At 40.6% G+C, this 57,671-nt stretch carries 56 protein-coding genes (2 of these 56 only partly in view); 45 read left to right on the top strand and 11 right to left on the bottom strand.

The annotated features are described in order from the left end of the window. The 3 genes in view from HB912_RS08410 to HB912_RS08400 are tightly spaced (at most 25 nt apart) and all read left to right on the top strand, a layout consistent with a single transcriptional unit that may run on beyond the window. Positions 1–288: the end of a DUF916 domain-containing protein gene (locus HB912_RS08410; protein WP_185373716.1), read on the top strand. The gene continues 738 nt to the left of window position 1, outside the view; 288 of the gene's 1,026 nt are visible here — the last part of the coding sequence; the start codon falls outside the window, past its left edge; it ends in the stop codon at positions 286–288. Then, positions 272–2,596, top strand: coding sequence for an L-type lectin-domain containing protein (locus HB912_RS08405; RefSeq protein ID WP_185373714.1), 2,325 nt, complete (start codon positions 272–274; stop codon positions 2,594–2,596). Before HB912_RS08410 ends, HB912_RS08405 begins: the two co-directional genes overlap by 17 nt. A 25-nt stretch (positions 2,597–2,621) precedes the next feature. Next, on the top strand, positions 2,622–3,293 hold the full coding sequence (locus HB912_RS08400) for a WxL domain-containing protein (protein WP_185373713.1): 672 nt from the start codon (positions 2,622–2,624) through the stop codon (positions 3,291–3,293). Between the two features lie 38 nt (positions 3,294–3,331). Here HB912_RS08400 and HB912_RS08395 read toward each other — a convergent pair whose 3' ends face one another. Next, positions 3,332–4,840 carry an IMP dehydrogenase gene (locus HB912_RS08395; RefSeq protein ID WP_036073804.1) on the bottom strand — a complete coding sequence of 503 codons (1,509 nt, stop codon included), beginning with the start codon at positions 4,838–4,840 and terminating at the stop codon, positions 3,332–3,334. Between the two features lie 164 nt (positions 4,841–5,004). Between HB912_RS08395 and HB912_RS13295 the strand changes: the two genes are divergently transcribed. After that, complete coding sequence (locus HB912_RS13295) at positions 5,005–5,136, top strand: hypothetical protein (RefSeq protein WP_280529517.1); 132 nt, start codon at positions 5,005–5,007, stop codon at positions 5,134–5,136. Between the two features lie 46 nt (positions 5,137–5,182). Here HB912_RS13295 and HB912_RS08390 read toward each other — a convergent pair whose 3' ends face one another. Then, positions 5,183–5,692, bottom strand: a complete 510-nt coding sequence (locus HB912_RS08390; protein WP_036073803.1) for a DUF2165 family protein — start codon at positions 5,690–5,692, stop codon at positions 5,183–5,185. A 172-nt stretch (positions 5,693–5,864) separates the two neighbouring features. Between HB912_RS08390 and HB912_RS08385 the strand changes: the two genes are divergently transcribed. The 4 genes from HB912_RS08385 to HB912_RS08370 all read left to right on the top strand — a co-directional run bounded on the left by HB912_RS08385 (position 5,865) and on the right by HB912_RS08370 (position 10,320). Further along, complete coding sequence (locus tag HB912_RS08385; protein WP_185373711.1) at positions 5,865–6,512, top strand: uracil-DNA glycosylase; 648 nt, start codon at positions 5,865–5,867, stop codon at positions 6,510–6,512. Positions 6,513–6,630: 118 nt separating this feature from the next. Continuing rightward, positions 6,631–9,009: a helicase C-terminal domain-containing protein gene (locus HB912_RS08380; RefSeq protein WP_185373709.1), complete on the top strand. Its 2,379-nt coding sequence runs from the start codon at positions 6,631–6,633 to the stop codon at positions 9,007–9,009. Further along, a complete protein-coding gene (locus HB912_RS08375) occupies positions 9,002–9,808 on the top strand; it encodes a Cof-type HAD-IIB family hydrolase (RefSeq protein ID WP_185373707.1) in 807 nt (268 codons plus the stop codon). Before HB912_RS08380 ends, HB912_RS08375 begins: the two co-directional genes overlap by 8 nt. Positions 9,809–9,975: 167 nt before the next feature. Further along, positions 9,976–10,320 carry a hypothetical protein gene (locus HB912_RS08370; protein ID WP_185373706.1) on the top strand — a complete coding sequence of 115 codons (345 nt, stop codon included), beginning with the start codon at positions 9,976–9,978 and terminating at the stop codon, positions 10,318–10,320. A 391-nt stretch (positions 10,321–10,711) separates the two neighbouring features. Here the strand turns inward: HB912_RS08370 and HB912_RS08365 are convergent, their stop codons facing one another. Next, a complete protein-coding gene (locus HB912_RS08365; RefSeq protein WP_185373704.1) occupies positions 10,712–11,149 on the bottom strand; it encodes a MarR family winged helix-turn-helix transcriptional regulator in 438 nt (145 codons plus the stop codon). A gap of 130 nt (positions 11,150–11,279) precedes the next feature. Here HB912_RS08365 and HB912_RS08360 point away from each other — a divergent pair, with 130 nt between their 5' ends. Both HB912_RS08360 and HB912_RS08355 read left to right on the top strand, forming a co-directional pair. Beyond that, complete coding sequence (locus HB912_RS08360) at positions 11,280–12,233, top strand: alpha/beta hydrolase (protein ID WP_185373702.1); 954 nt, start codon at positions 11,280–11,282, stop codon at positions 12,231–12,233. Between the two features lie 208 nt (positions 12,234–12,441). Beyond that, on the top strand, positions 12,442–12,951 hold the full coding sequence (locus HB912_RS08355; protein ID WP_185373700.1) for a DinB family protein: 510 nt from the start codon (positions 12,442–12,444) through the stop codon (positions 12,949–12,951). A 43-nt stretch (positions 12,952–12,994) separates the two neighbouring features. On the opposite strand, the gene HB912_RS08350 is transcribed toward HB912_RS08355, so the two are convergent. Then, positions 12,995–13,825: an STAS domain-containing protein gene (locus HB912_RS08350; protein WP_185373697.1), complete on the bottom strand. Its 831-nt coding sequence runs from the start codon at positions 13,823–13,825 to the stop codon at positions 12,995–12,997. 199 nt (positions 13,826–14,024) lie between these two features. On the opposite strand from HB912_RS08350, the gene holB reads away from it, so the two are divergent. The 23 genes from holB to HB912_RS08235 all read left to right on the top strand — a co-directional run bounded on the left by holB (position 14,025) and on the right by HB912_RS08235 (position 36,912). Then, on the top strand, positions 14,025–15,029 hold the full coding sequence (gene holB, locus HB912_RS08345) for a DNA polymerase III subunit delta' (RefSeq protein ID WP_185373695.1): 1,005 nt from the start codon (positions 14,025–14,027) through the stop codon (positions 15,027–15,029). Further along, positions 15,022–15,855, top strand: coding sequence for a PSP1 domain-containing protein (locus tag HB912_RS08340; RefSeq protein WP_185373693.1), 834 nt, complete (start codon positions 15,022–15,024; stop codon positions 15,853–15,855). Before holB ends, HB912_RS08340 begins: the two co-directional genes overlap by 8 nt. Positions 15,856–15,865: 10 nt before the next feature. Continuing rightward, entirely contained in the window at positions 15,866–16,240 is a 375-nt protein-coding gene (gene yabA, locus HB912_RS08335; RefSeq protein WP_185373691.1) for a DNA replication initiation control protein YabA, read from the top strand. 62 nt (positions 16,241–16,302) lie between these two features. Further along, complete coding sequence (locus HB912_RS08330) at positions 16,303–17,043, top strand: tRNA1(Val) (adenine(37)-N6)-methyltransferase (RefSeq protein ID WP_185373689.1); 741 nt, start codon at positions 16,303–16,305, stop codon at positions 17,041–17,043. After that, positions 17,027–17,290, top strand: a complete 264-nt coding sequence (locus tag HB912_RS08325) for a GIY-YIG nuclease family protein (RefSeq protein ID WP_036073776.1) — start codon at positions 17,027–17,029, stop codon at positions 17,288–17,290. Before HB912_RS08330 ends, HB912_RS08325 begins: the two co-directional genes overlap by 17 nt. A 2-nt stretch (positions 17,291–17,292) precedes the next feature. Beyond that, positions 17,293–18,171 carry a 16S rRNA (cytidine(1402)-2'-O)-methyltransferase gene (gene rsmI, locus HB912_RS08320; RefSeq protein ID WP_185373687.1) on the top strand — a complete coding sequence of 293 codons (879 nt, stop codon included), beginning with the start codon at positions 17,293–17,295 and terminating at the stop codon, positions 18,169–18,171. A gap of 105 nt (positions 18,172–18,276) precedes the next feature. Beyond that, entirely contained in the window at positions 18,277–18,798 is a 522-nt protein-coding gene (locus HB912_RS08315) for an SMI1/KNR4 family protein (RefSeq protein ID WP_185373685.1), read from the top strand. 120 nt (positions 18,799–18,918) lie between these two features. Next, positions 18,919–20,910, top strand: coding sequence for a methionine--tRNA ligase (metG, locus tag HB912_RS08310; protein WP_185373683.1), 1,992 nt, complete (start codon positions 18,919–18,921; stop codon positions 20,908–20,910). A gap of 119 nt (positions 20,911–21,029) precedes the next feature. Beyond that, entirely contained in the window at positions 21,030–21,794 is a 765-nt protein-coding gene (locus HB912_RS08305; RefSeq protein ID WP_185373681.1) for a TatD family hydrolase, read from the top strand. Positions 21,795–22,091: 297 nt separating this feature from the next. Next, positions 22,092–23,336 carry a G5 and 3D domain-containing protein gene (locus HB912_RS08300; RefSeq protein ID WP_185373679.1) on the top strand — a complete coding sequence of 415 codons (1,245 nt, stop codon included), beginning with the start codon at positions 22,092–22,094 and terminating at the stop codon, positions 23,334–23,336. Between the two features lie 102 nt (positions 23,337–23,438). Further along, a complete protein-coding gene (gene rnmV, locus HB912_RS08295) occupies positions 23,439–24,014 on the top strand; it encodes a ribonuclease M5 (protein ID WP_185373677.1) in 576 nt (191 codons plus the stop codon). Then, entirely contained in the window at positions 24,007–24,891 is an 885-nt protein-coding gene (gene rsmA / locus HB912_RS08290; protein WP_185373675.1) for a 16S rRNA (adenine(1518)-N(6)/adenine(1519)-N(6))-dimethyltransferase RsmA, read from the top strand. The genes rnmV and rsmA overlap by 8 nt, the downstream gene beginning before the upstream one ends. 109 nt (positions 24,892–25,000) lie before the next feature. Next, entirely contained in the window at positions 25,001–25,258 is a 258-nt protein-coding gene (veg, locus tag HB912_RS08285) for a biofilm formation stimulator Veg (RefSeq protein ID WP_115753383.1), read from the top strand. 143 nt (positions 25,259–25,401) lie between these two features. Next, positions 25,402–26,268 carry a 4-(cytidine 5'-diphospho)-2-C-methyl-D-erythritol kinase gene (gene ispE / locus HB912_RS08280; RefSeq protein WP_185373673.1) on the top strand — a complete coding sequence of 289 codons (867 nt, stop codon included), beginning with the start codon at positions 25,402–25,404 and terminating at the stop codon, positions 26,266–26,268. 175 nt (positions 26,269–26,443) lie between these two features. Next, positions 26,444–27,265, top strand: a complete 822-nt coding sequence (gene purR / locus HB912_RS08275) for a pur operon repressor (RefSeq protein WP_036074413.1) — start codon at positions 26,444–26,446, stop codon at positions 27,263–27,265. Between the two features lie 121 nt (positions 27,266–27,386). Beyond that, positions 27,387–28,073 carry an efflux RND transporter periplasmic adaptor subunit gene (locus HB912_RS08270; protein ID WP_185373671.1) on the top strand — a complete coding sequence of 229 codons (687 nt, stop codon included), beginning with the start codon at positions 27,387–27,389 and terminating at the stop codon, positions 28,071–28,073. 29 nt (positions 28,074–28,102) lie between these two features. Continuing rightward, positions 28,103–28,789 (top strand): ABC transporter ATP-binding protein, encoded by a 687-nt coding sequence (locus tag HB912_RS08265; RefSeq protein ID WP_036074414.1) that lies wholly within the window; start codon positions 28,103–28,105, stop codon positions 28,787–28,789. Continuing rightward, entirely contained in the window at positions 28,786–29,997 is a 1,212-nt protein-coding gene (locus HB912_RS08260) for an ABC transporter permease (protein ID WP_185373669.1), read from the top strand. The genes HB912_RS08265 and HB912_RS08260 overlap by 4 nt, the downstream gene beginning before the upstream one ends. Before the next feature lie 713 nt (positions 29,998–30,710). Next, the gene (gene spoVG, locus HB912_RS08255) at positions 30,711–31,019 is read left to right on the top strand and encodes a septation regulator SpoVG (protein ID WP_036074416.1); all 309 of its coding nucleotides are present in this window, start codon (positions 30,711–30,713) and stop codon (positions 31,017–31,019) included. A 127-nt stretch (positions 31,020–31,146) separates the two neighbouring features. Further along, entirely contained in the window at positions 31,147–31,452 is a 306-nt protein-coding gene (gene spoVG, locus HB912_RS08250; protein WP_036074419.1) for a septation regulator SpoVG, read from the top strand. Positions 31,453–31,809: 357 nt separating this feature from the next. Further along, positions 31,810–33,189, top strand: coding sequence for a bifunctional UDP-N-acetylglucosamine diphosphorylase/glucosamine-1-phosphate N-acetyltransferase GlmU (gene glmU, locus HB912_RS08245; protein WP_185373667.1), 1,380 nt, complete (start codon positions 31,810–31,812; stop codon positions 33,187–33,189). A gap of 73 nt (positions 33,190–33,262) precedes the next feature. Further along, entirely contained in the window at positions 33,263–34,222 is a 960-nt protein-coding gene (locus HB912_RS08240; protein WP_036074422.1) for a ribose-phosphate diphosphokinase, read from the top strand. Positions 34,223–34,584: 362 nt separating this feature from the next. Next, positions 34,585–36,912: a hypothetical protein gene (locus HB912_RS08235; RefSeq protein ID WP_185373665.1), complete on the top strand. Its 2,328-nt coding sequence runs from the start codon at positions 34,585–34,587 to the stop codon at positions 36,910–36,912. A gap of 135 nt (positions 36,913–37,047) precedes the next feature. Here the strand turns inward: HB912_RS08235 and HB912_RS08230 are convergent, their stop codons facing one another. The 6 genes from HB912_RS08230 to ptcA form a co-directional block, all read right to left on the bottom strand. After that, positions 37,048–37,368 carry a putative heavy metal-binding protein gene (locus HB912_RS08230; RefSeq protein ID WP_185373663.1) on the bottom strand — a complete coding sequence of 107 codons (321 nt, stop codon included), beginning with the start codon at positions 37,366–37,368 and terminating at the stop codon, positions 37,048–37,050. A gap of 46 nt (positions 37,369–37,414) precedes the next feature. Continuing rightward, complete coding sequence (locus HB912_RS08225; protein WP_185373661.1) at positions 37,415–38,227, bottom strand: MurR/RpiR family transcriptional regulator; 813 nt, start codon at positions 38,225–38,227, stop codon at positions 37,415–37,417. A 140-nt stretch (positions 38,228–38,367) separates the two neighbouring features. After that, entirely contained in the window at positions 38,368–39,312 is a 945-nt protein-coding gene (gene arcC, locus HB912_RS08220) for a carbamate kinase (protein ID WP_185373659.1), read from the bottom strand. Positions 39,313–39,328: 16 nt separating this feature from the next. Beyond that, positions 39,329–40,423: an agmatine deiminase gene (gene aguA, locus HB912_RS08215; protein WP_036074426.1), complete on the bottom strand. Its 1,095-nt coding sequence runs from the start codon at positions 40,421–40,423 to the stop codon at positions 39,329–39,331. Then, entirely contained in the window at positions 40,420–41,796 is a 1,377-nt protein-coding gene (locus HB912_RS08210) for an APC family permease (RefSeq protein WP_185373657.1), read from the bottom strand. The genes aguA and HB912_RS08210 overlap by 4 nt, the downstream gene beginning before the upstream one ends. Positions 41,797–41,866: 70 nt before the next feature. Beyond that, a complete protein-coding gene (ptcA, locus tag HB912_RS08205) occupies positions 41,867–42,889 on the bottom strand; it encodes a putrescine carbamoyltransferase (protein WP_185373655.1) in 1,023 nt (340 codons plus the stop codon). Between the two features lie 563 nt (positions 42,890–43,452). Between ptcA and HB912_RS08200 the strand changes: the two genes are divergently transcribed. The 4 genes from HB912_RS08200 to HB912_RS08185 all read left to right on the top strand — a co-directional run bounded on the left by HB912_RS08200 (position 43,453) and on the right by HB912_RS08185 (position 46,755). Beyond that, complete coding sequence (locus HB912_RS08200; protein ID WP_185373654.1) at positions 43,453–44,445, top strand: mannose/fructose/sorbose PTS transporter subunit IIA; 993 nt, start codon at positions 43,453–43,455, stop codon at positions 44,443–44,445. Positions 44,446–44,478: 33 nt separating this feature from the next. After that, positions 44,479–45,288, top strand: coding sequence for a PTS mannose/fructose/sorbose transporter subunit IIC (locus HB912_RS08195; RefSeq protein ID WP_036074431.1), 810 nt, complete (start codon positions 44,479–44,481; stop codon positions 45,286–45,288). Positions 45,289–45,312: 24 nt separating this feature from the next. Further along, a complete protein-coding gene (locus HB912_RS08190; RefSeq protein WP_185373652.1) occupies positions 45,313–46,227 on the top strand; it encodes a PTS system mannose/fructose/sorbose family transporter subunit IID in 915 nt (304 codons plus the stop codon). A 150-nt stretch (positions 46,228–46,377) separates the two neighbouring features. After that, complete coding sequence (locus HB912_RS08185) at positions 46,378–46,755, top strand: DUF956 family protein (RefSeq protein ID WP_036074433.1); 378 nt, start codon at positions 46,378–46,380, stop codon at positions 46,753–46,755. A 77-nt stretch (positions 46,756–46,832) separates the two neighbouring features. On the opposite strand, the gene HB912_RS08180 is transcribed toward HB912_RS08185, so the two are convergent. Continuing rightward, positions 46,833–47,771, bottom strand: a complete 939-nt coding sequence (locus HB912_RS08180; protein ID WP_185373810.1) for an L-lactate dehydrogenase — start codon at positions 47,769–47,771, stop codon at positions 46,833–46,835. Positions 47,772–48,106: 335 nt separating this feature from the next. Here HB912_RS08180 and HB912_RS08175 point away from each other — a divergent pair, with 335 nt between their 5' ends. The 8 genes from HB912_RS08175 to hpt form a co-directional block, all read left to right on the top strand. Then, entirely contained in the window at positions 48,107–48,733 is a 627-nt protein-coding gene (locus HB912_RS08175; RefSeq protein WP_185373650.1) for a 50S ribosomal protein L25/general stress protein Ctc, read from the top strand. Positions 48,734–48,907: 174 nt separating this feature from the next. Beyond that, positions 48,908–49,462 (top strand): aminoacyl-tRNA hydrolase, encoded by a 555-nt coding sequence (gene pth / locus HB912_RS08170; protein WP_185373648.1) that lies wholly within the window; start codon positions 48,908–48,910, stop codon positions 49,460–49,462. Between the two features lie 114 nt (positions 49,463–49,576). Continuing rightward, positions 49,577–53,119 (top strand): transcription-repair coupling factor, encoded by a 3,543-nt coding sequence (mfd, locus tag HB912_RS08165; RefSeq protein WP_185373646.1) that lies wholly within the window; start codon positions 49,577–49,579, stop codon positions 53,117–53,119. 35 nt (positions 53,120–53,154) lie between these two features. Then, positions 53,155–54,744, top strand: a complete 1,590-nt coding sequence (locus tag HB912_RS08160) for a putative polysaccharide biosynthesis protein (RefSeq protein WP_185373645.1) — start codon at positions 53,155–53,157, stop codon at positions 54,742–54,744. 28 nt (positions 54,745–54,772) lie between these two features. Next, a complete protein-coding gene (locus HB912_RS08155) occupies positions 54,773–55,054 on the top strand; it encodes an RNA-binding S4 domain-containing protein (RefSeq protein WP_280529544.1) in 282 nt (93 codons plus the stop codon). A gap of 151 nt (positions 55,055–55,205) precedes the next feature. Continuing rightward, positions 55,206–55,592 carry an FtsB family cell division protein gene (locus HB912_RS08150; RefSeq protein WP_185373641.1) on the top strand — a complete coding sequence of 129 codons (387 nt, stop codon included), beginning with the start codon at positions 55,206–55,208 and terminating at the stop codon, positions 55,590–55,592. 96 nt (positions 55,593–55,688) lie between these two features. Continuing rightward, positions 55,689–56,111: a S1 domain-containing RNA-binding protein gene (locus HB912_RS08145; protein ID WP_185373639.1), complete on the top strand. Its 423-nt coding sequence runs from the start codon at positions 55,689–55,691 to the stop codon at positions 56,109–56,111. 72 nt (positions 56,112–56,183) lie between these two features. Further along, a protein-coding gene (hpt, locus tag HB912_RS08140; RefSeq protein ID WP_185373637.1) for a hypoxanthine phosphoribosyltransferase crosses the window boundary here: on the top strand, positions 56,184–57,671 show its 5' portion. 453 nt of this gene lie beyond the right edge of the window; only the first 1,488 of its 1,941 coding nucleotides appear in the window; the start codon lies at positions 56,184–56,186; its stop codon lies off the right edge, out of view.

Here is a 57,671-nt window from a genome sequence, read left to right as displayed (position 1 = left end):
ATGGCGCCAGATTCCGTTTATCAATTAATTGAAAAGGTTAGTCTAGATGACTTTCCAAGCGGAAAATACAGCTATGCTTTGACCGTCAAAGGCGAAAATGAAGTCTGGCATTTGAAGAAGAATTTCACGATCTCAGGCGATCAAATTAAGCAGGTGCAAACAGATGAAGAAAAGCACGAGAGTAATTTTCTGAATGTCTTGATTATTGGTATTGCGGTTCTCTTGCTTCTTGCCATTGTTATCTTTGTCTTGCTGAAAAGGAGAAGGAAAAATGAAGAGGGCAGTTAAATGGTTGGCTTGTTTAGGCTTTGTTTTAGGAAGTGTGACTGCATCTGGAATTAAAGTGCAAGCAGCGGCTGAACCACCTGCGCACATTAAGAAAATGGATGGAATCTTTGAAATAAAAGAAGGTTCGACTTCTTCTGTTGATGAAAACGGAATTGTAACTATCACGCCGAATACTAGTAATTCCATCGGTTCTATTTGGAGCACGAATAACAATTTGTTAGATTTTACCAAAAGTTTTCATTTATCCACCTATCTATATTTTGGCAAGAATGTCGCGAATGTTGGAGATGGGATGGCACTCGTTTTTCAAGCTGTAACAGATTCGCCGACCTGGTTTACATCAAATGCTTCATCTATTGGCTATTTAGGAGAGCAACGCAATGAGAATTCTGCTGGGATTTTAAATAGTTTGGCGATTGAATTTGATTTATTTAGTAATATAACTGATAACGATGGCTGGTTTGATCAAAATTTGCCAACCACAAATAAGGGACAACATGTTGCTTATATTTGGCCAGGTGATTTAACAGAATATACAAGCTGGTGGGCTTGGTTTAACACTCAGCGCGCAGTTGCTCATCATGATCCGCTTAGTTATCTTTTAACGGACGATAAATGGATTCGGTTAGATGTAGATTGGGATGCAGAGAGCAAGCAATTTCAATATGTTATCGATAACTCAACTGTTGTCAACGTACCTTATGAAGAGTTGTATAATCGTGTGTTAGCAACAAATACGCAAGTATACTGGGGATTTACAGGTTCAACGGGGACCTATGCGGCACCACAGAAGGTTGTTTTTCAAGAGGTCCCCAATTTAGTTGAAGTAGATCCGAAGATTGAAGTTTATAACGAGACACGTGATCAAGCAGTTTTGGATGGGGGTGAGGTTCATATAAATGAAACTTTACGTTTCGACTATTCGGTGGAATATCTCGGGGGAAAGCAAAACTGGGAAAAAGTAAAGGCAATTTTGACAGGGGATCCTAATTTTGTACTAGAACCGGGTAGTATTACTGCCACAGCATTTATAGGCGGGCAAGCTCAAAGTTATCCGCTTGATGATTCAATGCTTGTAGATGGTATTTTAAACTTTCCGGTAGAGGGGACAACTGGTCCGACTTTAGGACTTGAAGGCAATTTACCTTCCAAGATAGTGATTTCTTATAAGGGACATTTCACGTCTGACATCTCAAGTGATCTGGTTACGTTAACTTCACAATATAATGGTGAAAACGCACTTGTTTCTGCCCCAGAATTTACAATGATTCCAGTAACAAATGTCGCGCCAAAACTTGCTTTTTCTGAGGATCAAGACTGGCAAGTGCTAGATACGGACAAAGTAAAAGCTATTTCGGGAAGCTTTGAGGATCTTAACAAGGGAAGCTTAAACTTGGAATACTACTTGGACGAGGAACAAATTCATCAAGAAAAAGTAGACAGCTCGACAGGGAGCGGGGCATGGAGCCTAGAGCTTTCAGCTGAGCAAATTGCGGCGCTAGCAAGTGGCGAGCATGAATTTAAAGTAACAGCGACCAATCTCGTCAGCCAAAGTGCAACCATTCAGTCTGTCCTCACCAAAAAAAATGTTCCCGTTATCGAAAATTTTTCGCTTGTCAATGAAGCAGAAACGATTTTTAAAGGAGGTGATGCAAACTTCCAAGTGACTTGGCGGGATGAAGATAGCAATCATGTACAGTTTTTCTATCAGTTAGATGGTGGCGAGCCTGTTGAGCTTGGTACTAAAGAAAATTTAGCACCGGGTTCATCGCAAAATTTCGAATGGAGCTTAAGTACAAATGAACTCGCGATTGGTGAACACGACGTTATACTTTATGCGATAGATAGCGAGGGTATTACGTCTCAAAAAGCTCATCTTACTTTTTTAGTGGATGGTAAAGTTTCGTTTAGTGCGGCTCCACAAGATTTTACGTTAGAAACTGCTCTTCCTGAGAAAAAAATGAAAGTAAAGACAACACTTAGTCCGATTCAAATTGAAGATAAGCGAATTCAAAAATCTAATATTGCGCTTCGTGCCCGGTTGATTGATTCGGCGGATGGAACAAAGGCTGGATTTAATAGCACCGCAGGACACAAGCTTCCTAGTGATGCTTTTATATATCAGAATAGGGCTCATGAACAAAGTGTGATTGATGAAGTGGGGATAGAGTTGTTGCAGACTGATTCGCAGGAAATAACACAGGTAGATCAAGCAGGAGAGGCAGGATTTTATTTAGAACTTGCTCCTTGGCTACATGCTGAAACATATCAAGCAACAATTGAGTGGCAGCTAATTGAAGCGCCTTAAAACGAGTAAAAAGGAGAGAAAGAATTTGAAAAAAGAATTATTAATAGCTAGTTTAGTAGGATGTGTGGTACTAACAAGCGGAGGCGTCCAGGTCTTTGCGGAAGATGTAGAGGGAGCAACAACCTCTGGAACAGTAAAACTTATTAGCCCAACAGGGGGAGTAACTCCGTTAGATCCGGAAGAAACAGTAAAGCCGGAAGACGGGACAGAAACAGGTAATGCGGGGCCGTTAAGTATCGACTATGTACCTAATTTTCTGTTTGGAGAAGTTGAAATTTCTGGGTCAACTCTCACTTTACCAGATTTAAATTCTAATCCACTTGTTCAAGTGACAGACAATCGAGGAAGTGGTGCAGGTTGGACGCTTAAACTTAGCGCGACACCTTTTAAAAATAATGAAGATGAAACGAAACAACTATCGGGCACTGTTTTAAGTATCGGGCAAATTACCCCAGAAGCAGTAGATGCAACAAATACGTCAGCTGCGCCAACCCCTTCTGCTCAAACTTACGGTGTGAGTGATACATCAGCTAAGACCTTATTACGGTCGGGCGTAGATGAAGGAATGGGGACATGGAAAGGTAAATTTAAAACGAGTGAAGGAGCTAACTCAGTTTCCTTAACGATTCCTGCAGGAAATAAAGTAGGTTCTTATACAAGTACACTCACTTGGTCGCTTGCTAACGCACCAGAATAAAAAAGAAGGCGAATCAGTTGATTCGCCTTCTTTTTTATTTAATTCATAGTTTGGTTTGAAGCATCTTTTACAACAACATCGTGAGCGCCACCTTCAACGATTGAAGTCGCTGAAACGAGTGTGATTTTCGCTTTTTGTTGTAATTCAGGAATCGTGAGCGCACCGCAGTTACACATCGTGGAACGAACTTTATTTAAACTGATGGCCACATTGTCTTTTAGCGAACCGGCATAAGGAACGTAAGAATCCACGCCTTCTTCAAATGAAAGCTTCTTATCGCCGCCCATGTCATAACGTTGCCAGTTGCGTGCGCGATTAGCGCCTTCACCCCAATATTCTTTCATGTACGTACCGTTTAAGTTGACTTTGTTTGTTGGGCTTTCATCAAATCTTGAGAAGTAACGTCCTAGCATGATGAAATCTGCACCCATTGCAAGTGCGAGTGTCATGTGGTAATCATAAACAATCCCGCCATCGGAACAAATCGGAATGTAGATACCGGTTTCTTCAAAGTACTCATCGCGCGCTTTAGCAACATCAATGACAGCAGTTGCTTGTCCACGTCCAATTCCTTTTTGTTCACGCGTGATACAGATTGAACCGCCGCCAACACCAACTTTTACGAAATCGGCACCTGCTTCAGCGAGGAAGCGGAAACCATCACGATCTACAACATTTCCTGCACCAACTTTTACTGTATCGCCGTATTTGCCGCGAATCCAGTCTAGCGTGCGCTTTTGCCACTCAGTGAATCCTTCTGACGAGTCGATGCAAAGAATATCAGCACCTGCTTCAACGAGTGCGGGCACACGTTCCTCATAGTCACGTGTGTTGATTCCTGCACCAACAACGTAACTTTTGTTTTTATCGAGCAATTCAAGCTGGTTTTCTTTATTGGAATCGTAGTCTTTGCGGAAAACGAAATAAGCTAAATGATCATTTTCATCTACTAGTGGGAGTGCGTTCAGTTTGTTGTCCCAGATGATATTGTTGGCTTCTTTTAGCGTTGTTGTTGCTTGTGCGGTGATTAGTTTTTCAAACGGTGTCATGAAGTCACGAACTAATTCGTCTGGACTCATGCGCGTTACGCGGTAATCACGGCTTGTGACAACGCCGAGCAATTTTCCGTTGGGGCTGCCGTCTTCTGTTACAGCCATTGTGGAGTGTCCTGTCTTTTCTTTCAAGTCAAGAACATCTTGCAGTGTTTGATCAGGACGGATATTGGAGTCGCTCGCAACAAAACCAGCTTTATGATTTTTAACACGTGCAACCATTTTTGCTTCGCTTTCAATGGATTGCGAGCCATAAATGAACGAAACGCCGCCTTCTTTAGCAAGTGCAATTCCCATCTCATCGCCCGAAACAGCTTGCATGATTGCAGAGACTAACGGGATATTCATCGTAAGCTCAGGTTCTTCACCTCTTTTAAATTTTACAATCGGTGTCTTAAGATCCACCTTTGTTGGAATACATTCGGAAGAGGAATACCCAGGAACGAGTAAAAATTCACTAAACGTACGAGACGGTTCACTAAAATAAAATGCCAAAGCAAAACACTCCTTTTTAAGTTTTAAATACTTTCATTATTCCAGTAACCGGGTATAATGTCAATGCCTTCGCTTGATTTTCAGAGAAGAAAGCAAAAAAGCATTTAAATTCGTAAAATCGTTATGTTACTGGGAAAACACCAACCAAAAAAGTGGGGGTGCAAATGATCAATTATTATGGTTTTTTACTTTTAGTTATCATGCTCATTTTGGTTCCCGGAAAAGACTATATCATTATTACAAAAAACACGATTGCATCAGGTGGGAGAAAGCCTAAAAAGCAAAAACCTCAATGATTTGCCTTTTATTTAGGCGAGTCATTGCGGTTTCTATTTTTGATTTTTATTCAGCGGAATCCTTTTCTGGAAACATAAACACGATCAGCATTCCGAGTGCGACTTGTGTGATACCCATTGCAGTTTCTTTACCATTCCACGACTCGGATTGCCACATGGCGAACCATTCGGAGCCGATTACGACAAAACCAACATACCAGATTAGGAAAATGAGGATGAACATCAAGTAGCCGGACCATTTTCGGGATTTGAATACAGCTGCTGGTTTTTTGTAAGCCCGCAAGAGATTGATGGCTGTGAACCAACCAAGGAAAGCGACAACGCCTTCTGCGATGATAATCCCCCAGTAAGCGATGAGCCAGATTGTGTGATTATTGATTGAGCGCCACATTAAATCGTTCCCCTTGAACGTTGTATCCATTGAAAGAACGTGGCGGACAAATTCATAATTGGAATTGAAGTCCATCAGATTCCCCAAAAAGACAAATGTCGCAAAAAAACCAAATAGAAAGACAACGATGATTTGCATAATTCTTTGCCAGTTTAATGATTGCATGATATTTCCTCCTTTATTGACTACCTAATTGAGATTAGAACAAATTCACCTGACTAAGGCGGAACTAAGTAACGATTATCAAAGAAAACAATGTCCAATGTGTGAATATCTGTTTTTATTTGGCGTAAGCTTTTTGATTCGCTATACTAGAAAAGACGAGGAGGCAAGAGTGATGAACTGGCAAGAACTGATAAATACAGAAAAACAAAAACCTTATTTTCAAGAATTGACAGCATTTGTAGAGCAAGCTTATCAAACAGAAACGGTTTATCCTGCGAAAGAGGATATTTACAGGGCTCTTGAGCTAACGCCTTATGACGACGTAAAGGTAGTTTTGCTCGGGCAAGACCCATACCACGGCGAATCCCAGGCACACGGTTTGAGCTTTTCGGTAGCCTCAGACGAAGCCAAATTTCCGCCATCTCTTCGAAATATGTTCAAAGAACTTGAAAGTGACCTCGGCATTAAGCGCACGAAACGCGATTTAACGGACTGGGCAGAGCAAGGCGTTTTGTTACTTAATACCGTTTTGACCGTTGATGGCATAAAAAAAGCAGGATCACATCGCAAGAAAGGCTGGGAAACCTTCACCGATCAAATCATTAGCAGTTTAAACGACCGAGCGCAACCTGTCATTTTTGTGTTTTGGGGAAATGACGCGAAAAAAAAGGCTGCGCTTGTAACGAACTCGCAGCACAAAATTTTGATGGGCGTTCATCCAAGCCCACTTTCGGCGAATCGCGGCTTTTTTGGCAGCAAGCCATTTAGCCAGATGAATGCCATGCTTGAGGAGTTAGGAGAAGAGAAAATAAATTGGTAAGGCAAGAAACGGGGAGTTCGGTTAAGCCGCTTAAGGTGGGCTAGCCAAACTCCCTGTTTCTAGTTTACGAACGAATGTTCTTGTGATAAACTTGTAGAAAACGGAACGAGTGGTTAATATGGCAGAGGTGCGAATTTCGGTGCGGCATTTAGTGGAGTTTGTGAAAAAATCTGGCAGCATCGATAGCCGGATGGGTGAGCCAGACCGGGCGGTTTTAGGAACGAAAATCCACAAAAAACTTCAAAAAGAAGCGGGTGAGGGCTATGAAAGTGAAGTTCCACTTGCCTTTGAATGTGAAGAAAAAGGCATCCAGTTTTGCATCCATGGTCGTGCTGACGGGATTGTGGACGGCGAGCTGATTGATGAAATCAAAACAACCCATGTGGCGACGATAGATTTTGAAGGTGAAGGAGCCGAGGTTCACTGGGCGCAAGTGATTTTATATGGCTATTTTTATGCAGTCCAGGAAAAAAAAGAAAGTATTCGCTTGCGGCTGACTTATTTTCATCTTGAAGAAGAGGCCATTTCACGATTTGAACGTACGATGACACTTGCTGAAATGGAGCAATTTTTCAAGGAGCTAATTGAGGAATTTGCTGAGTTTGCCAAATTGATGCATGATTTTCGGGAAGAGCGCAGGGAAACAATCAAGCACATTGATTTTCCCTATCCAGATTATCGCAAAGGGCAACGTGAACTTTCGATTGCAGTTTACAGAACGATTGCTGCAAAAGAAAAACTTTTTTGTGAAGCGCCAACAGGTATTGGAAAGACTATCTCGACACTTTTTCCAGCCATTAAAGCGATTGGGGAAGAGAAGACCGAGAAAATCTTCTATTTGACTGCCAAAACGGCAACCCGTCAAGTGGCAGAAGATGCCGTGCAGGAATTGAAACGACAAAAAATGCGTCTTAAAAGCACGACAATTACGGCGAAAGATAAAATTTGCTTTTTAACAGAACGCCGCTGTAACCCTGAGGATTGCGAATTTGCGCGCGGCTATTTTGACCGCATCAATTTAGCTTTATTTGACTTGTTAAAACATGAAGATACGCTTTCAAGAGAAGTTATTGAAGTGTATGCGCGGAAGCACACAGTTTGTCCGTTTGAATTATCGCTTGATGCTGCGCTTTTTTCAGATTTAATTATTTGTGATTATAACTATGTTTTCGATCCAACCGTTTATTTGCGACGCTTTTTTGCAGATACGAATGGTCGTTATACGTTTTTGATCGATGAAGCGCATAATCTCGTTGACCGAGCAAAAGAAATGTACTCGGCGGCGCTTTCTAAACGGCAAGTTTTGGATGTGTTGCGGAAAGTCCCTAAACAGGATAAAAAACTTCACCGGGCGCTTGATCAGCTGAATAAAAAAATGCTAGAAATCAGTAAAGAAGTAACATCAGAGACAGGTGAATGGGTGCAAAAAGAGGCGCTCAAATCGTTTAATGAAAAAGTTTATGCATTTCAGGAAGTCGCGCAAGAATGGCTTGGGAAAGAAATCTCAACTGATACGCATCAAGCAGTGTTGGAATTGTTTTTTGAAGCACGGTCTTACGGCAAGATTGCTGAATTTTACGATGAACACTATCAAACGCTCGTGGAAGCAAAAAAAGATACCCAAATCAAACAGCTTTGCTTGGATCCATCGAAGTTGCTTGCGGAACGAATGGAACTTGGAACGGGAAGCATCCTATTTTCGGCTACTTTTTCCCCGCTCGACTACTATACAAAATTACTTGGCGGGGAAACGGATACGAGTCGATTGAGCTTCCCTTCGCCATTTCGGATGGAACACTTACAAGTTTTAACGCTATCCTATATCGATACCCGCTTTAAAGGACGGGCATCAAGCTACGCTTCGATTGCTGAAACGCTTTTTAAGATGGTTGAAGCTAAGCGTGGCAACTATTTATTTTTCTTCCCGTCGTATGCCTACATGGATGAGGTTTACAGACGTTTTTCGGATGCCCATCCAGATGTGGAAACACGTATCCAGGAGCCTAACATGCCAGAAGAAGCGCGAACAGAATTTGTGGAGGCATTTCAAGAAGGGCACGCTGTAGCGGGATTTGCCATTTTAGGCGGTGCTTTTTCGGAAGGTGTAGATTTAAAGGGCACAAGGCTGATCGGGGCGGCCATTGTGAGTGTCGGTTTGGCGCAGCCAAACCGAGCGCTTGACCTTGTGAAGGCTCATTTTGATGAACGCGAGGCGGCATCTGGGTATCGTTATGCTTATCAAATTCCTGGGATGAACAAGGTGCTTCAAGCGGCGGGGCGAGTGATTCGAGGCGAACAAGATCGCGGCATCGTGCTTTTAATTGATCAGCGGTTTAATGAGCCGCGCTACGTAAGCGAATTTCCGAGGCACTGGCAAAACTGGAAGTCCGTTTCTAGCCCAAAGGTTTTAGACCGGGAACTTGCGCGCTTTTGGAACTTCGCGTACACTTTAGGGGACGGTTTTTCTGGAGAGGAGCAGGCGGAGAAGAATGATTAAACTAGTGGCAATCGATATTGACGGAACGCTTTTGAACGACCGGTATGAGATCACGGAGGAAGTAAGGCGGACGATTGGAGAAGCAAAAAAACGAGATATCAAGATAGTGCTTTGCACGGGGCGACCGCTTGACGGGATTCACCAAAGTCTTGCGGAACTTGATTTGCTTCGTGAAGGGAATGTAGCAATCACGATGAATGGCGCGATGACGCTTGAAACGAAAACGAAGCGAGTTGTGGCAGATCAAGCACTTAACAAAACAGAGTTAGAAGAAATTTTTGAGTTTTGCGATGCGCATTCGGCTCATGTGACGTATTTTGATGCGGAAAAAATGTATGTACCACACCGCGAAATTTCAATATTGACGGCGCGTGACTCTTTACTTTTGAATATGCCGCTTTATTCGCAACTCGTAAGCGAAGCGAGTGAGGCGATTCGAATTCCAAAAGTGATGCTACTTGATGAGCCGGAAAAAATTGAAGAAGTGATGGCGGCGCTTACGGATGAGCTCAAGGAGCGTTATTATATTGTCCGCAGTGTGCCCTATAATTTGGAATTTCTGCATAAAAATGTAAGTAAAGGAGCGGCGTTACAAGCTCTTAGTGAAAAATGGGGGATTTTGCCAAGCGATGTGATGTGTCTTGGCGATGCCGAAAACGATGTGTCAATGTTCGAATTTGCAGGAGTGCCAGTTGCGATGGGAAATGCGACAGAGAAAATAAAAAGCTTGGCACGTTACATTACGAAAACCAATAATGAAGATGGCGTAGCACATGCACTTCGAACTTGGGGCTTTTAAGGGCAGAGTTAACAAATTATAAAGTTTTTGGTCTGGAATTTAGAGTTCTGGACTTTTTTGCATTAATTTTCTCTTTTCTGCAAATTATGACCTATATATGTAATAAATTGTATTTTTTTATAAAAAGCGTATAATTTTTTGTGAAAAAATACACAGGAGATGGAAAGGTGAAAAGATTACAGGAAATAGATTATCAGACATTGATTTATCTTTATGAAAGTCACGTAGAAAAAGATCGAGGCTATCTAAAAGCGCATTACCATAACTTGAAACGCTTGAATCGACACGGATTTTTAACGGTTGTTTACAATGGAGCAGGAGTGCCTTATTCTGTTATTTTAACAAGGAGAGCCTTAGAACTTTTTCGGAATCGCAAGCATTCGTATCATCGTTATGAGCGAATAGAGCATCAAGAAATACACCGAAAAAAAGTCTGTAGAAATTCAGTTCGCGATTTATCAAGTAAAAATCCCAAATGTAACACTCGCTATCTTACGCCACACTCTTCGTAAGCACACTGCTTGTAAAAACAAAAAATAGGATTTTTACTTCTTGTCTCTTTTAGGAAGCTAGTACATAAAGAGAGGTCTTATAGTCTGGAATACAGATGAGCGAAAAATGGCGTTACAAGCACTTAGTGAGAAACTGGAGGTTTTGATTGAACTTTTATAGCTAAAAGAATGTTTTGCTTTCTATGCATATGGGAAAAGTTGGAATAAGAATAATTGATCAAATTAAAAGAACAGAAACCGCTTAATGAATCCACATATAAAATGGAATCTATAGCAATTCTGTTCTTTTTTGAGTTCTCTCCAAGATTCATATTTGTTGGTATAGTTTGTAACTTGTTTCTTCACGGTTAAATATGACATGAATACAAGGATATATGAGTCTACAGATAAATCATTTTCGAGTATCTTCATATAAAAGGCCAATCAGTCGAATGAGTTCATTCATTTCCTCAGGAGTTAAACTAGAGCGATTCAAAAGAATATCAGGGAGATTATAAGATTCTTCCCGCTTGGATTTACCTAGGTCTGTAATAGTAATCCTAACAACACGCTCGTCTTCCTTGCTCCGCAATCGTTCGACCAAGCCATGTTGTTCCATTCTTTTTAAAAGAGGAGTTAAAGTATTGCTGGATAAATCCAATTTTTCTCCTAATTCTTTCAGTGAGACAGTTTCCAAATCATACAGTGTTACAAGGATTAAATATTGAGGATAAGTTAGGCCGTTTTTTTCTAAAGTAGGATGATAAAGACGCTGAATAGCACGTGATGTAGCGTAAAGTGAGAAACAAAGATGGTCGCTTAAAGGCGGTAATTTTTTTTTAGAATTCATAAAACATGACTCCATTTCTAGCATTTTTCTATAGTGTAGAACAAAAAAAACAATCACACAAGTTTAAATCCTTGACGATTTAATCGCGTGCGATTAAAATAAGTTTATAAATTTAAAGGAGTGGTTAATTATGACAAAGAGAATTTCATTAGAAAAAGAGGCAATTGAATTTAGTGAGGCAAATGCACCTCATCCGCGTATTTATGAATTAGATCCAAAAGATGGAAGAGCATTGCTTGAACAAGTACAAGAATCGCCGGTAAATAAGTACAATGTAGATATTGAAGATCAGTTAATGGATACTGGGGAATATGGTTCGATTAATGTTCGATTCATTCGTCCTGCTGGAAATTATGCGGTACTACCAGTTATATTTTACATACACGGTGCTGGCTGGGTATTTGGTAGTGCAAAAACACATGATAAGCTAGTTCGAGAACTTGCCGTGAGAACAAATTCCGTTGTTGTTTTTCCAGAATATACTTTGTCTCCAGAAGCAAAATATCCAACAGCGATTGAACAGAATTATGCGATTTTACAACAACTATCTGCCATTGCGGAATCTAAGAAAATGGATGTTAGTCGTCTAACAGTTGCTGGAGATTCTGTTGGAGGAAATATGGCTACTGTAATGACTATTATGACAAAACAACGTGCGGGATTGCCTATTAAACAACAACTACTTTACTACCCAGTGACGGATGCTAACTTTGATACGGAATCGTATAATGAATTTGCGGAAAATTATTTCCTTACTAAAGAAGGAATGCAATGGTTTTGGAATCAATATACAACGAATGAGGAGGAACGCGCGCAAATTACAGCTTCTCCACTAAGAGCTACTATTGATGAATTGAAAGATTTACCAGCTGCAATGGTTTTAAATGGAGAAGCCGATGTTTTACGTGATGAAGGGGAAGCATATGCTCGGAAATTGCGAGATGCGGGTGTAGAAGTGACTCAAACAAGATTCCAAGGAATGATTCACGATTTTGTGATGGTTAATTCGTTAGATCAAACAAAAGCTGCACGCGCGGCAATGACTTTATCGACTGAGTGGATTAATCGAAAAAATAATTTGTAACCATTTAGCTGTAACTTAGAACACAAAAAGCGCTTATCTCTAAATAAAGATATAGAGATAAGCGCTTTTTTGATGGGAAAAGAGAGACGGAATACAGTGTGAAAAAACGGATTAGGGTTTAGAAAATCATGATTCATTCTTAGAATAGAGGGAAGAATAAAGAGTGATAAAAGATTGTAAAAGAAAACAAACTAGGAGGAGAACAATTATGAAAATCACTCAACTATCTATTGAAACTTTAGACCGGGCGAAAGAACGTTTTTTGGATACTTTAGAACAAATGAACATAGATGAAGCAAACACGATGCCAAAGCCACTTATTAAGTCGGTCACCTGGTTGATTTGGCATACAGCACGTGAGCTCGATTATCAAGTTTCTGCTCTTGCAAACCAAGAACCCTTATGGCTGAGCGCGGGGTGGACGGATAAATTTTCTTTAGATTTACCAGATGATACGCAAGACTGGCAACATACGCCGGAGGAAGCGGCTAAAGTAGTCGTTTCGGATAAAAATTTGTTGATTGATTATCTAGAAGCAAGCGTGCAATTTGTGAAAGGATATTTGGAAAATGTAGAAGAATCTTCACTTGAAGAAATTATTGATAGAAGTTGGACACCTGCTGTGACACGTCAAGCTCGTCTAGTATCGGCGATTGATGATGCAGTAATGCACTCTGGACAAGCGGTTTATACAAGAAGATTAGTGATCGGGAAATAATGGATATTAGTAAAAAGCTCAACCCTATGTGGTTGAGCTTTTTTTACAATTGTTTTTTTAAAAATTCTTTTAAGGAGTGATAGGCAGGAATATCGACATCCATATTGACGCGAATCATTTCTTGCGCCATCTTCGGCTTGATTCCGGAAAGTACCAGTTCGATTCCAGACAACTTAGTCACGCTGCTTAATTGGAAGAGCATTTCAGCAAGTGCGGTATCAAAAGTGGTACTCGCAGAAAGATCTAAGCAAAGGCTGTCGATCGAAAGTTCATTGCAACGCTTGATCGCACTTTCCATCAAATGTTGAGCACGCTCTCTATCTACTCGTCCCACAACAGGCAAGATAGCAATGTTATCCGTGATGGAGATAACAGGTGCACTGATTTCATCAATGAATGAACGCTGGCTTTCAATGTACTCAACGATTTGTGTGTAATACATCGTCGTGAAGTCACCGATGATTTTATCAAAAGCACGATTAGCTTGGCGAATAGTTTCAGCAAAATTTTCCTTTGTGATTTCAGCTTGTTTAATGGCTAAATCAGCGATGGCATTTAGTACCTGCTGTCTCAATTTGTCAAGTGTCATAATGACTTCAGGCAATGGGACGTCATTTTTTATACGACGCTGATACATGTGTTCTAGCCAGTTGTGTAAAGCAGTATTGAATTTTTCTTGGTCATCCGAGAAAAAATAGGTGACAAGGCACACGGTTTGTTTGCTATCAGCTTGTAATTCTGCCTTATAGAGTGGCTCGTAGACTGGGCTAGTATACGGAGTTTTCATAGAGTAGATGGAATCTAGCCATTTTTCAATGATATCATCCATATTTTCTAATAAATGTTGACTAATATATTTTTGCATTTCTTTCATTTTACGCCCCTACCTTTCTTGTTCTGTTCTCGCTTTTCCACTACGCTCCTCACCATTTTATGCTGAAATGAAGCAACTGTCTATGTTTTAAGTGTAAAAAAGACAAGAAAGTAACAATTTTGTTTTTTTGCTAAAAATACCGACGAGATTTATAAGTCGTGTTATAATAGGAAAGAATGAATGGGAAAGGAAGTTTTTTGTGGGACTACAAGCTGAATTAGAGGAACTGCAACCCGTTGTTATGAATCTGTTCAAACGCAGTAAGCGCGAAAATCGCTTATCGCATGGCTATCTTTTCCATGGCCCAAATGGCGTTGGGAAAAAGCGTTTGGCGCTTTGGCTTGCACAAAGTTTATTTTGTTTAGAACAAACGGATGAAGTTCAAGTTTGTTCGCATTGTGTAAACTGCACGCGAATTGCAAATGACAACCACCCCGACGTTCACTGGCTTAAGCCGGATGGTGCGAGCATTAAGATTGATCAAGTTCGTGAAATACGTTCGGAACTCATGAAGCAAGGTATGGAATCCAATCAAAAAGTTTTGATTATAGATGAAGCGGATAAGATGACCGTTCAATCGGCTAATAGTCTGCTCAAATTCATAGAAGAGCCGGATGCTGGAACGCTCTTACTTTTTTTGACGACCAATCCAGCGAAAATTTTGCCAACGATTGCTTCAAGGCTTCAACCGGTTGCTTTTCGGGAACTTCCTTTCGAGCAGCTCGTGAAAAAGTTAGAGCAAGTTGGCATCAGTCAGCAAAAAGCACGTATTTTTGCGAGCTTAACAGGAAGTATTCAGGAAGCAAAACGGCTTAATGAAGATGAATTTTTTCAAGAAGCGCGAAATGCGTCTGTGAAATTATATGAAGGATTGCACCACGACGGGCCGGAACCACTGATTTTTATACAAGAAACGTGGATGCCGCTTTTTAAAGATAAGGCAGCTCTTGCTGTAGGCCTTGATTTGCTGTTACTGCTTTACCGAGATGTCTTTCATTTGATGCTCGGGGAAAGTTATGAGCCGATTTCAGCAGGACAAGCCGAACTTTTGCGACGCGATGCGCTTCGATTTTCGCTTCAAGCGATCACGCAAGATATGGAAACAATTTTAGAAGCCAAGAGAAAGCTCGATTCCAATATGAATCAACAGCTTTTGATGGAAGAGCTGGTATTAAAGCTTAAAGGGGGTCATTTATTTGCTTAAAGTCGTAGGCGTCCGTTTTAAGGATGCTGGTAAAATATATTATTTTTCGCCTGGCGATCTAGAGATTGAACAAGATCAAGGGGTGATCGTTGAAAACGCACAAGGAATTGAATTTGGAAGAGCGGTCATCGAACCGCGTATGGTAGACGAAGAAGATGTTGTGTTACCACTCAAAAATGTTATTCGTATCGCGACAAAAGAGGATTATCAATCGGTCAAGGAAAACAATATTTCTTGCGAAAAAGCGTTTTTGCTTTGTGACGAAAAAATTCGGGAACATGAAATCGAGATGAACTTAGTTGATGTCGATTATACATTTGACCGCAATAAAATTATTTTCTACTTTACAGCAGAAGGGCGTGTCGATTTTCGTGAGCTTGTAAAGGATCTTGCTTCCGTTTTTCGGACACGAATTGAGCTTCGGCAAATTGGCGTGCGTGATGAAGCGAAGCTACTTGGCGGAATTGGACCTTGTGGACGGATGCTTTGCTGTTCAACGTTTCTTGGAGATTTTGAGCCGGTTTCGATTAAGATGGCGAAGGATCAAAACTTGTCGCTCAATCCAACGAAAATTTCTGGACTTTGTGGGCGGCTGATGTGCTGCTTGAAATATGAAAATGATGAATACGAAGCGGCGAAACGTGAAATGCCAGATGTTGGTACAAAAGTGATGACACCAGACGGGGAAGAAGGAAAAGTGATAGGAATCAATTTGCTGAAGCGTGTTTTACAAGTGCGTCTTCCAAATGAAGAGCTTGTACTCGAATACGAATTAGATGAATTGCGTCCATATAATGAATTTCTAGCTGAGAAGGTAAAGTCTTGAGGTGAAGAAAGTGGATAAAAAAGCATTGTTTGATTCAGTAAGCAATATGGAGGAACAAATTGGAGAACTTTACCAGCAGCTTGGCGAATTAAAGACCAACTTAGGGAGTATGCTTGAAGAAAATAGCCGCTTGCAAATTGAAAATGACTATTTAAGACGACGTTTAGGTGAGGAAAGTGTTGCAGGAACGGAAGGCAAGAGCGAAGGTGTCATGGCAGAAGAACGCAAGGAGGCCATGCAGCAAATGATTGAGCGGGGCGAAGGACACGATAATTTGGTCAAGCTCTACCGAGAAGGTTTTCACGTTTGCAATATTCACTTTGGCAGTCCGCGGACAAATGATGAAGATTGTTTGTTTTGCTTATCTTTGTTAAATAAAAAATAAACAGAACGCCTCTCTCAAGTTTTGCTCAAGGAGAGAGGCGCTTTTTTAAAGGTGAGAGAAAGATGTTAAAGGGTGACGAAAGACTGGATTATCTACTGGCAGAAAACATGCGGATCATTCAAAGTCCAACAGTGTTTTCGTTTTCGCTAGATGCTGTTTTATTGGCACATTTTACTTATCTACCTGTGCGCAAAGGGAGTATTGTTGACCTTTGTAGCGGAAACGGGATTATTCCGCTTCTATTAAGTAAACATACGGAAGCTCCGATTACGGCGGTTGAAATCCAGCCGCGACTTGCGGATATGGCACGACGAAGTGTAGCCTACAATAAATTAGAAGACCAGATTACGGTGCTTGAAGCAGATATTCGGAATACAGCGCCAGCGCTTCAAAAAGAGAAGCATTCGCTAGTTACTTGTAATCCACCTTATTTTGCGAGCCTAGAAACGAGCAAATTTAATGAGAATGAGCACTTTCGGATTGCGCGTCATGAAGTGATGTGTACGCTTGAAGATGCTGTTCGGGTCAGTTCAGAGCTTCTTAAGCAAGGTGGGAAAGCAAGTTTTGTTCACAGGCCGGAACGCCTGCTTGAATTAACGCAGTTGATGCAGAAGTACCGACTAGAACCCAAGCGAATTCAGTTCGTGCACCCACTAGAAGCGCGTGATGCCAATATGGTGCTCGTCGAGGGAACAAAAGATGCCAAGCCTGGCGTTCGCTATTTGCCGCCGATTGTGGTTCATCAAGAAGACGGCGAGTATACAGCAGAGGTGAAGGAGATTTTATATGGCAAAGTCGAATGAACATTTTTTCTATGTGCTAAAGTGCGCGGATGGCACATTTTATGGGGGTTATACGACGGATGTATCGCGACGTGAAGAGGAACACAATGCGGGGATTCGCTGCAAATATACGAAGACACGTCGGCCAGTTCATGTGATTCACTTTGAGAAGTTTGAAACGAGAAGTGAAGCAATGAAAGCGGAAGCGGCTTTTAAAAGCTTGTCACGCAGAGCGAAAGAAAGTTATCTGAAAGGGAAGGCAGAGTGAAGATGCAAAGTCAAAAGAGTTTTCAAAATCAAGATGCAGGGACGCTTTATTTGGTGCCAACTCCGATTGGTAACCTGGAAGATATGACGTTTCGCGCTGTCAGAATGCTCAAGGAAGTGGATTTGATCGCCGCAGAAGATACGCGAAATACAATTAAGCTGCTCAACCATTTTGAAATTCACACGAAGATGGTGAGCTACCACCAGTATAGCGAGCGTGAACGCGAAAATGAGCTTGTCGAACAACTGCAAAATGGAGAAACGATTGCGCTTGTGAGCGATGCAGGCATGCCAGCCATCTCGGACCCCGGTTACGAACTTGTCGCAAAAGCCTTGCAAGAAAGGGTACCCGTTGTGGCGTTGCCAGGGGCAAATGCGGCTCTTACAGCCCTGATCGCATCAGGTCAGCTTCCCCAACCGTTTTATTTCCATGGGTTTTTACCTCGCAGTTCTAAGGAACGTGACGAAACTCTTGCAAAGCTTGGAAAGCGCAAAGAAACTTGGGTTTTGTATGAATCACCGCACAGGCTGAAGGAAACGCTCAAGGCGATTTTGAAGGCAGTAGGTCCAGAACGCGGGATTACGCTTTGTCGCGAGCTTACGAAAATTTATGAGGAGTATTTGCGCGGGACAGTGGAAGAAGCGCTGGCGTGGAGCAAGGAAGAGAATGTTCGCGGCGAGTTTTGTCTTGTTGTTGCAGGAAGCGGTGTGGAAGAAGTCGATGAAGAAGCGGCTTGGTGGCAAGAACTTTCTGTCCGAGAACATGTGGAAGAGTTGATTGCGCGTGATGGCGTCAGTTCGAAAGATGCAATCAAACAAGTGGCCAAGGAACGCAATCTGCCAAAACGTGAGGTTTACGCGGCTTACCATGAAATTGAATAAAAAACCAAAGCTGACCATTATATGATCAGCTTTTTTTGCGGAAAATGATACAAGGTAACGAAAAAATACATACGAAGACTATTAAAATAGAATAGGAGGGATTAGATGAATAAGAAGAAGTATATTAAAAAATATTTAACCAGATTAGATCAATATGATGAAGGAACAACGATTAGCTGGAACAAACTGAGCGAAGAAGAGTTGAATGCTTATTCGAAGGCGCTTGGAAAAGAGATTCCGAAAAGCTATCGCTGGTTTCTAGAGACTTTTGGTGAAAGTAGTTTATTTGGATTCGGATTTGAGGGGAAAATAGAATATTCTGGTTATACAATTGTAGATTTAAATAAAGAAAAAGTGGCTGAACTCGAACCATTTTTAGGAGCTGGATTAGAGAAGCGTTACTTGTTTTTCATTGATGAATCTTCTGATGGTTACGCCTTTGACTACGATCATGTTCTAATCGACAATGAACCAGAAATCATTTGTTGGGACTGGATGGGGGTTTATCCAAGGAAAAAGAACTTTTATAGTTTTCTCTGGGATGAAATCAAAAATTACTTTGACAACGAAGAGGAACTTGCCTTTTTAATTGATGAAGCAGATAAGGAATATTTTGAATGGAAGTGAATTTTTACTGGGTGAAACGCTTTTTTGGAATCAGATAAATTTTTGGAAGTCTCTCCCGTAATCTTTCAAAAAATGCTATAATAGGTGATAATTGTTAAGTCGATTAAGGAGGGAACAGGAGTGCCAAAAGAGAAAAATACATTTTACATTACTACACCCATCTACTACCCAAGCGGAAAAGCACATATCGGACATGCCTATACAACCGTTGCTGGAGACGCAATGGCTCGTTATAAACGTTTGAAAGGGTTTGACGTTTTTTATCTCACAGGAACCGATGAACACGGTCAGAAAATCCAAACAAAAGCGGAAGAACGCGGAATTTCTGAACAGGAATACGTTGATGAGTTCGCTGAAAATTTTAAGGGCCTTTGGGAGAAACTGGAGATTAGCAATACGGATTTTATTCGCACTACTGAGCCGCGTCATAAACGCGGCGTCGAGAAAATCTTTAAACGGCTACTTGACCAAGGAGACATCTATCTGGGTGAGTATGAAGGCTGGTATTCCGTTTCCGATGAAGAATATTTCACTGAAACGCAGCTTGCTGAAGTGTATCGTGATGAAAATGGAAAAGTGGTGGGCGGAAAAGCGCCAAGCGGAAATGAAGTGGAACTTGTAAAAGAAGAATCCTATTTCTTCCGAATGAGCAAATACGCAGATCGCCTCGTTGAATATTACAATTCGCATCCTGATTTCATTTTGCCAGAATCACGCAAAAATGAAATGCTAAAAAACTTTATCGAACCAGGGCTTGAAGACCTTGCTGTTTCGCGTACCACATTCGATTGGGGTATCAAAGTTCCCGGCAACCCGAAGCATGTCGTCTATGTTTGGATTGACGCGCTTTCAAACTATATCACAGCACTTGGTTATGATTCAGATGATGATTCGTTGTTCCAAAAATACTGGCCTGCAGATGTACAAATTGTTGGAAAGGAAATTGTCCGCTTCCATACAATTTACTGGCCGATCATTTTGATGGCGCTAGATTTGCCGCTCCCAAAAAAGATTTTTGGACATGGCTGGATTCTCATGAAAGATGGCAAAATGTCGAAATCAAAAGGGAATGTAGTGGATCCTTACATGCTCATTGATCGCTATGGCCTCGATGCGGTCCGCTATTACTTGCTTCGCGAAGTACCATTTGGTTCTGATGGTTTGTTCACACCAGAAGACTTTATCGACCGGATTAACTATGACCTCGCTAACGATCTTGGAAACTTACTTAACCGGACCATCGCGATGATTAACAAGTATTTTGATGGCGAAATCCCAGCTTACAAAGGGTTTGTAACCGATTTTGATGAAGCGCTTGAAACTTTCAAAGATGAGGTTTTGAAGGAATATGAGGCAGGAATGGAAAATATGCAATTCTCCGTCGCGCTTGCAAAAATTTGGTCCTTCATTTCCCGTACGAATAAATATATTGACGAAACAGCGCCGTGGGTTCTTGCAAAAGAAGAAAAACAAACAGAACTTGCGAGCGTCATGGCACACCTTGCAGAATCGCTTCGGATTACGGCAGTGCTTTTAAAACCGTTTTTGACAAAAGCTCCGCAAGAAATCCTCAGCCAGCTTAATCTTTCTTTCGAACAGAATTTTGATAGCCTAGTGGGCTTTGATGGAATCCCAGCTGGAACAAAAGTTGTGGCGAAAAGAACGCCGATTTTCCCACGCCTTGATGCGAAGGAAGAGGTGGCGTATATCCAAGAACAAATGAAAGCACAAAAACCTATACAAAAAGAAGAACTAGAGCAAGCAGAGGTGCAAGCATTTGAAACACCTCAAATTGGTATCGAAGACTTTGACAAACTCGATCTTCGGGTAGCAGAAGTAAAACAAGTCGAGAAAGTAAAAAAAGCGGACAAGCTACTTTGTTTCCAACTGGACTTGGGTGAAGGAAAATTACGCCAAGTCTTATCCGGAATCGCTGAATTTTATGCACCAGAAGATTTACTCGGCAAAAAAGTCATTGTTGTTTCTAATTTGAAGCCTGTTAAACTGCGCGGCTTGATGAGCGAAGGAATGATTCTTTCTGGTGAATCAAACGGTAAATTGCAAGTTATTGAAGCAGGTAGTTCCCTTCCAAATGGAGCAAAAGTTAAATGACTTGGATGATCCTCATTGCGCGATTTCGCGCAATGAGGATCTTTTTATGAAGGCGAAAAGTTTTCGAAGTCAATTTTAAATAGTATAATAGAAGGAAATTAAATTTTGGAGGGAAGAAAATGCTTTTTGATACGCATGTCCATTTAAATGATGAAGCGTTCCGTGATGACCTAGAAGAAGTTATCCTTCGCGCTAAAGAAAATGATGTTTCTAAAATGGCGGTTGTTGGTTTTAATAAAGAAACAATTGAGCGAGCACTTGAACTAGCTGACAAATATGATTTCATTTATTTGATTCTTGGCTGGCATCCAACTGATGCGATTGATTTTACCGATCAAGACCTTGAATGGCTGCGCAAACTTACGAAGCATCCAAAGATGGTCGCGCTTGGGGAAATGGGCTTGGATTATCACTGGGATACATCGCCTAAAGAAGTCCAATTTGAAGTGTTTCGTAAGCAAATTCGCCTAGCTAAGGAAGTCAATCTACCTATCGTGATCCATAATCGTGAAGCAACAGAAGATGTGGTGCGTATTTTGCGGGAAGAACATGCCGAAGAAGTAGGGGGCATTATGCACTGCTTTGGGGAAACGGTGGAAGTAATGGAAGAATGTCTGGCGCTGAATTTTTACATTTCGTTTGGAGGAACGGTGACTTTTAAAAATGCGAAATTACCTAAATTAGCTGCTGAAAAAGTTCCACTAGACAAGTTTTTGATTGAAACAGATGCCCCGTATCTTGCGCCACATCCAAATCGTGGAAAAAGAAATGAGCCAGCTTTCGTCAAGTTGGTTGCCGAAAAAATAACGGAATTAAAAGAGTTGGAATATGATGAAATTGCCCGTCTATCAATGGATAACGCAAAAACGCTATTTCGCTTGTGATTTGTTTTGTCATGAATCTGTAACAAAACGCGTACTCTGTAACCTATTCTTAAGCTTCTGGGATACAAGTTCGTGGTTTTGGTCTAAACCACACGCTTTTATGCCTAAGTCTCAAGTCGTAGTTTTTTGAAATATTTTTGTTACATTCTGTATGCATTGTAAAAAAAAAACCTTTATATCTTGGCGTAGCAAGGTTTTTTAACGTTGTTTACAAAAAAATGAAAAATACTTCACAAAAATTGACAGTTCTTTAGTCCCCCGTATATAATCACTAGCGAGTAGAAAGGGGAGAAATATATGACCATGGAAAACAGCAGTAACTCTGTCCGATCATCAAAATGGAAATTACCACTTATGATCGCAGGATTTGTTATTGTAGTATCATTGGTTTTTTATTTCGTTTTCGAAGGAACTAAAAACGATATTATCATCAATAATGCTGGTGAAAAAATTGAAGCAAAAACACATGCTAAAACGGTTGGAGAAGCTCTTCAAGAATCAGGAATTAAACTTTCTGCGCACGATGAAGTATCTCCTGCGAAAAATGCGAAAGTTAAAGATGGCATGAAAATTGATTATACAAAAGCAAACCAGCTTACTATTGTAGATAACGGCAATAAAGAAAAAGTTTGGAGTACGAAAAAAACGGTTGGTGACGTGCTGAAGGACGAAAATATTACGACACGTCCGCAAGATGCTGTTAGCGTTGCGCTTGATACAAAAGTAAAAAATGGCATGAACGTGAACATTAACCGGGCGATTGCATTATCGCTTCAAAATGGGGAGAAAAAAGAAAACGTTTGGTCAACAAAAAGCAGTGTCCAAGATTTGCTTGATGAAAAGAACATTAAGCTAGGGAAAGATGATCGCGTATCACCTGAAAAAGATGCTGATCTAAAAGAAAATATGCTGGTTCGTGTTACATATGTTGACAAGAAAACAGAAGAAAAGAACGAAAAAGTTGCTTTTGATACAGTGTACAAAGAGGATTCTAGTCTGGAAAAAGGAAAAACAAAACTTCTTTCGGATGGAAAACACGGTACAAAGAAAGTAAAATATGAAATTGTTTTTGAGAATGGTAAAGAGAAATCTCGCAAACGTGTGGGAGAAGATCTTTTAACTGATAGTAAAAATAAAGTTGTGGCACGCGGTACGAAGCAAGTTCAAGTAGCGACAGTCAGCCATGAAAATTCGAGTGAGAAAACTGTTGCAACAGCACCTGAGCAATCTAGTTCAGCATCAAGTAGCAGTAGTAGCGCACCAAGCGGCGGTAGAACGTTTACGATGCAGTCTACAGCTTACACGGGTGGAGGCGTAACAGCAACAGGCATTAACTTGTCTGCGAATCCAGGAATGAAAGTAGTTGCCGTAGATCCAAGTGTTATTCCACTTGGCTCGCGCGTTCACGTTTCTGGATATGGTGAAGCCATCGCTGGGGATACTGGTGGTGCGATTAAAGGGAATATTGTAGATGTTTACTTCTCGAGTAACGCGGCTTGTATAAGCTGGGGACGCCGGACAGTAACAGTTACAGTTCTCTAATCAAAAATATGGATAAAGAGCGAGGCTGACTAATTGGGCTTCGCTTTTTCTTTTGGCTTATGATATGATAAGCTTACTGATTTTAGAAAAGGACGTTTTGAGATGGAAAAACCGGTCATAAAAGAAGTGATTGTCGTTGAGGGGCGCGATGATACAACAGCGATCAATCGGGCTGTAGAAGCAGATACGATTGAAACGAACGGTTCGGCGATCAATGAAGAAACAATTGAGCAGATTCGTCACGCGAATGAAAAACGTGGCGTCATCATTTTGACGGACCCTGACTTTCCGGGAGAGAAAATCCGAAAGACCATTGAAGCGCAAGTCTCTGGATGTAAACATGCGTTTATCAAGAAAAAAGATGCTTTACCGAAGTTTGGTAGGGGGCTAGGCGTTGAGCATGCTTCTCCTGAGGTGATTCGTGCTGCTTTGGAATGTTTCCATACAAGCCGCACCAAAACGACTGAGACCCCGCTTATAACGCGTGAACGGCTAATTGAAGCTGGATTGTTATTTGGAGACGGGGCTAAAAGGCGACGTGAGTTGCTTGGCGAAGAGCTTAGAATTGGATACGCAAATGGAAAGCAACTAGAGGCCAGGTTAAATTTGTTCGAAATTACAGCTCAGGAATTTGAAGAGGCGCTTGGCGTAGTTTTTCAGGAGGAGAGAAATGAGTAAAGATATTGCGACGCCTGGACGTACGGCGGAGATACTGAAGAAGTATGGTTTTTTGTTTAAGAAAAGTTTGGGGCAAAATTTTTTGATCGATTCGAATATTTTGCGGCGAATTACGGAAACAGCGGGACTTACGAAAGAAACAAATGTGATTGAAATCGGTCCAGGGATTGGGGCTCTCACTGAACATTTGGCGAGAGAAGCGAAGGAAGTGGTTGCGTTTGAAATTGATCAGCGCTTGCTGCCGATTCTTGCGGATACGTTGTCGCCTTATTCGAATGTGCATATTGAACATGCAGATATTTTAAAAGCAGATGTGGAAGACGTGATCGCACGGCAATTCACTGATCCGAAAGCTCCACTTAAAATCGTAGCCAATTTGCCTTATTATGTTACGACCCCGATTATTTTGAATTTGCTTCACTCAAGAGTTCCTGTTAACTCGATGACGTTTATGCTACAAAAAGAAGTAGCAGAGCGCATTAGTGCAGTTCCGGGAACGAAAAGTTATGGAAGTTTAACAATTGCGATTCAGTATTACATGGAAGCGAGTCTTGCTTTCATTGTCCCGAAAAATGTATTTATGCCAAAGCCAAATGTGGATTCAGGCATCATTCATCTCGTTCGCCGAGAAAAACCGCTTGCTCACGTGCAAGATGAAATCTTCTTTTTTGAAGTAGTGCGGGCAGCCTTTGTGAACCGGCGGAAGACGTTATGGAATAATTTGGCGCAAAAATATCCTGAATTAAAAGCGAAGCGGCAAGAAACGGAGGAGCGATTTGCTCGAATTGAAATCGATTTGAAACGGCGCGGTGAAACCCTTTCGATTCCAGAATTTGCGGCAGTTGCTGCTGAATTAGCAGAAATTCTAAAAAAATAGCTTAAAATGGGATTTCTTTGTTGACATGTCTTGTTATCCCTGATAAAATATTATCTTATTGATTTTCACTGCTGTTTATGCTATAATAGTAAATAGTGAGGTGGAGATAATGCCAAAAACCATTGCAAGTATTAAGCAAGGTCTAGATGCTAGACTAGGAAAAGCACTAACTTTGAAAGCACACGGTGGACGCAAAAAAACGATTGAACGCTGTGGCGTTTTAGCGGAAACTTATCCATCCGTATTCATCGTTGAACTCGATCAAGATGAAAACAATTTTGAAAGAGTATCCTATAGTTATACGGATATTCTGACTGATGCTGTGGAACTGGTATTTACTGACGATAAAAAAGAATTAGCTTTATAAGAAATAAGTGAGCTGTCCCTAGTAAATGGGGCAGCTTTTTTTGTTAGAGAAAATAAAAAGAACCTGAAATGGAGCTACATATTTCTTTCGGCTTATGATAGAATATACAAAGAGATTTTAGAGGACTGACGGAGGCAAATAGAATGAAAATAAATTTAAAGGCGCCGGCAAAAATTAATTTATCTTTAGACGCACTTTACAAGCGCGAAGACGGCTATCATGAAGTAGAAATGGTAATGACGACAATCGACCTTGCCGACCGCTTGGAGCTCGAGCTAATCCCGAGCGATGAAATCATTCTTGACGTACGGGCTCATTTTATTCCAAATGACCATCGCAACCTTGTTTACCAAGTGGCCCTTCTTTTAAAAGAAAAATACAATGTGAAAAAGGGTGCGCGAATTACACTTGATAAACAAATCCCTGTTTCAGCTGGGCTAGCAGGAGGAAGCACGGATGCTGCCGCGGCACTAAAGGGCTTAAATGAATTATGGGAACTGGGCCTTTCGCTTGATGAACTAGCAGAACTTAGCGCAAGAATCGGATCGGATATTGCCTTTTGCCTTTTTGGAGGCACCGCGTTTGCGACTGGTCGTGGTGAAGTCATTCGGAAGCTACCGATGATGCCAAGCTGCTGGATTATCCTAGCAAAGCCAAGTATTAGCATCTCAACGCCGTCTGTTTATAAAGAACTAAAGCTAGGCGAAGTGGAGCATCCTGATACTGAGCGAATGCTTGCAGGCATTGAAGCAGGGAATTTAGATGTGATTTGCGATTCAATGGGGAATGTGCTTGAAAGTGTTACGCTCGAAAAAAATTCGCAAGTGAAGCAACTGAAACAAAAAATGCTCGAGTTTGGTGCAGATGCGGCCATGATGAGCGGGAGTGGACCAACAGTATTTGCTATCGTGAAGCAATATTCGCGTGCGAAACGTGTCTATAATGGCTTGCGAGGCTTTTGCTCGGAAGTTTATATGGTTCGACCTTGGAATGATGAAGGAGCGAGTTGAAGGAGCGAGTGGCGCGATACAATTTGTATGGCGCTTTTTTATATGGAAAATGAAAAAGTATGAAAATCCTTCTTGGTAGTTGTCAATTCACGAAAGTCGTTTTATAATGAAGAAAATACGGACAAAACATATAATTTTTTTAAAATTATGCGGATTTTGAAGAGGGAGAGAGACTATGAAAGTTCGGCGCAGTGAACGGTTAATTGATATGACACAGTTTTTGCTGGCACATCCACGGAAACTAATCCCGCTTACGATGTTTGCAGGACGTTACGGTTCCGCTAAATCATCAATCAGTGAGGATTTAGTCATTATCAAGAAAACATTTGAAGATCGTGGCATTGGCACGCTTGAGACAGTTCCGGGGGCAGCTGGTGGCGTGCGTTACATTTCAAAAGCGGATAATGCAGATGTGCTTGATTTTATTCAGACGCTTTGCAACCGAATTGCAGAGTCTGATCGCTTGCTTCCAGGTGGCTACTTGTATTTATCGGATTTACTTGGCGAGCCGGTTACACTGAAAGCAATCGGGAAAATTTTAGCGACGAAATTTAATGATAAACCAATTGATGCCATCATGACCGTTGCGACAAAAGGGATTCCAATTGCGCAAGCAGTAGCGGAACACTTGAGTGTGCCATTTGTGATCGTAAGGCGGGATAGTAAAGTGACCGAAGGCTCGACCGTAAGTATCAATTATGTTTCTGGTTCTAGCAAACGAATTGAAAAAATGGAGCTTTCAAAACGGAGTTTACCAGAAGGTTCACGCGTTGTGATTGTGGATGATTTCATGAAAGCAGGCGGAACGATCAATGGAATGAAAAATCTTTTGGATGAATTTAAGGCGACGCTTGTTGGAATTGGTGTGCTTGTCGAATCTGAATATGCAGAGGAACGCTTAGTTGATGACTACGTTTCGCTTGTTAAGATAAAAAATGTAAATGTGAAAGAACGGCAAATTGAAGTGGTTGAAGGTAACTACTTTTCGGCCGAATAAAGAAAGCTGCTGCGGCAGCTTTCTTTTTTTACAAAATCAGACTAGCGCCGCACTTTCAAATGCTTCCAGTTGTGGTAAAATATGGGTTATGTAATTCTAGATTGGAGTAGGAGGAAACGGTATGAAAAAATGGGTCAAATGGTTGATCGCGATAGTGATCATCGTTGTTCTTGCAGGAGTCATCATTGCCTTTTTAAATAAGGATGGGAAAGATGCAGCGACAAATAGTTCGAATAATGATGGAGTTGAAACAAAAGTTAAGCAAGGTGAAATGAAAATTGATGCAACAGCAACAGGTGTCATTGCGGTGGCAAACAAAGTAGCTCCAGATTATGAAGATTTGGAACTTCAAGTGCAAATGGATGAGCTTGACATCCCAAATATTAAAGTGGATCAAGAAGTAACCATTAATGTGGCGGCGCTTCCTGATCGAACGTTCAAAGGAAAAGTCAAACAAATTGCAGAACAAGGGCAAGTACAAAATGGGGTTTCTTCATTCCCAGTCGTTATTTCGCTTGATAAAACAGATGGCCTTAAAGCAGGGATGACAGCAGATGCGTCAATTCTTGTGCAAGAAAAATCGAATGCTATTTATCTACCGATTGAAGCTGTTCAAAAAGACGATGATAACCGTTATTATGTCATGCTTCCGAAAAAAGATAAAAATGGAAAAACGAAAAAAGAAAAGAAAATCGTAAAAACCGGTTTACACAATGAAGATAATATTGAGATTACAAAAGGACTTTCCAAAGGGGACAAAGTCATCTTGCCTTCTAATAAGTCAAATACACAAGCATCTGGATTTTAATGACTGAAAAAAGGAAGGAGGGACCACATATGAACCCGCTTATTGAAATGAAAAATATCACGAAAACCTATACATTAGGGGATGAAACCTTTAAAGCGCTTGATGATGTATCCCTTTCGGTGAATGAAGGTGAATTTCTCTCCATTGTTGGACCATCTGGATCGGGAAAATCTACTTTGATGAATATGATCGGCTGTTTAGATGTTCCTGATGAAGGAAGCTATCACCTTGATAGCGTCGACGTTTACAAACTAAATGACAATAAACTTTCCGAGATTCGTAATAAAAAAATCGGCTTTATTTTCCAGCAATTTAATTTGCTTACGAAATTATCCGCACTTGAAAACGTCGAGTTACCGCTTATTTATGGTGGATACAGCTTATCGAAACGAGAAAAAATCGCGCTTAATTGTCTTGAGAAAGTCGGTCTTTCTGATAAAAAAGGCAACCTTCCTACGCAATTATCGGGAGGGCAGCAGCAACGTGTGGCAATTGCCCGTGCACTGTCTGCAAGTCCATCCATATTGCTAGCAGATGAACCAACTGGCGCGCTCGATTCCAAAACAGGTAAAGAAGTGATGAGCATTCTTAAAGAATTAAACGCAGCTGGAAATACCATCGTGATGATCACGCATGACCTTGAACTAGCTAGATACGGTACTCGCAGTATTCGCATCCAAGACGGTCGGCTTTATCATGAGGAGGTGGCGAATTGAGTGCACTGCAAAGTATGAAATTGGCGTTCAAACAACTTCGCTCCAGTAAATTGCGTTCCTTTTTAACGATGCTTGGAATTATTATTGGTGTAGCCTCCGTCATCTTGCTAGTTTCTTTAGGAAACGGCGTGACCCAAAAAGTAAACGAACAGATGGGAAGCTTAGGCTCTAATCTTGTAACTGTCATGAATAATTCAACAAATCCAAACGATAAATTCAGTTATGAAGAAGCGATGAAATATCAGTCCATTGATGGCGTGAAAAGCGTATCACCTGAATTATCTGGTCAAGCAACAGCCACAAATGACTTCCAGTCGAAAAACTTAAAAGTCATTGGGACAAACGACCAGTACAAAGGCGCAAGAAGCTTGGAGCTAGAAAATGGGCGTTTCCTTTTACCGATTGATATTGAATACGGGCAAAAAGTAGCGGTGATAGGCCCGACAGTCGCTAAAGATCTTTTTGGTTTTGCCAACCCGGTTGGGAAAACCATCCGCCTAAACGGATTGCCTTACAAAGTGATTGGGGTTCTTAAAGAAAAAGGTGCATCCATGATGGGCTCAAGCGACGACCAAGTCTTTATCCCAATTATGGCAGCTCAGCGCTTACTTAAAGATACCAATGTCCGTACCATCTACGTTGAAGCTAAAAACGCTGAAGACGTCGATTTTGTGGTAAGCACCTTGGAATCGCGCTTGTCGATTAAATTCAACCAAGATACTGACGATGAAGCCAAATCATCATCTGACACACAACTTGAACAGCCTTATCAGGTTATCAATCAGCAAGAAATCCTAAGTGCCTTTAATACAATCAGCGGCACCCTGACGACTGCCTTAGGAGCCATCGCAGCCATTTCCCTTATCGTTGGTGGAATCGGCATCATGAATATCATGCTCGTCTCTGTAAGCGAACGGACACGAGAAATTGGTATCCGCAAAGCGCTTGGTGCAAAAAAACGTGACATCCTCACTCAATTTTTAATCGAGTCCGTTGTCATCAGCGTTGTCGGTGGCGTTATTGGTATCATCATTGGCGTAAGCGGTGCGCTTATCTTTGGGAATGTAGCGGATATCCCATCCGGTGTAACCGCAGGCACTATCATATTCTCCTTTGTCTTTTCACTATGTATTGGCGTTATCTTCGGGCTTGCGCCTGCTAACAAAGCATCTAAGCTTCGTCCGATTGACGCGCTTCGTTCTGAATAAGAAACTAAAAACATGCTTTAGTTGAAAATTTTCATCTAAAGCATGTTTTTGTATAAATGGTGAGATAAAAGATAATGAAGTAAAAAGATAATACTCTACTTTTTATCAAAAAAAACGTAATATATATTATATACAACTGTCTTGTCATTCAATTTTAACAATTTTGTTACATAAAAACTAAAATTCTATATTTTAATTCTTACCTTCAAAGTAAGATTTTGCTAAAAATAGCTTATTATCAGTTGTTTGATAAGTTTCAACTCGTCAGAATGTGAAAAAATATGCAAAAATTTTGCATGCTATTTTGTAAAGTTTTTCTTTTCAATACTGCAAAAAAATAATTTTTTATTGTGCACAGTTTTTATAGAATTTATAATTTAAAGCTTGGAGAAAGAGGGTTAATTTTATTAAAATGTTGTCATCAGAATGACTGTCTCAAAGGGTTTGAAGTAGGTTCTGTTATTTGGTTCGACAATTAAAAACAATTAAAAAACAATTTGAATTTGTCAATAGATTAATCGCGTGAAAGCAGTGAAAAAACTTAGAGTTCACAAAGTTGTCAAATTCATCTTTTTTTATTATCATATGATTATAGAAAACGAGGTGCCTGGTGAGAAAGTATGAATCTCTGTTTTCTGTGAAGCAAGACTAATTTTGTTGCACAGGCAGCTAAGTTGAAAAGCTGAGCAACTAGACTTAAGGTGGTGAAGAAAATGGAAATTACAGATGTGAGATTACGTAAAGTATTGACAGATGGAAGAATGAAGGCTATTTCTTCAATCACAATTGACGGAGAATTCGTTGTACATGATATTCGTGTCATCGATGGAAATGATGGGCTTTTTGTGGCAATGCCAAGCAAACGGACTCCTGATGGGGAATTCCGTGACATTGCACATCCAATTAACTCGGATACACGTGCAAAAATTCAGGAAGCAGTTATCGCTGCTTATGACGTAGCAGAAGAACCAGTTGCAGTTGATGGGGGTTCTGAAAGCAAAGAAGAAGCTACGGCAGAATAAAAAGAATCCCTTTACTTAAAGAAAATGCGGCGAGATATGGGACAGAGAGGGATCAAATCTGTTACCTGATGAAAAAATCGGAAACCGCATCTTGGGTTAAGGGCATTAGGGATAAGGAGTGACGAGAATGCAAGTAACAGATGTTAGACTTCGTCGAGTAGAAACTGACGGAAGAATGAGAGCGATTGCTTCAATTACGTTAGATGAGGAATTTGTCGTACATGACATTCGCGTCATCGATGGAAACAACGGTCTTTTTGTCGCAATGCCAAGCAAACGCGGTGTTGATGGGGAATTCCGTGATATTGCACATCCAATTAATTCGGATACACGTGGTAAAATTCAAGATGTTGTTCTTGCGGAATACGAACGTGTTGGTGAAGAAGAAGCGAATGCTGTATCGGAAGAATCCGATCCGGAATCTGCTGAATAAAATAATAAAATGCCAGGACTACCGCCTGTTTGATGCGGTAGTCCTTTTTTGTTTCGCCCTTTTTTTAGCTAACTAGCTATGTTATAATGGAGAAAATTGTTGAAATGAGGTTCTGATGTTGGGGATGTTCCAGAAAATGAAATTGAACGATGAAAAAACTTCTTTTGAGAAAACAAAAGCGAAATTTCCATTTTTTACAAGGCATCAAACAAGAACAAAATCAAATTGACTATGCTTTCCGCGAGTTGGAAGGCTTTTTTGTGTGACTAAGAGCCCTTCCGGGGTTTCTTGAAAAAAACGTGATTTTACGGTATGATTCATAGTGGTAGATTAGTGATAATTGGGGGTTCTGTAAAGATGACAAAACAGTATGCTGTTGTTTTAGCAGCAGGTCAAGGAACACGAATGAAATCAAAACTCTATAAAGTTTTGCATCCAGTATGTGGTAAGCCGATGGTTGAACATGTAGTGGATCAAATTGGTCGTTTAAATGTTGATAAAATCGTGACGATTGTAGGTCATGGTGCGGAAGATGTTCGTACGCATTTAGAAGGAAAAAGTGAATTTGTGAAACAAGAAGAGCAACTTGGAACGGCGCATGCTGTTTTACAAGCAAAGGAGCTTCTTGCTGATTTAGAGGGTACAACCATTGTTGTTTGTGGGGATACACCGCTAATTGAAAGTGAAACAATTGGGGCGCTTGTGAAATATCACAGCGAAAAACGTGCAAAAGCCACTATTTTAACAACAACACTTGATAATCCATCAGGTTATGGGCGGATTATTCGTGATGATCTTGGCATTGTCGAGAAGATTGTTGAACAAAAAGATGCAACAGAAAAAGAGCAACGCGTACAGGAAATCAATACAGGAACTTATTGTTTTGATAATCGTGCGCTATTTAATGCACTTTCTAAGGTGTCTAATGATAATGCACAGGGCGAATATTACTTGCCAGATGTGATCAAGATTTTAAAAGATGAAGACGAAGTGGTAGCAGCTTATCGGATGGCGAATTTTGAAGAGTCGCTTGGTGTTAATGATCGTGTGGCGCTTGCTGAAGCGGCACGTTTAATGCGTCACCGGATCAATGAACGCCATATGAGAAATGGTGTAACGCTCGTTGATCCAGCAAGTACTTACATTGATGTTGACGTTGAAATTGGGCAGGATACTGTGATTGAGGCCAATGTCACGCTACGTGGGAAGACAAAAATTGGAAGTGACTGTGTCATTTCGAATGGCTGTGTTTTTGATCGTGCAGAAATTGGCGACCGTGTGCACGTGCGCAGTTCTGAAATTGAAGACAGCAAAGTGGGAGACGACGTTGCAATCGGACCATTTGCGCATCTTCGTCCAGATTCTGAAATTAAAGCGGGTGTGAAAATCGGGAACTACGTAGAGACGAAAAATGCTGTGATTGATGAAGGAACGAAATTACCACACTTTATTTATATGGGTGATGCGGAAGTCGGTAAGAATGTTAATGTGGGTTGCGGAACGATTACGGTAAACTACGATGGCTTCAATAAATTTAAAACAAAAATTGGTGACAATGTATTTGTTGGATGTAATTCGAATCTCGTTGCGCCAGTTGAAATAGCTGATAATACGTATATTGCGGCTGGTTCTACGATTACTGATGATGTGCCAGAAGACGCACTTGCGATAGGAAGAGCGCGTCAGGTAAACAAAGCGGGCTATGTAAAAAAGATTCGCGCTAAGCACGATAAGTAAGAAAAGGGAGTCCCGGTTTCTAGCCGAGAGAATAAAATTCATTTATCATTTTATAAATTAGTGGAGGCTGATTATGTCAAACGATTATTTTGATCCAAAGTTGAAAATTTTTGCACTAAACTCGAATCGCGCGTTAGCGGAAGAAATTGCGAAAGAAGTAGGGATCGAACTAGGGAAATCAAGTGTTACGCATTTCAGCGATGGTGAAATTCAAATCAATATTGAGGAAAGTATCCGTGGCTGTCACGTTTATGTGGTTCAATCGACGAGTTATCCTGTGAATCAAAATTTGATGGAGCTCCTTATCATGATTGACGCATTAAAACGGGCTTCAGCGGCAACAATTAATATTGTAATGCCTTATTATGGCTATGCTCGTCAAGATCGTAAGGCAAGAAGCCGTGAACCGATTACAGCTAAATTAGTAGCAAACTTGATTGAAACGGCTGGAGCGACGAGAATGATTACACTTGATATGCATGCGCCGCAAATTCAAGGCTTTTTTGATATTCCAATCGACCACTTAAACGCGGTTCGTCTGCTAAGTGATTATTTCAGTAATCTTGGATTAGCAAGTGAAGATATTGTTGTTGTGTCACCTGATCATGGTGGTGTTACGCGTGCGCGGAAAATGGCTGATCGTTTGAAAGCACCAATTGCAATTATTGATAAACGTCGTCCACGTCCGAATGTGGCAGAAGTCATGAACATTGTTGGTAACGTGGAAGGCAAAGTTTGCATCTTGATTGACGATATTATTGATACAGCAGGAACAATCACGCTTGCGGCGAATGCGCTTCGAGAAAGCGGCGCAACACGCGTCTTCGCATCTTGCACGCATCCGGTTCTTTCTGGGCCGGCGATGGAGCGTATTAGTGATTCTCCGATCGAGAAACTAGTTGTGACAAATTCAATTGCGATGCCGGAAGATAAATGGATTGATAAAATGGAACAACTTTCGGTTGCACCATTACTAGGTGAAGCAATCGTTCGTGTTCATGAAAATGAATCTGTGAGCTCATTGTTTGAATAATAAAAAGGGGTTTAACCGATTGAAAAGCTATAAACAAAGTTGTTAAAACTTTGTTTATAGCTTTTTTTATGTCATTTGATTTCCTTTTTTTATACAAAATAAATATAGGAGTAAGAGTATGATCAAGTGAAGGAGTTTATAGCCCAGTAACAGTTTCCCGCCAATGTATGGCCTCATTGTGACGAATTTATTGATAGAGGAATTCTATATTTAATGAACATTAGTTCATAGAAAAGTCGAAATATCTTAGCTATATTGGAACAAAGTATCTATAATTTTATATTTTTTTTGATTAAAGTGGTAGAAGTAGTAGGTTATTCTAAGAAAGTTTCAACTGGAGATGGAGAAAAGGGGGAAGAATTGTGAGAAAATGGCTAGATGTATTAGTCGGTTGTATAAGTCTACTTGCAATTGGCATATTATTATTGAGTTTTTCCCAGGTTTTTGCTGAAAATGATTCATTTGATTCCTTAGCTGTATCTTCAAATGTTGATAAAATAACAGCGAATTCTTCATTTGAAATCACTGTAAAAGATAAGACGAATACTTCAAATAAAATTGTTATTCCTTTGAAAGACGGATTAGTCTATCAAGAACAAAAGCAAGGGGATGCCACTATAAAAAATGACTCCGTAAATAATCAGTTAGTGATAGAGTGGAAAAATGGCGGAGAGCATGAAACTATACTTAGCTTCTTGTCTTCTAAACCAGGAACGGTAACTTTGCAAGCGTTTGATGAGGCGCATCATGTTTCAAATACGGCCTCTGTTTTAGTTCAAAATGAGCAAAAAGAAGTGAAAAGTAGTCAATTTTCTAACCGGACGATAGACTCTGCATTTGATAATCTTACCCCTTTCGATCAATCGCCTTATGGAACTATCATGGATGCCAAGGGGAATTACGTATCGGGGAAAGCTGTTAAGAAATCAAAAGAAATTATCCCGCTTATTTATTATGGGAAACAGTCATCTAACGATATTATTAAAAATGGGGCTCCAGAAAGATTTCCTTCTATCAATAGTGAATATGCTCCTGGAACAATTATAAAAGTCAAAAATGTGGGCTTTCATCAGGGAGAGCCTTGTGTACTAGCAATTAGAATTCTTTCTACCAAGGTGACTATGGATGTGTTTAATAAATTTCCGATGAGTGTAGGGCGGAGTGGTGACCCATTAAAATTTGAACTTGAGATTTGGGTTGAGGATGCAAATGGAAATGAAATACAAGATCCTGGACTTGACATATTGTTGCCAATGAAAATTAAAATGTCACAATTAAGTGATGGAAAGAATCGAAATGTTGTTACTTTGCTATCTGATCGGTCTGGTATCTCAAATGTTCTTGTTAGAGATGCATCTTTGTCAGGGACTGGGGCTGGAAGCTCGTTTTTAGATGTTTCTGGTGAGAATTATCAATTATTGGGAAAAGAATGGTCGAATATGGATTATAATATTCTTTATAACTCTACTCAGCATTTGTTTCTTTCTGCTAGTTTACAAGATAATAATGGTGATATTGTTCCTTATGTAAGATATGTGGATTATTTATCCTATCATAAGCTATTTTCGGCTTCCAGTAGCGATATGGTTATGCAGATTCCTTATGCGCCTCCATCCACTAAAGTAGAGAAAAATGAAAAAACGGTAAAGGCTAATTTTAACATTGATCAGACGTTAGTTGCCCAAAATTCATCCTTTTATCCGAATGCTTTCTCGGTCGATTTTAGTATGGGAGATCTAGTGAAAGCAAATTCGTTATATTCTATTCAAGTTAAAGATAAAGACCAAAGGGGCGTACAAGTAAGTAGGAGTTCAGATGCGAGTACGGGTACAATTAGTATAACGGTCAATAAGTCTGTTTTGTCACAGCTTACAAATAATCAACTTTCTATTACTGGAAGTTTTGATTTGAATACAGATGCTCCTGATTTAATTAATACTTTTCAATCGGATGGTTTTTTTCATATCCCTATTGAAGTAGCAAACAGTGACCAACCAGATATGAAAGTAAAAGGGGAAACCTTAGTTAAGATGCCGCCTCCAACAGGAACGCCAATTTCTCAGGTTGTGTCTCTTCATTCAAGTTCGGATGAATTGAATCCTGATGATCTAGTAACAGATTTGAAAAGTATTTTACCGCAAGATAAGATTAAGGCAGTGGCGATTAAAGAACCTAGGAAATTTGAGCAACTTGGAAGCACTTCAGTTGATGTAGTTGTTGAAAGTGAACTTACACATGTACAGGGAATTGTTACAGTTCCTGTCGAAGTTAAAACCGGAGACTTACAATTGACGAACGTACCACAAAGCATAGACTTTGGAACGGTTTTGATTAGTTCTGCTCTTCAAGATGTACCAGTGAAGAAAACAATCAGTAATCTAGCAGTGCAAGAAACACGCTACTTTGGAAAATGGGAATTAGGGGCTACAGTGAGCAAGCCTATAACTGGTAAGGTGAGTAAAAAAACATTAGGGAAATTGTTTTATCTTTCTGGTGGTGAAAAACGGCCATTATCAAATGGTCTCCAAATTTTAGAAAATGGAGGCTACACTGGGCGCAAAGAGCCGCTTGATATTTCTAAGACATGGAATAAAGGGAACGGTTTAATTTTAGAGATTAAACAAGGTGAAGCTTTGCAAGAAGCCTATCAAGGAGAAATTACTTGGACTTTACGTGATGCACCGCTTTAACTATTAAGTAGAGATAGTGGTTGAATCACATAGTTGTTTTTTGGGCTAAGCTTCTATAGAAGATGGATTCATTAAAAAACCTTGATTTCTTCATTCAGCATGAAAAAATCAAGGTTTTTTGAATTTTAGAGAAGGTTAAGCGACCACAACTGCTGTTCCAGAAACAGTGACCATTAACATGCCGTTATCAGCTCCAAGCACTTCATAATCGATATCGACGCTGATGATGGCATTTGCACCAATATCAGTTGCGCGCGCTTCCATTTCAGCAATTGCTTCTTCGCGCGCGTTAATAAGCTCTTGTTCGTAGCCTTCAGAACGCCCGCCGAAAAAGTTTCTTAAACCAGCTCCAATATCTTTCATAAAATTAACACCCGTGATAACTTCACCGAAAACAATTTTTTTGTATTCAACGACTTGTTTACCTTCAATATTGGGAGAAGTTGTTGTAATCATCGAAAAACCTCCTTTTCTTCAAGTTTACTTGGAATTTGACTATTCGTCAAAAAAGATTCTCGTTTTGGCCATTGGGTTGAAGGACTTGCTGATTCATATTTTCCATATATTGATATAAAATCAATTCCATAATTGCGATTGTTGAAATTCGTGAAGTGATATCGAGATGGTTGATTTCGATCTCATCTGTAAAAATATATAAATTGATGTCGCTCATATTCTGAATGATGTTGTTATCGGCACAAGTTATGGAAATGAGTAGAGGGGAGTTTTTCCTTGCTTTAAGACGCTGTACGGTTTGGACAAGTTCTATATCGTGTCCGGCATAAGTTAAAATAAAAACCATGTCTTCAGCACCAATATGTGGTAGGATTGCTTGACGATACTGATAATCTTCAGGAAACTCGACTAAAAAACCATTCATTGTATAGAGGTATTTTACATATTCGGCAGCATGTTTGCTCAAACCTTTTGCAAAAAAGTAAATTCGTGGTTTTTGCTCAAGTTTCGATGTGATTTGTTCTAATTTACTTGGCTCAAGTACACGAACGGATTCAATGATATTCTTTAAATATTCTTCTCGGTAATCCTTTTGCTTAACGACAAAAGGAGGCGACTGGATATCAGGTTTCCTAGACTCGGTAAATTTTAAAACGGTTGTAAATTCGCTATAACCAGTGAATCCGAGTTTGCGTACGAAACGCAGAAATGTTGTAGTAGAAACAAAACATTCTGCTGAAACTTCGCGAATGCTTTGGTTTTTGATACGTTTCATGTTCTTAACAACGTAGTCGAATAAGATTCGTTCGTTTCTTGTTAAGTTAGTGATGGATTGGCTAGCAATTTCGAAAAAGTCCATAAATTCCATCCTTTCCATGTGATATATTGAACGATTACCCGTAAATTGTACCATATAATTAGGGTTCAATAAACTATCCTACAGCAACGAAAAAGCGAAACCTTGGCTTGTGGAAAGCCGAAGTTTCGCTTTTTCTTTTATCAATCTGCGGTGATTACAGTTCCTGATCCGTTTTGAAGGAAATTCTCGATATTTTCTAGGGAAGTGATGACAGCGCGGCTTTCGGGACGGCTTTTGACAAATTCAATGGCTGCTTCGATTTTTGGAAGCATACTCCCTTCTGCAAATTGCTTTTCTGCCTTCCATTTTTCCAGTTCGGAAACTGTGACCTGTTCTAATTTTTCTTGATTCGGTTGGTTGAAATTCACAAAAACATGATCAACGCCTGTTAAGATGACGAACAAGTTAGCTTCAACCATTTCGGCAAGACGTAGTGAAGCAAAATCTTTATCGATAACGGCTTCGACGCCTGTAAATTCTCCGTTTTTTTCAATAACAGAAATCCCTCCGCCACCAGCAGATACCGTGACAACACCGCTTTCCACTAATTTGCTAATCGCTTCGTGTTCTTTGATATAAAGCGGTTTGGGAGAAGGTACAACTTTACGATAACCTCGCCCAGCATCCTCTATAAAGGTTGCACCCGTTTTTTTCTCTTCAGCTTCGGCTTCTTCTTTTGAAAGAAATGGACCGATGGGTTTTGTCGGACGAGAAAACGCAGGATCATCTTTACTTACGATAACTTGCGTAACAAGGGATACAGTTTCTTTTGCCATTTTACGTTTCGCAAAAGCGTTATCAAGTGAATTTTGCAACCAATAACCAATGCTACCTTGAGTCATTGCAACGCAAGAATCAAGAGGCATGGCAGGGTTTTTAACAGAGTTACTTTCTTGTTGCTGGATGAGTAAGTTGCCTACTTGAGGACCGTTGCCATGAGAGACAATTAACTCATCGCCATTTGCAACAAATTGAACAAGATGTTCCGCGGTTTGGTCTAAAGCTTTTTTTTGTGCGTGAGCGCTGGCGTCGTCTGAAAGAATAGCATTGCCGCCGAGTGCCACAACAACCTTTCTGTTTTTCATAAATACTCCCTCGCAATCATCCTTTAGGAACTTGTTGAGTGATACAGTGAATATTTCCGCCGCCAAGTAAGATTTCGCGTGCAGGAACACCAACAACTTCACGGTCAGGATATAGTTTTATAAGCATTTCGCGTGCTAAGTCATCATTTGGGTCACCAAACAAAGGAAAAACTATCCCTCCGTTTGCTGAATAATAATTGATATAGCTTGCTGCGAGGCGGTCACCTGCTTCACGTGGAAGTGTTCCATCAACAGCATCAACACCGCGGCTCTCTTCTTCTGTAATTAAAATTGGTTTTGGAACTTGCAGCTTGTGTACTTTTAGTTTGCGTCCCTTTGCATCCGTTTCGCTCTCTAAAATATCAAGACATTCCTTTGAAATTTTATACTGTGGATCTGACTTGTCCTCAGTCCAAGCAAGTGCCACTTCACCAGGAGCAACATAATTCAAGATGTTATCCACGTGACCGTTCGTTTCATCCAAATAGATTCCGTGTTTCAACCAGATTATTTTTTCAAGATTTAAGTACTCTTTTAAGATTTGTTCAATTTGAGCTTTTGAAAGTTCAGGGTTGCGTCCTTCGGAAAGTAGACATTCTTCCGTTGTAATTAGTGTTCCTTCACCATCAACGTGGATAGAACCACCTTCAAGAACAAAATTTTCCAAACGATAGCGATCGGCAGATTCAAGTTCGGCGACTTTTTGAGCGACTTGATCATCTTTGTCCCAAGGGAAATAAAGTCCGTCAACAAGCCCTCCCCAAGCGTTAAAAGTCCAGTCAACGGCGCGGATTTCATCCTGATCATTTTTTACAAAAGTAGGGCCACAATCACGCATCCATGAATCATTGTTATCGATTTCAACGGTTTGTACATAATCTGGAAGCATGTGGCGTGCGTTGCTATATTGAGCTGAAGAAACGCCTACAGTAACAGGTTCAAATTTTGCAATAGCAGTTGCTACGGCTGTAAAAGCATCTTGTGCAGGTTTGGCTCCGTTACGCCAGTTGTCGGGACGTTCAGGCCATAGCAAGTAGCAACCACGATGTTCTTCAAACTCGCCAGGCATTCTGAATCCATCTTTTCTAGGGGAACTATCTAAAGTTTTCAATCTTTTTCATCCTTTCTGTTTTTCTTTTGTTTACCTGCCATGTGAATACAAATTTCCCCAATAATAAAGGCGGCTATAGCGCCGATTAGAATAGGGACTTTTTCGTTCAATTCAGCCGCGGAACCATTTAGTGGTACAGCCGAAAAGATAAGTGTAATCACAAGGAGTACAACAGGGATATAGGTAAACAAGTGTAAGAGTATTTTTCCGCCAAATACTTTAAATGGGCGCGGTCTGTCTGGATCGATTTTCCGTAGTTTTAAGAAAGCTGGAAACATCATAATGTAGGAAGCAAGAAGCGCTACCACATTTAGCGCAAAGAACGCCCAGAAAATGTTTTCATTTGGGATAAGCGGTGCAACAATAACGAGCGCAGAAGCGACGATACCATTTAAAATGCTTGCGCCGATGGGCATTTCGTTTTTCTTGTTTTGGACACCAAATACACGTGGTAAATCGTGGTTTTTAGCAGCGTACATGGCAACGTAGTTCACGCCAAGTGCCCAAGATATAAGATTGGCGATTAATGTGTACATAAACATGATGCCAATGATAATGACAAACGGATTTAGCTTGCCGACTAGCATGATAAAGCTATCGATCATACCACCGGATGTCGATAATTGCGAAGTTGGGATTGCAGCTCCCATACCGAATGCTGCGAACAAGTAAAAGAAAGCAATTAAAATACCACCGATGATAATGGCCTGTGGAATTTGTTTTTTTGGATTTTCCATGTCACCTGCAAGTGTTGTGACAACTTCGAATCCAAGAAAATTAAATAAGATAATCGAGATGAAAGACAAACTATTCAAGTCGAAACTTGGTAAGAGTGCCTTTCCAGAAAAGTCGTTAGCAAGTCCTTTTGTGACAGCAAAATAAATGCCTAAAATACCAAGGCTCAACATGATGAAGACTTTGCAAAAAGCTGCTAAATTCAAAATCCATTTACTGTCGCTGACTGGATAACAACTGATGAGCACAACGAGCCAAATAAATAGTAGTTGGATGAGGATAGAGATAGGCGTGCTTAGATGTAGCTTGAAAATTTGTGTAGCTACTTCCATGAATAGCACGGCGAGACTTGCCATCCAAATTGGATAATTAATCCAGTAAAGCCAAGCAACACGGCTGCCCCATCTGTTTCCAAATGCACGTTTCACCCAGTCGTAAATTCCGCCCTCATCATCATAGGTAGTTCCGAGCTCCGCGGATATGAGTCCGTAAGGGAGGAAAAACAAAATGAGCAAGGCGATCCACCAGAAAAATTGGGAAGAGCCAATAGCGGCTGCTGGGGCAGCGGATTCAACGACTAAGATAACGCAGACAGCCATGAGAACTGCATCAAACAAGCGAAACTTTTTCTTTTTCAAAAAAACCACTTCCTCTTTTAAGTGGGAAGAAGGAAAAGCTCCTTCTTCCTGGATGGTTATTTAGTTATACTCAGTCAACATAGTTCCTGAGTAGTTGTTGGATGTCAGCATCGAATTTTGTGCAAGTAGCTTCTTCCGCATAGTTTAGATAAGGTTTAAGGAAATAAACGAGAAGTGAGCGCATTGCGGTTAAGCGGTTTTCAGCTTCGTCAAGTACAACTGAAAAAGGTGCGTCAAGAACTTCATCGGTTACTTCTTCGCCACGTGTTGCTGGTAAACAGTGCATAAATTTGACATGTGGCGCAGCTTTTTTCACTAGATCTATATTGACTTGATATTTGGGATAGAACACGTTCATTCTTTCTTCTTCGGAAAGTTCAGCTTCATAAAGTCCGTACCACACATCTGTATAAATGAAATCAGCATCTTTAAGTGCTTCATCAGCATCTTCTGTTACTAAAACACTTCCGCCAGAAATTGCACAGTTTTTACGACCGATTTCTAAGTGATGTTCTTTAAGTTGAAATCCTTTTGGTCCAAATTGAACAAAGTCCATTCCAAGTTTTGTAGCCATGAACATAGTTGAAGCACAAACTTGTGTAGCATCGCCGACAAAGACGATTTTGCAGTCTTCAATTCGTTTACCTTCAGGAAGATGTTCAATCATTGTAATCGCATCCCCGAGTTCTTGCGTAGGGTGGTTGTAATCACTCATTCCGTTAATGACAGGAATAGTTGCATCGTTGGCAAGTGCGACGACTGTATCGTGACGTTCAACACGTGCCATTAAAATATCCACTAGGCGTGATAAAACGCGCGCTGTATCGCCGACGCTTTCGTGTCCGCCGAGCTGGATTTGACCAGGAGCGAGGTACTGAGCGTGACCACCAAGTTGAGTCATCGCAGTTTCAAAAGATACACGAGTCCGCGTTGAAGATTGCTCGAAAATCATACCAAGTGATTTATTGCGTAAAATAGGGGGATAATAGCCACTTTTAATTGCTTCTTTTAGTTTTAATGCCAAATCAATTAAATACACTATCTCTTCTTTTGTAAAATCGTTCGTATCAATGTAGTCTCTTTTTTTAATCATTAGTTTCACCTCAAAAGTAAGTTTGGGAATCACACGGGCATACTCGAGTATTTCTTTGCCACAGCAACATCATAGTATATGCAAGTTTGTTTGGAAATGCTTTTTAAAGCTTTAAAAACGAAGGAAAAAAGATTGTAACCTGTTACTTTTTGAGTAACAAAGATGCAAATGCAAACGGAAAGGAGAAACTATATTTTTGCGGGAAAAAGGAGAGAGGCTACACTAATTTGTAAAATAATACACTGAAATTTGAGAAGCGATACCGTATTGATTTATGATACACTAACAGTTTCTAGTTTGAAAAATCATTAAAAATGGCTGATATAAAGGAATTCTATTTTTAATACACTAAGTTGGCACGGAACTTGCAATATAATATTTAGGCGAAGTTGCGATGAAAATGGAAGCGGTAAAACTTTTTATTGCGTAGCTTTAGTAGAAGGATTTGAAAACTTGAAGGGGGGCGGTTGAAAAAGGGAGAGCCGTCTTCTGAGCAGGAAGCTATCTGAAACTAACTTAGCTCGCCTGTTTGGAAAAAATTAAACTATTTAGGAGGTAAAAAAATGGTAGGAATTATCCTCGCGACCCATGGGGAATTTGCTGCAGGGATCTTACAATCTGGTTCCATGATTTTCGGAGAACAAGAAAATGTTAAAGCGATTACTTTGATGCCGAATGAAGGACCAGATGATGTTAGAGCGAAAATGGAAGAAGCCATTTCTAGCTTTGATAATCAAGATGAAGTACTATTCTTAGTCGATCTTTGGGGTGGTACTCCATTTAACCAAGCAAATAACCTATTTGAAGACCACAAAGATAAATGGGCAATCGTGGCAGGGCTTAACCTTCCGATGCTGATCGAAGCATATGCTTCCCGTTTTACAATGGAATCAGCGCAAGAAATTGCTGCACATATTATCGAAACTGGTAAAGAAGGTATCCGTATCAAACCGGAAGAACTTGAACCGAAACAAGAAACAGCAGGAGGAGCTCCAGCTGATGCACAACCAAAAGAAGCACTTGCGCCTGGAACGGTTGTTGGCGACGGAAAAATCAAGTTTGTTTTAGCGCGAATTGACTCTCGCTTGCTTCACGGTCAAGTGGCAACAGCTTGGACAAAATCAACACTTCCAAACCGAATCATTGTTGTATCAGATGCGGTTTCAAAAGATGATCTTCGTAAAAAACTAATTGAACAAGCTGCACCTCCAGGTGTTAAAGCGAATGTTATTCCAATTAATAAGATGATCGAAATTGCAAAAGATCCACGTTTTGGAAATACGAAAGCACTCTTATTATTTGAAAATCCTGAAGATGTGTTACGTGTTGTCGAAGGTGGCGTTGACATTGGAGAAGTGAACGTTGGCTCGCTTGCGCACTCTGTTGGGAAAGTCGTTGTAAGTAAGGTTCTTTCGATGGGACAAGAAGACGTCGATGCTTTCGAGAAACTGAAAGAAAAAGGTGTTAAATTCGATGTTCGTAAAGTTCCAAATGATTCACGTGGAAACATTGATGAACTTTTGAAAAAAGCAGAAGCAGAATTAAAAAAACAATAGAAGTAACGTAAATAAAAAAGTAGGAGGTCAATTATGACTATAATATCAATGATTTTAGTAATAGTTGTTGCCTTTCTTGCGGGGATTGAAGGGATTTTGGATGAATTTCAATTCCATCAACCGCTTGTGGCATGTACGTTAATCGGTTTAGTAACTGGTAACTTAACAGCGGGAATCATTCTTGGGGGAACTCTTCAAATGATCGCGCTTGGTTGGGCAAACATTGGTGCAGCTGTAGCTCCCGATGCTGCACTTGCGTCCGTTGCATCAGCAATTATTTTAGTATTAGGCGGACAAGGTGTTAGTGGGATTCCTTCAGCGATTGCTATTGCAATTCCACTTGCAGTAGCAGGTCTTTTCTTAACAATGATCGTTCGTACGCTAGCTGTTCCGATCGTTCACTTGATGGACGGTGCGGCAGAAAAAGGGAACATTCGTAGGATTGAATGGCTTCACATTGGAGCGGTTTGTATGCAAGGTTTACGTATTGCAATTCCTGCAGCAGCACTTCTTTTCATTCCAGCACATACAGTGCAATCATTCCTAGAATCAATGCCAGCTTGGTTAACAGATGGTATGGCAATCGGTGGGGGAATGGTCGTAGCCGTTGGTTATGCACTTGTTATTAACATGATGGCAACAAAAGAAGTTTGGCCATTCTTCATCCTTGGTTTCGTCCTCGCTGCGATTTCCGAACTTACACTTATCGCGCTAGGAGCAATCGGTGTTGCGCTTGCGCTTATCTATCTGCAACTTTCCAAAATGGGTGGAAACTCAAATGGCGGTGGAGGCGGCGGAAGCAGTTCCAATGATCCGCTTGGCGATATACTAAACGATTATTAATCTGGAAAAAAGGAGGAAAAGAAAATGGCAGAAGAAAAAATTGAATTAACGAAACGAGATCGTCTGAAAGTCGCTTGGCGTTCAACGTTTATCCAAGGTTCTTGGAACTACGAACGTATGCAAAATGGCGGCTGGGCATTCTCGATGATTCCAGCAATTAAAAAATTATATAAATCAAAAGAAGATCGTTCTGCGGCGTTAAAACGTCACCTTGAATTTTTTAATACTCACCCATACATTGCTTCTCCTATTCTTGGGGTAACACTAGCACTGGAAGAAGATCGTGCGAAAGGTGCTCCAGTTGATGATGTAGCAATTCAAGGGGTTAAAGTAGGTATGATGGGACCACTTGCAGGTGTTGGTGATCCTGTGTTCTGGTTTACTGTTCGTCCAATGCTTGGTGCGCTAGGAGCTTCACTTGCTATGAGTGGAAATATCCTTGGACCAATCATTTTCTTCGTTGCATGGAATATTATCCGTTGGGGCTTCATGTGGTATACACAAGAATTTGCTTATAAAGCTGGTTCTAAAATTACAGAAGACCTTTCTGGTGGTTTGCTGCAAAATATTACAAAAGGTGCATCGATACTTGGTATGTTTGTGCTCGCCGGGCTTGTTGAAAGGTGGGTTTCGATCAAGTTTATGCCGGTTATCTCTAAAGTTAAATTAGATGATGGTGCGTATATTGATTGGGATAAACTTCCAAAAGGTGCCGCAGGAATTCAAAAAGCCCTTGAACAGCAAGATGCTGGTTTATCACTTACAAGGGTCAAAGTTACAACTTTACAAGATAACTTGGATAATTTGATTCCTGGACTTGTTCCGCTACTTCTTACATTCTTATGTATGTGGTTGCTTAGAAAGAAAGTCAGCCCGATCATCATTATCCTTGGTCTATTCGTTGTCGGTATTGGTGGACACGTAATCGGACTTCTATAAGAAACTTTCGGCGGGTATTCTGCTTGGAAAATGTAGAAGCTTGCTTTGAGCGGTTGGTGATTAGTTGCATCAGCCGCTTTTTTATTGGCTTCTTGAAGAAAGAAACGTATAATTAAATGAAATAAATAATAAGAAATGGAGCGAGGCTAATTGGTTCAATCGATCAATACGAAAGTCGACTTAACGGAGGATGCTACTGCGTTTACTGGACTGACAGATTATGGGAAAATCATGATTGGCGACAAAGGATTTGAGTTTTTTAATTCTCGAGATGTGCGCAAGTTTATTCAAATCCCTTGGGAAGAAGTGGATCAAGTCATCGTTTCAGTGATGCTTAGAGGAAAATGGATTCCGCGCTTTGCGATTAAAACAAAACGCAATGGGACCTATACTTTTTCGGCTAAGAAACCAAAGCTCGTACTTCGTGCGATTCGCGTATATGTCGATCCGGCTAATATGGTTCCTTCGCAAAGCTTCTTTGATGTCATTAAACGAGCTTTCCAGTCTAAATTTAAGAAGAAAAAATAAGAACGTCTTTATCTTTATTAATGATAGATGCAAAAAAACAGGCCGAAATTTTCGACCTGTTTTTGTATGGATCAAACTTAGAGTTCTTTCATTGCGTCGTCAAGCACTTTTTTCAGTGTATCTGCAGAAGCTTTCATTTTTGCTTGTTCTTCTTCAGTTAATTTCATTTCAACGATATGGCGAACACCACGGCGGTTAACAACAGCTGGAGCGCCGATATAGATATCGTTTAAATTATAGTGACCATCTAGATAGACAGAAAGAGGTAAGATAGCATTTTCGTTGTTTAAAATGGCTTGTGTGATACGTGCGAGTGCAGCGGCGATTCCGTAGAATGTAGCGCCTTTTTTGTTAATAATTTCGTAGGCAGCATCACGAACACTTTCGAAAATCGTGTTCATCGCTCCTTGTTCGTCTTCTTTAATCCATTCGGAGATTGGAAGTCCACCAACAGTTGTATGGCTCCAAGCTGGGAATTCAGTGTCGCCGTGTTCCCCGAGAATATATCCGTGCACATTTCGAGCGTCCACTTTTACATAGTCAGCAATTGAAGAGCGGAAACGAGCTGTATCTAAACTTGTTCCGGAACCGATAACACGTTCTTTTGGAAGTCCGGAGAATTTCCAAGTTGCGTAAGTTAATACATCAACAGGGTTTGATGCAATTAGGAAGATCCCATCAAAACCGCTCGCCATGACTTCGTCGATAATTCCTTTCATAATTTTGATATTACGGTTTACTAGGTCAAGACGAGTTTCACCAGGTTTTTGTGCAGTACCTGCTGTGATAACAATTAGATCGGCATCGCCGCAATCGCTATAATTAGCGGAATAGATTTTCTTTGGTGTAGAAAACGGGACAGCGTGGCTAAGGTCAATTGCATCTCCAATCGTTCTATCTTTATCGATGTCGATGATACCAAATTCTTGTCCAATTCCAAGGTTAACGCACGCAAATGCATAGCTAGAACCCACAGCGCCATCACCAATCAAAATAATTTTTTGGTGGTCTTTAATCATACAACTTCCTCCTTAGAAAACTTTTTACTAACACAGTATAACATTTTATTACAGTTTGTGAAACTATGAACGTCCTTAATTTGGAAATTTGTACTAATGAAATTTTGTAAGCGCTATAATACAGTTTGTAATCCTTTTCATTCCAAATAATGATGCGAAAAATTTTGAGAGCTCGAAAAATTGCGATACAATAGAAGAGTAATAACAAAGTTTCACTCTAGTTTTTGTTTACCATTAATTATGGGAAGATAAACATTTTGTTTAAAAACAAACAAGTGGGGTAAACTTTAGTTGTTAAAGAATACAAATTGAATGAGTGGAGTGGATTTTTTATGGCAACGACATTAGAAGTTCAAAAAAGAGATACGAAACCGCATTCACAAGTGACAGAAGTACGTGAATCTGGACGTATCCCAGCGATTATTTATGGTTATAAAACTGAAAACGTTCCTGTTTCGGTTGATGGACTTGAATTAATCAAAGCGGTACGTGAACACGGAAAGAACGCAGTATTCGCTGTAAATGTTGGTGGCTCAAAATTTAATGTGCTGCTACATCAATATCAAAAAGATCCTATTAAAGATGAAGTTATTCACGTTGATTTCCTTGCTGTTAATATGAGCGAAGAAGTAGAAGCTGAGGTTCGGATTGACCTTGTTGGTGAATCTGTTGGTGTGAAAGCTGGCGGCGTATTGCAGCAAGTTCTATATGAAGTAAATGTGAAAGCAACACCAGACAAACTTCCAGAATCAATTGAAGTCGACATTTCGAAACTTGAAATTGGGGACTCGCTTGCTGTTAGTGATCTTGAGGCAGGTTCCGATTATGAAGTAATTACAGATGGTGAGGAAGCGATCGTAACGGTTGCGGCGCCACGTGTTGAAGAAGAAGTGGAAGCAGACACAGCTGCTCCTGAACCAGAGGCTACTCATGGAACTGCTGAGGAACCGGTTGAATAACTACGTTTGAAAAATGAAAGTAAAAGCGCGATGCCGTAAGGTGTTGCGCTTTTTTTGTGGAGTGGCGGAAACTTTAAAAACCACTAGAATCATGTTATAATCAAACAAATAATCATTACAGAGTGAAAACCAGTTCGCAAGGTGAAGTGGTTTTATTGAGCGGGGAGAATAGCAATGAAGATGATTGTAGGACTCGGTAATCCCGGGAAGAAATATGAACGAACACGGCATAATGCAGGTTTTATGGTAGTGGATGAACTGAGTTTTCGCTTTCAAACACCATGGAAAAGCACGAAATTTAATGGAATGATCAGTACGCCGATTATTAATGGAGAAAAAGTGATGCTTGTGAAGCCGTTAACTTTCATGAATGCTTCTGGGGAGTGTGTGCGTCCGTTGATGGATTATTATAATGTTGAAATAGAAGATTTGGTTGTGGTCTATGACGATTTGGACTTACCAATCGGGAAAATTAGATTGCGGCAAAAAGGAAGTGCTGGCGGGCATAACGGTATGCGGTCGTTGATTGCTCATTTGAAGACGCAATCGTTTGATCGGATACGCGTGGGGATTGATCGCCCGGAGCACGGTGAAATTATTCACTATGTATTAGGGGATTTTAGTAAAGTTGAGCAGCCGGAAATGATTGCTGCGATTAAAAAAAGTGCGGATGCAATTGAAGATGCTGTGAAGCTACCCTTTATTGATGTTATGAATCGTTATAATTAAGCATGCTTGGTCGGGTTTCCGAATGCCCGCTTGGCATGCTGCCTTACTCGTTTCAGAAAGAAGGAATTTTCAGAAAAAGAAAGAAGCCAGATTGGATTGAAGGAGAGGATCGTTTTGAAGGGCTTGAAACAGCTAATCTACGACCAAAAAGAAATCCGCGATATTGTAAGCGCGGTTGCAAATAAAAAAGAATCTCAGCTTGTTACAGGACTTTCAGGATCAGCACGTGCGCTTTTTGCAAGTGTCATTGAGAATGCGACAAAGCGTCCGGTACTTTTGATTACACATAATTTATATCATGCGCAAAAATTATATGACGATCTTTTATCGCTAATGGATAGTGATCGTTTGTTTTTATATCCGGCCGATGAACTCATTTCCTCAGAGCTTAGCGTATCGAGTCCGGAACTTCGTGGACAGCGTGTTGAAGCGCTTAATTTCTTGCTTTCAAAGCGCCCGGGAATTGTTGTTGTACCAGTTTCAGGGTTGAGGAAATTGCTTCCGCCTGTTTCGCTTTGGGAAAAGTATAACCTTCGTCTTGTTCAAGGTGAAGAAATCGAACCGGAACAGTTGAAGGAAAGCCTTGTTACCATGGGATACTCTATGAGTGGCATGGTCAATACGCCGGGTGAGTTTAGCGTTCGTGGTGGTATCATTGATGTGTACCCAATTACAGAAGAATACCCGATTCGAATTGAGCTGTTTGATACAGAGATTGACTCACTGCGTTACTTTGATGTAGAAACACAACGTTCGCAAAATAAAATTGAAGAGTTCCAAATTTTACCTGCAACAGAAATTTTGCTTGAAGCTGCTTATTTTCCAGATATTGTGAAACGACTTGAAAAAGGTCTCTCGGATACGCTTTCTAATATGAAAAATCCGGAAGATAAAGAAGCGCTTGTAAGCAATATCGAAACGGATCTTGAATTGCTACGTTCAGGTATCAAGCCAGATTTGTTTTTTAAATACATTGGGTTAGCTTACCCGGACCCGGCTTCGCTATTTGATTACGCGGCAGAAAACACTGTGCTCGTTTTAGACGAATTTGCGCGTATTCAAGAGACAGATGAGGGGTTAGAGCGCGAAGAAGCTGAGTGGCAAACAGAGACGCTTAGTCGACTTGAAACTGTTCGTGACGTGCAGCTTGGGCACCATTTTCATGATTTAATGGAAGAAAACCGTTCTCCGAAAATTTATTTAACTTTATTCCAGAAAACTCAAGGTAGTCTTAGAGTTTCAAAAACAACTAACTTTGTCTATAAACAAATGCAGCAGTTTCACGGACAGATGTCCGTATTACAAACTGAAGTGACGAGCTGGCATAAAAATAATTATGCGGTCGTGATTCTTGCGCCAACCCTTGAACGAGCGGAAAAAATGCAGCAGACGCTTGCGGATTATGATATGGAAAGCGTTGTATTAAAACGCGAGGAAGATGTTCCCAAATATGGGGTCATCCAATTTGTGATTGGCAGCTTCCAAAATGGCTTTGAACTGCCGCTTTCAAAAGTTGCGATCATTAGCGAAACGGAATTGTTTAACAAGCAAGTGAAAAAAGCAAAAAAACGTCAAAAACTTTCGAATGCGGAACGAATTCAAAGCTATTCAGAACTTAAAGTTGGCGATTATGTTGTCCATGTTAATCACGGGATTGCTCGGTATGTTGGTATGGAAACACTTGAAATTAGCGGCGTCCATAAAGATTATTTGTTGCTTGTTTATCAAGGGGAAGATAAACTGTTTATTCCAGTAGAACAGCTTGAGCTTGTGCAAAAGTATGTTGGTGCAGAGGGGAAAGCACCAAAACTTAATAAACTCGGCGGAAGCGAATGGAAGCGCGTGAAGACGAAAGTGAAAGCTTCTGTGCAAGATATTGCTGATGATTTGATTAAATTATACGCAGAGCGTGAAGCTGAACAAGGCTTTGCTTTCAGTCCAGATAGCGACATGCAGCGGGAATTTGAAGACTCCTTCCCGTACCAAGAAACAGATGACCAGCTCCGTTCGATTAAGGAAATCAAAAAAGACATGGAACGAATTCGCCCGATGGACCGGTTGCTTGTTGGAGACGTGGGTTATGGAAAAACGGAAGTGGCGCTTCGAGCTGCTTTTAAAGCAATGATGGACGGGAAACAAGTGGCATTTTTAGTTCCAACTACGATACTTGCCCAGCAGCATTTTGAAACGATGAAAGAACGATTTCAAGGTTTCCCGATCAATGTTGGTTTGCTTAGCCGTTTCAGAACGAGAAAAGAACAAAATGAAACTATAAAAGGACTTGCAAGTGGGACGATTGATATTGTTGTTGGCACACACCGCTTGCTTTCGAAAGATGTTAAATACCGCGATTTAGGTTTTCTAGTGGTTGATGAAGAGCAACGCTTCGGTGTAACACATAAAGAAAAAATTAAACAAATCAGATCTAAAATTGATGTGCTTACACTCACGGCGACGCCAATTCCGCGGACCTTGCATATGTCAATGATTGGTGTGCGAGATTTGTCTGTGATTGAAACACCGCCAGCGAACCGTTTTCCAGTTCAGACATATGTGACCGAGCAGAATAACGTTTTAGTACGTGAAGCTATCGAACGCGAGCTTGCGCGTGATGGTCAGGTTTACTATCTCTATAACCGAGTTGAGACCATTTTGAAAAAAGCAGATGAAATCAGTGCGCTTGTTCCAGATGCGCGTGTTGGCGTAGCTCATGGACAGATGACAGAGTCCGAGCTTGAATCCGTTATTTTAAGTTTCCTTGAAGGGGAATACGATGTGCTTGTGACAACGACCATCATCGAAACTGGCGTAGATATTCCAAACGTGAATACCCTTTTTGTGCAGGATGCTGATCGAATGGGACTTTCGCAATTGTATCAATTGCGAGGACGCGTTGGGCGTTGGAACCGGATCGCTTATGCGTATTTCATGTATAAAAAAGATAAAGTCTTGCGAGAAGAGGCGGAAAAACGGCTTCAAGCGATTAAAGAGTTTACAGAGCTTGGTTCTGGATTTAAAATCGCGATGCGTGACTTGTCCATTCGTGGGGCGGGGAATATCCTTGGCGCTCAACAACATGGCTTTATTGATTCTGTCGGGTTTGACCTTTATTCGCAAATGTTGAAGGATGCTATTGAAGAAAGAATGCCTCAAGAAGAAAAAGAAGAAGCCGCGCCTGTTGAAATTGACATTCAACTGGATGCGTATATCCCGGAATACTACATCACAGATAGTCGGCAAAAAATTGAAATGTATAAACGATTCCGCAATGTGACAAATGAAGAAGAGTTAGAGACCCTTCGGAGCGACATGATTGATCGTTTTGGCGAATACCCTGAAGAAGTGGAGTATTTATTCAGCGTGACTGAACTTCGGATTCTCGCGCTTCTGGATGGCGTTGAAGTGATTAAAGAAGAAGGTAAGAAAATCATTCTTATGTATTCAGACGAAGGAACGAAACAAGTTCGCGGGGATGTTCTGATGGAAGCTGTAGGCGAATTTGGTCGTTCAATTGGCGTTGGCATGGACGGGGCGGCGCTAAAGCTTACCATGAATATCCAAAATAAAACCTTGCAAGAATGGCTTTTTAATATCAAAGAATTACTCAAAAAATTGAAGAAAGCTGTAAAAAAAGAGGAACCCGCTGAAAAAGCCTAAAATTAGGTGAGGGAAAGCGAGAAAGGCGGTTAAGCATGGTAGAACGCTCAATTAAAAATTTAATGCATGGCGCTTTACTGCTCACAATCGCCTCGCTTGTCTCCAAGATTTTAAGTGCCGTTTATCGTGTGCCGTTCCAAAACTTAGTTGGTGACGTTGGTTTTTATATTTTTCAACAAGTCTATCCTATTTATGGAATTGCGATGACACTTGCTTTAGGCGGTTTCCCAGTTGTGGTATCTAAAATGATGGCAGAAGCAGAGCAGGATCTTCGCAAACAACGAATTATTTTACAATCAGTATATCGAACGCTGAAAGTGCTGTGCTTTAGCTTGTTTGGAATCCTATTTCTCGGTGCAGGTTTATTTGCGAATTTGATGGGAGATAGCGAGCTTTCTAGTCCAATTCGAGTTATTAGCCTAGTTTTCTTGCTCACTCCGCAGCTTGCTTTTTTACGTGGATACTTTCAAGGACAAGAAGATATGCGCCCGACAGCTGTTTCGCAGACCGTTGAACAAATCATTCGCGTATCCATCATCCTGCTCGGATCATGGCTCGCGCTTCGCCTTGGGGAAACACTATCTGAAACCGCCAGTTTTGCGATGAGCGGCGCCGTGTTTGGCGGGCTCGTTGCCGTCTTTTTGCTACGTCGCTTTTACAAGAAACGACTTTCGGAGGGAGGACTCAAAATTTGGGGCACCTTCCCGAACAGAACTGAAAAGAAGGGGATCGGCCGAGAATTCTTGCGGCAAAGCCTAGCGATTTGTACCGTTAGTGCGATGCTCATTTTATTCCAGCTCGCAGACTCCTTCCAAGTTTACCGCTTAATGGCAGAAAATGGCATCCCAGAATTCACTGCAAAATCGCTTAAAGGGATTTATGATCGGGGGCAACCAATTTTGCAGCTTGGTCTTGTGCTCTCATCTGGACTCGCTCTTGCACTTGTTCCTATGATTACGGCGGCACGAGTGAAAAACGAGCGGAGACAATTGGCGCGATCTGTGAAGCTTGCCGTAAAACTCACCTTGATTCTCTCGGGAGCCGAGACGGTCGGCTTGATCATCATTATGCGACCGCTCAACCAGATGCTATTTGAAACAAGCGATGGCACCTTTGTCTTGCAAATGTTCATCCCAGCTGTTTTGCTCAGCTCGCTGATCATCATGGTGAGTAGTATCCTTCAAGGTTTCGGTAAACTTGCTGTCCCGGCTGTTGCTGTTGTCGTTGGACTCATAGTGAAGATTCTTTTCAATTCGTGGCTTGTTCCAAAATGGGATACTTTAGGTGCCGCAATTTCCACATCGGTCGGACTTCTTGTCATTTTGCTTATTTGCGGCTATGCTTTGAAGCAGAATCTGGAAGTGGGATTTACAAATTTCCATACTTTGTTAAAACTTGGATTAGCGCTTCTTTTCATGTGTGTTATTCCAGTCTGCTGGGAACTTTTTATCCCATTTGAATCACGCCTTGGAAGTGCGGTTCAAGCTATTGGAGGAAGTCTTTTAGGGGGACTTGTTTTCCTTTTGTTTACTCTACGATATCGATTGTTAGAAGCTCAAGATTTTGTTTATCTGCCATTTGGTTCAAAGCTTTATGGACTGAGTCGCAGATTGATTAAAAAATAATAAAGGTGGAATGAAAATGGCACAAGTGATGCGTTTGGATAAATTTTTAAAAGTTTCAAGACTAATTAAACGGCGAACGGTTGCAAAAGAAGTGGCAGAAAAAGGCCGGATTATGATCAATGGGACAGTGGCCAAACCAGGAACAAATGTAAAACCTGGAGATGAACTGGTCATCCGTTTTGGTCCCAAGACTGTGACGGCTGTTGTGGAGCATTTAGAGGAAAATGCGCGTAAAGAAGCTGCAACAGAAATGTATAAAATTGTAAGCGAAGTACGAAATGATCAAGAAAACGGAGAAAGCGGTCGCTAATGTGGCCGTTTTTTTCTTGTGAAAAAATTGAAAAAAGGTGTCAAATATGATTAGATGACGATGGACAAATTGTGAAATTATTGATATTATCTTTATAAGAATCCTTTCTAATTGATTTGATTTTGGCGGAAGGCTGATGGAGGTGCAGGGCATGAAGGAGAAGAAGACGGTTACACGCATGCAAAACCGTTATATTAAAGATAAAGAAACGCTAAATAAAGCTAGAAACAGACGCCGTGTCGCCCTAGCCAGAAGACTGGCTGTACTTCTTGTTGCCGTTGCGGTTGTTTTTTCTGCTCTCTTTGTGCTCTACACGAAGCAAACGATGCTTTTGCAAGATAAAAAAGCTGAAAAAGTGAAGGTGGAGAAAAAACTTGCAGATGCCAAGCTTGAAGAAAAACAGTTGAAAGGTGAAATTAGCAAGTTACACGATGATGATTACATTGCAAAGCTTGCTCGTAGCGAGTATTATTTATCGAAAGAAGGGGAAATCATCTTTAATACTCCAACTGAAAAGAAAAAAGAGAAATCTGAATAAGCGCCTGCTTGACTAAAGTCAGGTGTTTGACACGTTTTTTTAAATCGTTATAATTAGGCTGTATAGAGTGAAAATTTAAGGAGGAAGCTTTTTTTTATGTCGATCGAAGTAGGCAACAAAGTACAAGGGAAAGTTACAGGGATTACCAATTTTGGAGCGTTTGTTGAGCTGGATGGTGGAAAAACCGGTTTAGTTCATATTAGTGAAGTCGCAGATAACTATGTAAAAGATATTAATGACATTTTATCGGTTGGAGATGAAGTAACGGTAAAAGTTATGAACGTTGGGGATGACGGTAAGATTGGTCTTTCAATCCGTAAAGCGGTTGATCGTCCGCGTCCAGAACGGAATTATGATCGGAAACCGAAGTATAACAAGAAACCAGCTACTCAGTCCAAACAGCCTGAAGATTTTGAAGACATAATGGCTAAATTCTTGAAAGATAGTGATGAAAGGCTTTCAACAATCAAACGCCAAACGGAATCAAAACGTGGCGGCCGTGGAGCGAGACGAGGCTAAGCGTATATTCATAAACGAGATGGTAAGGATGGGCATTTTACCCATCCTTATTTTGGAAGAAAGGTTTTTAGAATGGATGAATTTTCAAGGCGTGTCGAAAACTTTATTCTAAAGCATGATTTAATCCGGCCAGATGAGAAATTGCTTGTGGCAGTTTCCGGAGGACCGGATTCTTTCGCGTTGCTGGATTTTTTGCTTAAGCGCTACAAGGAAAACTTGAGCGTTGTGCATCTTGACCACGCCCTCCGTGAGGAAAGTGCTGATGAAAAAGAAGCGCTCGAAGCGTTTACGAAGCAATATGATCTGCCCTTTTATAGCAAGCGAGTAGATGTTAAGAAGCTCCAAGCTGAAACGAAGATGAGCTTTGAAGAAACGGCAAGGTACGCGCGTTATGCATTTTTTGAGGCTACGTTTACTGAACATCACTTTGATAAATTAATCCTTGCTCATCATGCTGACGATCAAGTAGAAACGATTTTGATGAGGTTAGTGCGTGGGAGTTTCGGGAGTGGCTATGCAGGTATGAGAGCGATTCGTCCATTTAGTTCGGGGAAGCTGATTCGCCCGTTTCTAGAAGAGACAAAAGAAACGATTTTGGCTTACGCTGAAGCGGAGGGACTGCCCTATTTTGTGGATGAAACCAATGATAGTCTGTTTTATACGAGAAATCGTTACCGGCATGTTGTTCTCCCTTTTTTGCGAAAAGAGAATCCACGTGTAGCGGAGCATTTTGCACGCTTTTCATCTGAACTGCAAGAAGATATGGCTTTTTTGGATGAACTTGCGCTACAAAAATTTGTGGAGTTTGGCAATGTGAAATCAGCGGGAGTTGAACTTCAAATTTCCGGCGTAAAAAGTGCGGCCTTTCCTTTACAACGCCGCTTAATTCATTTACTATTAAATTATCTGTATAAAAACGATGAAGTAAAAGAGATTTCTGCGAAGCATGTTGATGATATTTTGGCATTGGTCAAAAGCGATAATCCTTCTGCATTGTTAAATTTGCCGAAGGGACTAGAAATTCGGCGAGTTTATGACCGAATTGAAGGATTTTTCCCAGTGGAACAGAAAAATCAGGAGTTTTATTATCAGATGGAAGCCGGAGATCGAATTGTTTTGCGTGACGGTTCAGAACTCAAAATGCGGCAAAAAAGTTCAGGTGTACAAACTTCAGGACTAGATGGCATCATTGTTGACGCAGACGAAGTGACGCTTCCACTCATTATTCGAACACGCCTTCCTGGCGATAAAATGAAATTAAAGGGGAGCGGTGGCACTAAAAAAATAAAGGAAATTTTGATTACGGAAAAAGTTCCCCGCCATTTACGGGATAGCCTTCCGATTGTGACGGATTTTACGGGACAAATTTTATGGATTCCTGGCATCAAGAAATCAAACCAAGATACAAAACCGAGTCGCGAAAAAAAACAGTATATTATTAGATACCGCAAACATTTAGGAGGAAAAATGAGTATGCATGACGATATTCAAAAAGTGCTAATCAGTGAAGAAAAAATTCAAGAGAAAATTCGTGAACTTGGTGTGGAGCTAACAACGGAA

Source organism: Listeria aquatica (assembly GCF_014223975.1).
GTDB lineage: Bacteria > Bacillota > Bacilli > Lactobacillales > Listeriaceae > Listeria > Listeria aquatica.
The sequence above is the reverse complement of the archived record's forward strand: the minus strand, read 5'-3'. Positions and strand labels throughout refer to the sequence as shown.

Excerpts from the sequence above, each read along its gene's own strand:
- HB912_RS08405 (WP_185373714.1), top strand. The coding sequence starts at position 272 with ATGAAGAGGGCAGTTAAATGGTTGGCTTGTTTAGGCTTTGTTTTAGGA.
- HB912_RS13295 (WP_280529517.1), top strand. The coding sequence starts at position 5,005 with ATGATCAATTATTATGGTTTTTTACTTTTAGTTATCATGCTCATTTTG.
- HB912_RS08390 (WP_036073803.1), bottom strand. The coding sequence starts at position 5,692 with ATGCAATCATTAAACTGGCAAAGAATTATGCAAATCATCGTTGTCTTT.
- HB912_RS08385 (WP_185373711.1), top strand. The coding sequence starts at position 5,865 with ATGAACTGGCAAGAACTGATAAATACAGAAAAACAAAAACCTTATTTT.
- HB912_RS08380 (WP_185373709.1), top strand. The coding sequence starts at position 6,631 with ATGGCAGAGGTGCGAATTTCGGTGCGGCATTTAGTGGAGTTTGTGAAA.
- HB912_RS08375 (WP_185373707.1), top strand. The coding sequence starts at position 9,002 with ATGATTAAACTAGTGGCAATCGATATTGACGGAACGCTTTTGAACGAC.
- HB912_RS08365 (WP_185373704.1), bottom strand. The coding sequence starts at position 11,149 with ATGAATTCTAAAAAAAAATTACCGCCTTTAAGCGACCATCTTTGTTTC.
- HB912_RS08360 (WP_185373702.1), top strand. The coding sequence starts at position 11,280 with ATGACAAAGAGAATTTCATTAGAAAAAGAGGCAATTGAATTTAGTGAG.
- HB912_RS08355 (WP_185373700.1), top strand. The coding sequence starts at position 12,442 with ATGAAAATCACTCAACTATCTATTGAAACTTTAGACCGGGCGAAAGAA.
- HB912_RS08350 (WP_185373697.1), bottom strand. The coding sequence starts at position 13,825 with ATGAAAGAAATGCAAAAATATATTAGTCAACATTTATTAGAAAATATG.
- HB912_RS08330 (WP_185373689.1), top strand. The coding sequence starts at position 16,303 with ATGTTAAAGGGTGACGAAAGACTGGATTATCTACTGGCAGAAAACATG.
- HB912_RS08325 (WP_036073776.1), top strand. The coding sequence starts at position 17,027 with ATGGCAAAGTCGAATGAACATTTTTTCTATGTGCTAAAGTGCGCGGAT.
- rsmI (WP_185373687.1), top strand. The coding sequence starts at position 17,293 with ATGCAAAGTCAAAAGAGTTTTCAAAATCAAGATGCAGGGACGCTTTAT.
- HB912_RS08315 (WP_185373685.1), top strand. The coding sequence starts at position 18,277 with ATGAATAAGAAGAAGTATATTAAAAAATATTTAACCAGATTAGATCAA.
- HB912_RS08305 (WP_185373681.1), top strand. The coding sequence starts at position 21,030 with ATGCTTTTTGATACGCATGTCCATTTAAATGATGAAGCGTTCCGTGAT.
- HB912_RS08300 (WP_185373679.1), top strand. The coding sequence starts at position 22,092 with ATGACCATGGAAAACAGCAGTAACTCTGTCCGATCATCAAAATGGAAA.
- rnmV (WP_185373677.1), top strand. The coding sequence starts at position 23,439 with ATGGAAAAACCGGTCATAAAAGAAGTGATTGTCGTTGAGGGGCGCGAT.
- rsmA (WP_185373675.1), top strand. The coding sequence starts at position 24,007 with ATGAGTAAAGATATTGCGACGCCTGGACGTACGGCGGAGATACTGAAG.
- veg (WP_115753383.1), top strand. The coding sequence starts at position 25,001 with ATGCCAAAAACCATTGCAAGTATTAAGCAAGGTCTAGATGCTAGACTA.
- ispE (WP_185373673.1), top strand. The coding sequence starts at position 25,402 with ATGAAAATAAATTTAAAGGCGCCGGCAAAAATTAATTTATCTTTAGAC.
- purR (WP_036074413.1), top strand. The coding sequence starts at position 26,444 with ATGAAAGTTCGGCGCAGTGAACGGTTAATTGATATGACACAGTTTTTG.
- HB912_RS08270 (WP_185373671.1), top strand. The coding sequence starts at position 27,387 with ATGAAAAAATGGGTCAAATGGTTGATCGCGATAGTGATCATCGTTGTT.
- HB912_RS08265 (WP_036074414.1), top strand. The coding sequence starts at position 28,103 with ATGAACCCGCTTATTGAAATGAAAAATATCACGAAAACCTATACATTA.
- spoVG (WP_036074416.1), top strand. The coding sequence starts at position 30,711 with ATGGAAATTACAGATGTGAGATTACGTAAAGTATTGACAGATGGAAGA.
- spoVG (WP_036074419.1), top strand. The coding sequence starts at position 31,147 with ATGCAAGTAACAGATGTTAGACTTCGTCGAGTAGAAACTGACGGAAGA.
- glmU (WP_185373667.1), top strand. The coding sequence starts at position 31,810 with ATGACAAAACAGTATGCTGTTGTTTTAGCAGCAGGTCAAGGAACACGA.
- HB912_RS08240 (WP_036074422.1), top strand. The coding sequence starts at position 33,263 with ATGTCAAACGATTATTTTGATCCAAAGTTGAAAATTTTTGCACTAAAC.
- HB912_RS08230 (WP_185373663.1), bottom strand. The coding sequence starts at position 37,368 with ATGATTACAACAACTTCTCCCAATATTGAAGGTAAACAAGTCGTTGAA.
- HB912_RS08225 (WP_185373661.1), bottom strand. The coding sequence starts at position 38,227 with ATGGACTTTTTCGAAATTGCTAGCCAATCCATCACTAACTTAACAAGA.
- arcC (WP_185373659.1), bottom strand. The coding sequence starts at position 39,312 with ATGAAAAACAGAAAGGTTGTTGTGGCACTCGGCGGCAATGCTATTCTT.
- ptcA (WP_185373655.1), bottom strand. The coding sequence starts at position 42,889 with ATGATTAAAAAAAGAGACTACATTGATACGAACGATTTTACAAAAGAA.
- HB912_RS08200 (WP_185373654.1), top strand. The coding sequence starts at position 43,453 with ATGGTAGGAATTATCCTCGCGACCCATGGGGAATTTGCTGCAGGGATC.
- HB912_RS08195 (WP_036074431.1), top strand. The coding sequence starts at position 44,479 with ATGACTATAATATCAATGATTTTAGTAATAGTTGTTGCCTTTCTTGCG.
- HB912_RS08190 (WP_185373652.1), top strand. The coding sequence starts at position 45,313 with ATGGCAGAAGAAAAAATTGAATTAACGAAACGAGATCGTCTGAAAGTC.
- HB912_RS08175 (WP_185373650.1), top strand. The coding sequence starts at position 48,107 with ATGGCAACGACATTAGAAGTTCAAAAAAGAGATACGAAACCGCATTCA.
- pth (WP_185373648.1), top strand. The coding sequence starts at position 48,908 with ATGAAGATGATTGTAGGACTCGGTAATCCCGGGAAGAAATATGAACGA.
- HB912_RS08160 (WP_185373645.1), top strand. The coding sequence starts at position 53,155 with ATGGTAGAACGCTCAATTAAAAATTTAATGCATGGCGCTTTACTGCTC.
- HB912_RS08155 (WP_280529544.1), top strand. The coding sequence starts at position 54,773 with ATGCGTTTGGATAAATTTTTAAAAGTTTCAAGACTAATTAAACGGCGA.
- HB912_RS08150 (WP_185373641.1), top strand. The coding sequence starts at position 55,206 with ATGAAGGAGAAGAAGACGGTTACACGCATGCAAAACCGTTATATTAAA.
- HB912_RS08145 (WP_185373639.1), top strand. The coding sequence starts at position 55,689 with ATGTCGATCGAAGTAGGCAACAAAGTACAAGGGAAAGTTACAGGGATT.